Genomic DNA, 55532 nt, shown 5'->3' on the forward strand with positions numbered 1-55532 from the left:
CGCAAGGCGCATCGGCATCGGGTTCGCGCGCAATGGGCGTGCGCCCGGCCAGCGCGGAAGAAATGAAGTCGCTGTATCGCGGCAGCTAAGTCGCGCATCGCCCGGTAGGCCGCGTGCCGGGTGCGACGATGCGTCGCGCTCCGGTTGCGGTGCCGGGCGGCAAGCCGTCGGCGGTCGACGATCGCGCGGACGGCACCGAACACCCGTCACCTCCTGTCGCCGGTATATCGGCGGCATTCCGCCCGGCCCGTCCGTGGCTGGGCGCTTTTTCGGAAGGAGCGGGGGGTATGGTTTCACCGGCAACAAAAAACCCCGCAGACTTGCGTCGTGCGGGGTTCGTGCGTCAAGCGCGGAATTTGGTGGAGGCGGCGGGAATCGAACCCGCGTCCAGAAGCGCTCCACGACTAGTTCTACATGTTTAGTTCAGTCATTTGATTTAACCGCAGCGACGCGGACGAACACGCTGCACTACGGCGATTCGCTAGGTTTTCGACCCTGGCGTCGCGACGCCGACAGGGCTTAACTGACGTAAATGACCTCTGGCGGTATTGCTACCGGTCTTGCGACACTAGCCCGTCAGTGAACTAGGCAGAGGACGGCGGCCGTTAGGCTGCCAGTGCGAACGTATCGTCGTTTGCAGTTACGATTTTCCCATTGATTAACGAGGTGACGGGTCCTCGACATGCCCTAGCCGCTTCACAACCCCTGTCGAAACCAGGTCGCCCCCGCGGATAAGATCGAACATTATATCCCAACATCGCTCAGCAGTTCGCGCAGTTGCTGCGTCGTGCCGACGAGATGCTGTGCTTGCCAGTCGGCCGGCGCGGCGCCGTCGCCGCAGTAGCCGTACGCGGCCGCGACCGTCGCCATGCCCGCCGCGCTGCCGGCCTGGATGTCGCGAAGATCGTCGCCGACATAGACGATGCGCGCCGGCGCGAGCGACAGGCGCTCGGCCGCATGCAGCAGCGGGGCCGGATGCGGTTTCGGGTGCGGCGTCGTGTCTCCGCCGACGACGCAGGCCGCGCGCTGCGCGAGGCCGAGCAACTCGACGAGCGGGGTGGTGAGGCGCATCACCTTGTTCGTGACGATGCCCCAGCGCACGTCGCGCGCATCGAGTTCGTCGAGTACGTCGCCGATGCCGGGGAACAGCGTCGTGTGCACGCAGATGTCCGTCGCGTAATTGGCCAGGAATTCGTCGCGCATCGCTTCGTAGCCGGGTGTTTGCGGGTTGATGCCGAATGCGCCGCCGAGCAGGCCGCGCGCGCCGGCCGATGCCAGCGGCCGCAGCACGTCGAGCGGCGTTTCCGGCAGGTCGCGCACTCGCTGCATCTTGTGGACGGCCGCCGCGAGATCGGGTGCCGTGTCGGCGAGCGTGCCGTCGAGGTCGAACAGCACCGCATCGCAGTGCAGCAGGCGCGGCTCGTCGAGTGCGGCCTGCGCGGTCGAAAGAGGAGTCGTCATGCCGGTCGGAAGGTCACGCGCCGCGGCGGCACGCGACGAGGTAGTTGATGTCGGTGTCGTTCGACAGCGCGAAGCGCTTGCCGATCGGGTGATAGGTGATGCCCTTGATGTCGACGATGTGCAGATCCGTCGCGCGCACGAAGCCGGCCAGTTCCGACGGGCGGATGAAGCGCGCGTAGTCGTGGGTGCCCTTGGGCAGCATTTGTGCGATGTATTCCGCGCCGATCACGGCGAACAGGTACGACTTCAGGTTGCGGTTCAGCGTCGAGAAGAACACCCAGCCGCCCGGTTTCACGAGCGTCGCGCACGCGGAAACCACGCCGGCGGGCGACGGTACGTGCTCGAGCATCTCCATGCAGGTGACCACGTCGTAGCTGCCTGGCTCGCGTTCGGCGATCGCTTCGGCGGCGATCGCCTCGTAGTCGACCGTAATGCCGCTTTCGAGGCTGTGCAGGTCGGCGACGCCGAGCGCTTCGGTCGACAGGTCGATGCCTTTCACCTGCGCGCCGAGTCCGGCCATCGATTCGGACAGGATGCCGCCGCCGCAGCCGATATCGAGTGCGCGCTTGCCGGCCAGGTGGGCATGTGCGTCGATCCAGCCGAGCCGGACCGGGTTCAGGTCGTGCAGCGGCTTGAATTCGGCATTCGGATCCCACCACCGATGGGCGAGGTCGCTGAATTTCTGGAGTTCGTGCGGATCGGCGTTGGTCATGTCGGCAAACGGGCTACGGAAGGAGGGCGGTGCGTCGGTACGTCAGCCCCGAGTATATAAGCGGGCGGACGACGAGGCCAGCGAGCGCCTGAACGGGCGTCAAAGAAAAAGCCCCGCCGGAGCGGGGCTTTGAAGCAGTCGAAAACCGTGGCTTAGTTTGCCGGAACGGTCGTCTTCTGGACTTCTTGCGTACCGACCACTTCGACTTCCACGCGGCGGTCCGGTGCGAGGCAGGCGATCAGCTGCTTGCGGTTCTTCTGGTTGCAGCCAGTCGTAACCGGGTTGCGCTTGCCCTTGCCTTCCGTGTAGATCTTGTTCGACGGAACGCCCTTGCTGACCAGGTACGACTTGACAGCTTGCGCACGGCGCAGCGACAGACGGTCGTTGTACTTGTCCGAACCGATGCGGTCCGTGTAGCCCGTAGCGACGACCACTTCCGTGTTCATGCCTTCGATCTTCGAAGCCAGTTCGTCCAGCTTTTGCTTGCCGGCCGGCTTCAGCGTTGCCTTGTCGAAGTCGAACAGCGCGTCGGCTTGGTACGTGATCTTCTGGCTGGTGATGGCCGGAGCGACCGGAGCGACCGGCGGCTGCGGTGCCTGGGCGACCAGTGCGCCATCGCACTTCGCGTTGGCGGTGGCCGGCGTCCAGAACGCGTCACGCCAGCAGAGCTCGTTCGTGCCGTTCATCCACACCCATTCGCCCGTGCCGTTCACCCAGTTGTCGTTGACGGCTTGACGCGACGCCGGCACCGACTGTGCCGAAGCGGATGCAGCCATAACTGCGGTAGCTGCAATGAACGCGAGCTTTGAAAGTTTATTCATATTTCTCCTCTCGAAATTGAGATTACCGCAGGTTTACTGCGAGCCTGTTGACGGTGACAAGTCATACATTGCTCGAAGTATAACATTGGTGCGGCACAAAAAACGCGGCACCGCTCTGTGTAGACTTCGAGCAGCGTCTAACTTTCAGTGCGTTGGCATTTTGCCATATCGTTCCCTTCCTACGAAAAAAAATCCTCCCAACCCCAAGATCGCCTCAACGTTTGTGGTGCATGCGCAACACCGGCCTGCCGTAACTTTTAGAGATTGTCAAGAGCGGTCGTGAGAAATTGCGGGAAAGTCGGCAAGTGGTTTACTCGTGGGCGTGACGCGGATCCGGTGCAACCCTGATCCGTGTTGAAGGGTACGATCGCGGTCGATCCGGCCCGTATCGCCGTGGCTACGATTTTTGCTGTCTACATATAGTGTGTGGCCGGCGAATTGGCGGCTGATGGGCGCATGTTAGAATCTCGCGTTGCGTTGCGCATGCAGCGCCCACGCGAAAGGCGTTCGCCGTCTTCGCTCCGAAACGATACGGATACATGGATCAATTCGCCAAAGAGACCCTGCCCACCTCCCTAGAGGAGGAAATGCGCCGTTCGTATCTCGATTACGCGATGAGCGTGATCGTCGGACGTGCCCTTCCGGATGTCCGCGATGGCCTGAAGCCCGTGCACCGGCGCGTACTGTTCGCGATGCACGAACTGAACAACGACTGGAACCGCGCGTACAAGAAATCGGCGCGTATCGTCGGTGACGTGATCGGTAAGTACCACCCTCACGGCGATACCGCGGTGTACGACACGATCGTGCGGATGGCGCAGGACTTCTCGCTGCGCTACATGCTGATCGACGGGCAGGGCAACTTCGGCTCGATCGACGGCGACAATGCCGCGGCGATGCGTTACACCGAAATTCGCATGGCGAAGATCGGTCACGAGCTGCTGGCCGACATCGACAAGGAAACGGTCGACTTCGAGCCGAACTACGACGGCAACGAGATGCAGCCGTCGGTTCTGCCGTCGCGCATTCCGAATCTGCTGATCAACGGCTCGTCGGGCATCGCGGTCGGCATGGCGACCAACATCCCGCCGCACAACCTGAACGAAGTCGTCGATGCGTGCCAGCATCTGCTGGGCAACCCCGAGGCGACGATCGACGAGCTGATCGAGATCATTCCGGCACCGGACTTCCCGACGGCCGGCATCATCTATGGCGTCGCCGGCGTGCGCGACGGCTACCGCACCGGGCGCGGCCGCGTCGTGATGCGCGCGGCCACGCACTTCGAGGAGATCGACCGCGGCCAGCGGATGGCGATCATCGTCGACGAGCTGCCGTACCAGGTCAACAAGCGCTCGCTGCTCGAGCGTATCGCCGAACTCGTCAACGAGAAGAAGCTCGAAGGCATTTCCGACATCCGCGACGAGTCGGACAAGAGCGGCATGCGCGTCGTGATCGAGCTGAAGCGCGGCGAAGTGCCTGAAGTGGTGCTGAACAACCTGTACAAGGCGACGCAGCTGCAGGACACGTTCGGCATGAACATGGTCGCGCTCGTCGACGGCCAGCCGAAGCTGCTGAACCTGAAGGAAATCCTGCAGTGCTTCCTGTCGCATCGACGCGAAGTGCTGACGCGCCGCACGATCTACGAACTGCGCAAGGCCCGCGAACGCGGCCACGTGCTCGAAGGTCTCGCGGTCGCGCTCGCGAACATCGACGAATTCATCGCGATCATCAAGGCCGCGCCGACGCCGCCGATCGCGAAGCAGGAGTTGATGGCGAAGCCGTGGGATTCGTCGCTCGTGCGCGAGATGCTCACGCGTGCCGAGACGGACAACGCCGCGGCAGGCGGCCGCTCCGCGTATCGTCCGGAAGGCCTGAACCCGGCATTCGGGATGCAGACCGACGGGCTGTATCGCCTGTCCGACACGCAGGCGCAGGAAATCCTGCAGATGCGTCTGCAACGCCTGACCGGTCTCGAGCAGGACAAGATCATCGGCGAGTACCGCGAAGTGATGGCGCAGATCGCCGACCTGCTGGACATCCTCGCGCGCCCCGAGCGGATCACGACGATGATCGGCGAAGAGCTGACGTCGGTGAAGGCCGAATTCGGCGACGCGCGCCGCTCGAAGATCGAGCTGAACGCAACCGAACTGAATACGGAAGACCTGATCACGCCGCAGGACATGGTCGTCACCATGTCGCACGCCGGTTACGTGAAGTCGCAGCCGCTGTCCGAGTATCGCGCGCAGAAGCGCGGCGGTCGCGGCAAGCAGGCGACGCAGATGAAGGAAGACGACTGGATCGAGACGCTGTTCATCGCGAACACGCACGACTACATCCTGTGCTTCTCGAACCGCGGTCGCGTGTACTGGGTCAAGGTCTATGAAGTGCCGCAGGGCTCGCGCAACTCGCGCGGCCGCCCGATCGTCAACATGTTCCCGCTGCAGGAAGGCGAGAAGATCAACGTCGTGCTGCCGGTCAAGGAATTCTCGGCCGACAAGTTCATCTTCATGGCGACGTCGCTCGGCACCGTGAAGAAGACGCCGCTCGAAGCATTCAGCCGCCCGATGAAGAAAGGCATCATCGCGGTCGGCCTCGACGAGGGCGACTACCTGATCGGCGCCTCGATCACCGACGGCGCGCACGACGTGATGCTGTTCTCCGACGCCGGCAAGGCCGTGCGCTTCGACGAGAACGACGTGCGCCCGATGGGCCGCGAAGCGCGCGGCGTACGCGGCATGCAGCTCGAGGACGGGCAGCAGGTCATCGCGCTGCTGGTCGCCGGCAGCGAAGAGCAGACCGTGCTCACCGCCACCGAGAACGGCTACGGCAAGCGCACGTCGATTACCGAGTACACGCGTCATGGCCGCGGCACGAAGGGGATGATCGCGATCCAGACGTCCGAGCGCAACGGCAAGGTCGTCGCCGCGACGCTCGTCGACGCCGAGGATCAGATCATGCTGATCACGACCGCGGGCGTATTGATTCGTACCCGTGTGTCCGAGGTTCGCGAGATGGGGCGCGCCACGCAAGGTGTTACACTCATCAGTCTCGATGAGGGTACCAAGCTCTCCGGCCTGCAGCAGATCGCGGAAGCCGAAGAGGGCGATGGCGAGGCCGACGAGGCGTCGGACGGCGAAGCCTGAGAACGGATGAGACTCGAGCCGCCGCAGGCGTAAGACGCCGCGGTCGGCGAGCAACCATTCATATTTCCAAGAGGGAGTGATGATGCAAAAGCAATTCAAGCAACTGGTTCTGCTGGCTGCACTGGTGCCGACGTTCGCGATGGCGCAAGCGCTGTCGAATTCCGCGCCGGCTGCAACCGCAGCAGCTGCGCCGATCGACGCCGACAAGAAGGCGGCGATCAAGGATCTGCTCGACGCGATCGACGCGCCGAAGCTCGTGTCGGCTATCGGCAACAGCGCCGAAATGCAGGCAAAGCAACTCGTTCCGGCGATCCTGTCGGACGCGCTGTCGGAAAACAAGACGCTGAACGACAAGCAGAAGCAGGCTGCCGTGCCGACGCTGCAGAAGAACGCGGTGCCGAAGCTGGTTGACGGCGCGGGCAAGGTGTTCGGTACGCAGCAGTTCCAGAGCGACGCGATGTCGGCTCAGTACGACGCATACGCGAAGTACTACAGCACGTCGGAGATCAAGGATCTGACGACGTTCTACAAGAGCCCGACGGGCCGCAAGTTCATCCAGGTTCAGGATCAGGTTGGCCGCGACGTGGTCAACGGCCTGATGCAGAAGTACATGCCGCAAGCGATCCAGGCAACGCGCGCACAGGCTGACAAGGAAGTCGCGGCAGTCAAGCCGGGCAAGTAAGCCGTCCGGGCACGCGCCCGGCCGTTCGGCCGGGTTTGGCGGGAGCCTGATGACAGTGCGATAATGGCCGTTTGCGCGCGAGCGCAAGCGGCCATTCCTTTTCTGGCGCGGCCCAATTGCAACTGACACGCGGCGGCAAGCCGCCGGTCGCGTCCCTCCCGAGGTTTTCACGATGCGCGTCTTTAATTTCTCCGCCGGCCCTGCGGCGCTGCCCGAGGAAGTGCTGCGGCAGGCTGCCGACGAAATGCTCGACTGGCATGGCAGCGGCATGAGCGTGATGGAGATGAGCCATCGCGGCAAGGAATTCATGTCGATCCACGAGGCGGCGCTGGCCGACCTGCGCGAGCTGCTCGGCGTGCCGGCGAGCCACCGGATCCTGTTCCTGCAGGGCGGCGGCATTGCCGAGAACGCGATCGTGCCGATGAATCTGCTCGGCTCGCGCAAGACGGCCGACTTCGTCGTGACGGGCTCGTGGTCGCAGAAGTCGTTCAGCGAGGCGAAGAAATACGGCACGCCGCATCTGGCCGCGTCGGGCAAGACGGCCGACGGGTTCACGCGCGCGCCGGGCCGCGCCGAGTGGCAGCTGTCGGACGATCCGGCCTACGTGCATCTGTGTACGAACGAAACGATCGACGGCGTCGAGACGTTCGAGATTCCGGATCTCGGCGACGTGCCGCTCGTCGCGGATGTGTCGTCGCACATCCTGTCGCGCCCGATGGACGTCGCGAAATACGGCGTGCTGTTCGGCGGCGCGCAGAAGAACATCGGGATGGCCGGCGTGACGGTGCTGATCGTGCGCGAGGATCTGCTCGATCGCGCGCAGCCGATCTGCCCGTCCGCATTCGAATGGAAGACCGTCGCCGCGAACAACTCGCTGTACAACACGCCGCCCACCTATGCGATCTATATCGCGGGCCTCGTGTTCCAGTGGTTGAAGCGGCAGGGTGGCCTCGAGGCGATGGAGGCACGCAATATCGAGAAGGCGAAGCTGCTCTACGACACGATCGATGCGAGCAGCTTCTATCTGAACAAGGTCGAGCCGGCGGTGCGTTCGCGGATGAACGTGCCCTTTTTCCTGGCCGACGAAACGCGCAATGAAGACTTCCTTGCCGGCGCAAAGGCGCGCGGGCTGCTGCAGCTGAAGGGCCACAAGTCCGTCGGCGGCATGCGGGCGTCGATCTACAACGCGGTGCCGCTCGAGGGCGTGAAAGCGCTCGTCGAGTACATGAAGGACTTCGAGCAGCGCGGCGCCTGAGCGCGACACTGTTCAAACTGCACGGCAAAACGCATGGACGACGAACTGAATTCCCGCCTGAAACCGCTGCGCGACCGCATCGACGCGATCGACGCGCAGCTGATCGCGCTCCTGAACCAGCGCGCCGCGGTGGCGCTCGAGGTGGGCGAGGTCAAGAAGCATTACAACGCGCCGGTGTTCCGGCCGGAGCGCGAGCTGCAGGTGATCGCGCGCCTGCAGGACATGAGCGCGGGCCCGCTCGCGAGCGACCACATCAGCGCCATCTGGCGCGAGATCATGGCCGCGAGCCGCGCGCTCGAACAGACGATCCACGTCGCGTTCCTCGGGCCGGTCGGCACGTACACCGAACAGGCGATGTTCGAGTATTTCGGCCAGTCGATCGAGGGGCTGCCGTGCCCGTCGGTCGACGAGGTGTTCCGCTCGGTCGAGGCGGGTGCGTCCGCATTCGGCGTCGCACCGGTCGAAAATTCGACCGAAGGCGCCGTGTCGCGCACGCTCGACCTGCTGCTGCAGACGCAGTTGCTGATCAGCGGCGAGCTCGCGTTGCCGATTCATCACAACCTGCTCACGCAGAACGGCACGCTCGACGGCGTGACGCGCGTCTGCGCGCATGCGCAGGCACTCGCGCAATGCCAGCAGTGGCTGGCCGCGAACGCGCCGCAACTCGAGCGGCAGGCCGTGTCGAGCAACGCCGAGGCCGCGCGTCTCGCCGCGGCCGATCCGAGCGTCGCGGCGATCGCCGGCGATCGCGCGGCCGCGCACTACGGGCTGCAGATCGCGTTCTCGCTGATTCAGGACGATCCGCACAATCGCACGCGTTTCGTGATCATCGGCAAGCAGCCGTCGGGGCAGAGCGGTCACGACCAGACATCGCTGATCGTCTCGGTGAAGAACGAGCCGGGCGCCGTATTCAAGCTGCTCGAACCGCTCGCGCGGCACGGCGTGTCGATGACGCGCTTCGAGTCGCGTCCCGCGCGCGTCGGCACGTGGGAGTATTACTTCTACATCGACATCGAAGGGCACCGGGACGAGGCGGCCGTGGCCGCCGCGCTCGCGGAGCTCGGCCAGAAGGCCGCGTTCCTGAAGATACTCGGTTCGTATCCGCGCGCGCGCTGACGCGCAGCGGCCCGTCGCCTGCCACGCGCAGGCGGCGCGGCGAAGCGGGCAAGGCAGGCCGGGCGGCGCTGCCGAAGGCGGGTTCGGGCGGCATCCGGCGCAGATCGCGCCGGATGCGGGCCCGTTGCCCGGAATCTGGACTTCCGTGCGCGGGGCGTCGTTCCGCGCGCGTCACTTGGCTCTTGTCGTGTCAGGCTTTGCATTCAACAAACTGGTCATCTTCGGCGTCGGCCTGATCGGTGGATCGCTGGCTCGCGCATTGCGCGAGCGCACGCCGGGCAGCGCGGGCGAAGTCGTCGGCGTCGGCCGCTCGCGTGCGTCGGTCGAACGCGCGCTGGCGCTCGGTGTGATCGATCGCGCGGCTGCGCTCGACGATGACGCGCAATTGCGCGACGCGCTGGCCGGCGCGGATCTCGTGCTGCTGGCCGCACCGGTCGCGCAAACGGGCCCGCTGCTCGCGCGTATTGCGCCGTGGCTCGGCGACGCGACGATCGTGACCGATGCGGGCAGCACCAAGTCCGACGTCGTCGCGGCCGCGCGCGCAGCGCTCGGTGAACGGATCTCGCAGTTCGTGCCGGGGCATCCGATCGCCGGGCGCGAGTCGAGCGGCGTCGAAGCCGCGCTGCCGGATCTGTACGTCGGCCGCAACGTCGTGCTGTGTCCGCTGCCGGAGAATGCACGCGAAGCGGTCGCACGGATCGACGCGATGTGGCGGGCGACCGGCGCCGATGTGCGCATGATGAGCACGGCGCAGCACGATCGCGTGTTTGCGTCGATCAGCCATCTGCCGCACGTGTTGTCGTTCGCGCTCGTCGAGCAGATTCTCGGCGAGGCGGATGCCGAACTGAAATTCTCGTACGCGGCCGGCGGTTTCCGCGATTTCACGCGGATCGCGGCGTCGAGCCCGGAAATGTGGCGCGACGTGTGCGTCGCGAATCGCGCGGCGCTGCTCGACGAACTCGATGGCTATACGCGCGTGCTCGCACGGCTGCGTGACGCGATCGACGCCGGCGACGGCGCGGCGCTCGAAGCCGTGTTCGCGCGCTCGCGCGCCGCACGCAAGGCATGGCAGGAGCGCGGTGCGCAGCCCGCCGCCGAACCGGTCAAGAAATAACAGGACGATTCCCATGGACTATCTCGATCTCGGCCCGTATTCCAGCGCATCGGGCACCGTGCGTCTGCCCGGCTCGAAGAGCATCTCGAACCGCGTGCTGCTGCTCGCGGCACTCGCCGAAGGCGACACGACGATCACCAACCTGCTGGATTCCGACGATACGCGCGTGATGCTCGATGCGCTCGGCAAGCTCGGCGTGAAACTCGATCGCGAAGGCGACACCTGTGTCGTCACCGGCACGCGCGGTGCATTCACCGCGAAGACGGCCGATCTGTTCCTCGGCAACGCGGGCACGGCCGTGCGGCCGCTGACGGCCGCGCTCGCGGTCAACGGCGGCGACTATCGCGTGCACGGCGTGCCGCGCATGCACGAGCGGCCGATCGGCGATCTCGTCGACGGGCTGCGGCAGATCGGCGCGCAGATCGACTACGAACTGAACGAAGGCTATCCGCCGCTGCGGATCAAGCCCGCGACCGTCACGGTCGACGCGCCGATCCGCGTGCGCGGCGACGTGTCGAGCCAGTTCCTCACCGCGCTGCTGATGACGCTGCCGCTCGTGAAGGCGAAGGACGGAAAGACCGTCGTCGAAGTCGACGGCGAGCTGATCTCGAAACCGTACATCGACATCACGATCCGGCTGATGGAGCGCTTCGGCGTGAGCGTCGAGCGCGACGGCTGGCAACGCTTCATCGTGCCGGCCGGCGTGCGCTATCGTTCGCCGGGCCGGATCATGGTCGAGGGCGATGCGTCGTCGGCCTCGTACTTCCTCGCGGCCGGCGCACTCGGCGGCGGCCCGCTGCGCGTCGAGGGCGTGGGGCGCGCGAGCATCCAGGGCGACGTCGGCTTCGCGAACGCGCTGATGCAGATGGGCGCGAACGTGACGATGGGCGACGACTGGATCGAGGTGCGCGGCATCGGCCACGACCACGGCAAGCTCGAGCCGATCGACATGGACTTCAACCTGATTCCCGACGCGGCGATGACCATCGCGGTCGCGGCGCTGTTCGCGAGCGGCACGAGCACGCTGCGCAACATCGCGAGCTGGCGCGTGAAGGAGACCGACCGCATCGCCGCGATGGCGACCGAGTTGCGCAAGGTCGGTGCGATCGTCGAGGAGGGCGCCGACTATCTCGTCGTCACGCCGCCGCAACAGCTCACGCCGAACGCGGCGATCGACACGTACGACGATCACCGGATGGCGATGTGCTTCTCGCTCGTCAGCCTGGGCGGTGTGCCCGTGCGGATCAACGATCCGAAGTGCGTCGGCAAGACGTTCCCCGACTATTTCGACCGCTTCGCCGCGCTCGCCAAAGCCTGACCCGACTGACCCGATGAAATCGACCCGACCCTTTCACCCGACTCCCGTCATCACGATCGACGGCCCGACTGCTTCCGGCAAGGGCACCGTCGCGGCGCTCGTCGCTGCCCATCTGGGCTTCCACTTGCTCGACAGCGGCGCGCTGTACCGTCTCGCGGCGCTCGCGAGCGTGCGCTACGGCATCGCGGCGGAGGACATCGACGCGCTTGTAAAACTGATCGACGATCTCCACATCACGTTCCGCGAAGGCTGCGCGCAGCTCGACGGCGTCGACGTGTCGAACGACATCCGCGCCGAGGCGGTGGGCAACCGCGCGTCCGCCATCGCCGTGCACGGGCCGGTGCGTACCGCGCTCGTCGCGCGCCAGCGCGCGTTCCGCAAGACGCCGGGCCTCGTCGCCGACGGCCGCGACATGGGCACCGTGATCTTCCCGGACGCCGTGCTGAAGGTGTTCCTGACGGCCAGCGCCGAGGCACGCGCGACCAGACGGCATAAGCAATTGATGCAAAAAGGTTTTTCTGCTAATATAGATGACTTGCTCCGGGATCTGCGTGAGCGTGACGCGCGCGACAGCAATCGCGCGGCCGCGCCGCTGAAGCCCGCAGCAGATGCCAAGCTGCTCGATACGTCGGCGCTTTCGGTCGATGAAGCCGTCGACCAGGTGCTGCAGTGGTACCGGGCGCTCGGTCAGCCGGCCTGAGAAGGCAGGCAGCGGTAGGTGCTCCGCGCCGCAAGCGTGGAGCGTGTTTCAAACCCTTAACCCCGTATGGTCTCGATCTGGCCCTTTCAGCCTGCCATTCCGGCCGGCGTGGCACAGCGATCCATGCACAATCAGATTTTTATGTCCGACCTGCAAACCTCCACCCCGAATACCGAATCCTTTGCGGCTCTGTTCGAAGAGTCGCTGACCCGCCAAGACATGCGCGCCGGCGAAGTGATTTCCGCCGAAGTCGTGCGCGTCGACCACAACTTCGTGGTCGTCAATGCAGGCCTGAAGTCCGAGGCTTACATTCCGATCGAGGAATTCCTGAACGATCAGGGCGAGGTTGAGGTGCAGTCGGGCGATTTCGTGTCCGTCGCAATCGACGCGCTCGAAAACGGCTACGGCGACACGATCCTGTCGCGCGACAAGGCGAAGCGCCTTGCATCGTGGCTGTCGCTGGAAAAGGCCCTCGACAACAACGAACTCGTCACCGGCACGATCACCGGCAAGGTGAAGGGCGGCATGACCGTGATGGTCAACGGCATCCGCGCGTTCCTGCCGGGTTCGCTGGTCGACACGCGTCCGGTCAAGGACACGACCCCGTACGAAGGCAAGACGCTCGAGTTCCGCGTGATCAAGCTCGATCGCAAGCGTAACAACGTCGTGCTGTCGCGTCGTGCAGTGATCGAAGCAACGCAAGGCGAAGAGCGCGCGAAGCTGCTCGAAACGCTGAAGGAAGGCGCGATCGTCAACGGCGTGGTCAAGAACATCACCGACTACGGCGCGTTCGTCGACCTCGGCGGCATCGACGGCCTGCTGCACATCACCGACATCGCATGGCGTCGTGTGCGTCACCCGAGCGAAGTCCTGTCGGTTGGCCAGGAAGTCACCGCGAAGATCCTCAAGTTCGACCAAGAGAAGAACCGCGTCTCGCTGGGCATCAAGCAACTGGGCGACGATCCGTGGGAAGGCATCTCGCGCCGTTACCCGTCGGGCACGCGCCTGTTCGGCAAGGTCACGAACATCACCGACTACGGCGCATTCGTCGAAGTGGAATCGGGCATCGAAGGCCTGGTCCACGTGTCGGAAATGGACTGGACCAACAAGAACGTTGCTCCGTCGAAGGTTGTCCAGCTGGGCGACGAAGTCGAAGTCATGGTCCTCGAGATCGACGAAGACCGCCGTCGTATCAGCCTCGGCATGAAGCAATGCAAGCCGAATCCGTGGGATGACTTCAGCCGCAACTTCAAGAAGGGCGACAAGATCACGGGCGCAATCAAGTCGATCACCGACTTCGGCGTGTTCATCGGTCTGCCGGGCGGCATCGACGGCCTGGTTCACCTGTCGGACCTGTCGTGGAGCGAAGCCGGCGAAGAAGCTGTTCGCAAGTACAAGAAGGGCGACGAAGTCGAAGCAATCGTGCTCGGTATCGACGTCGAGAAGGAGCGCATTTCGCTCGGCATCAAGCAGCTCGAAGGCGACCCGTTCAGCAACTACGTTGCAATGAACGACAAGGGTTCGATCGTCGACGGCGTGGTGAAGTCGGTCGATGCGAAGGGCGCGGTCATCACGCTGACGGGCGACATCGAAGGCTACCTGCGTGCATCGGAAATCTCGCAGGATCGCGTCGAAGACGCACGCAACGTGCTGAAGGAAGGCGACAAGGTCAACGCGATGGTGATCAACATCGATCGCAAGTCGCGTGGCATCAACCTGTCGATCAAGGCGAAGGATTCGGCTGAACAACAGGAAGCGATCCGCGGCCTGCAGTCGGACACCAGCTCGGCTGCGACCGGTACGACCAACCTCGGCGCGCTGCTGAAGGCGAAGCTCGACGGCCAGAACCAGTAAGCCTTACGAGGTCTGCTGAAGTATGACCAAATCCGAGTTGGTCGCGCAGCTGGCATTGCGATTTCCGCAACTTGTCCTCAAGGATGCGGATTTCGCAGTGAAAACGATGCTCGATGCGATGTCCGACGCCCTGGCGAAAGGGCATCGCATTGAAATTCGGGGTTTCGGCAGCTTCGGCCTCAACCGTCGCCCGGCGCGCGTCGGACGCAACCCGAAATCGGGGGAGAAAGTGCAGGTGCCCGAGAAGTTCGTGCCGCACTTCAAGCCTGGCAAGGAGTTGCGCGAACGCGTCGACGGCCGCGCCGGTGAGCCGCTGAAAGCTGATGATGATCCGGACGACGAGCGTTGAGCGTCGTTCGGTGTGCCCGGAACCCATCCGGCGAAGGCTGAAGAAAAAAGCGCCCCTTGCGGGCGCTTTTTTCATTTCCGGCGACCGCGTGGCAGCCCCCGCGCACAGGATGTGCGGTGCCGCGGAAACGCTTCCTTTACAATACGGGTCGATTCGGCGCCGCGAAGGGGAGTCGCGCGCCGCGGCAAACCTCAACAAAGAGAGGGCTACATGAAGTTTATCGTCTGGCTGATCCGGGTATTGGTGTTCGTGCTGCTGCTGGTGCTCGCGCTGGCCAATACGCAAACCGCGACGCTGAATTTCCTTGCCGGCTACACATGGCAGGCGCCGCTGATCCTGATCGGTCTCGCGTTCTTCGCCGTGGGGCTGGTGGCTGGCCTGCTGTCCGCGCTGCCTGCGATCTTCCGTTTGCGTCTCGAGAACGGGCGCCTGAAGCGCGATCTGCGCGCGGCGCGCGAAACCCCGGCCGTCGTCGACCAGCCGCCGATGCCGCCCGTCATTTAACACGGACGCCGCGCGAGGCTCGCGCGGTTTTCGTCTCTGCTTCGATATTTCGCATGGATCTGGATTTCTGGTGGTTGCTCGCGATTCCGGTGGCGTTTGCGCTCGGCTGGGCGGCGTCACGCTATGACCTGAAGAATCTCCTGTCGGAGAGCGCCAACTTGCCGCGATCGTATTTTCGCGGCCTGAATTTTCTGCTGAACGAACAACCCGACAAGGCGATCGACGCGTTCATCGAGGTCGCGAAGCTCGACCCGGAGACGGTCGAACTGCACTTCGCGCTCGGCAACCTGTTTCGCCGCCGCGGTGAAACGGACCGCGCGATCCGCGTGCACCAGAACCTGCTGAGCCGCACCGATCTGCCCGTCAACGAGCGCGATCACGCGCTGTACGAACTCGGCCAGGATTTTCTGAAGGCCGGGCTGCTCGATCGCGCCGAGGAGGCGTTCCATCGGCTCGCCGACGGCGACTACGCGCTGGGCGCGCAGCGGGCGCTGCTGACGATCTATGAGATCGAGAAGGACTGGAACAAGTCGATCGATACCGCGAAGCGCATCGAGTCGATGAGCGAGAAGTCGCTCGGCACCGAAATCGCGCAGTTCCATTGCGAACTTGCGCAGGACGCGCTGCAGCGCAAGAACGCGGCGGCCGCGGCCGAGCAACTGAAGCTCGCGCTCGTCGCGAACTCCCAGAACGTTCGCGCGACGATCCTGTCCGGCGATGCGGCCGAAGCGGCGGGCGACCCCGCGGCGGCGATCGAGCACTGGAAGCGTGTGGAAAAGCAGAATCCGGCTTATCTACCGCTCGTTGCCGACAAGCTGATGAAGGCCTACGTCGCACTCGGCAAGCCGGTCGAGGGTGCCGAACTGCTGATGGACTACGTCGACCGTTATCCGTCGAACGACCTGCTCGATATTGCGTACCAGCACATCGCAGGGCTGCGCGGCCAGGAAGCGGCGCATATGCTCGCGCGCGCGCAGATGGAGAAGGCGCCGAACCTGTCGGGCATGCTGCATCTGCTCGATGCGCAGATCGCGGCCGCCGACGAGCCGCGCCGCAAGGAACTTGAAATGATGCGCACGCTGATCCGGCAGCGCACCAAAAATCTGCCACGCTATACGTGCCAGAATTGCGGTTTCCGCGCACGGCTCTTTTACTGGCAGTGCCCGGGGTGCAGCGGTTGGGAAACCTATGCGCCGCGCCGCGTCGAGCCTGCGATGCCGGGCTGATTCCGGCTACGGCGCCGACGCGCAGCGGTTGCCGCCGGGTTCCTCCCGGCGGGGAAGTTAGTCAATTACCGGGAAGTACCGGAGCATCTATGAAAATCACCATCATCGGCACCGGCTATGTCGGTCTCGTTACGGGTTCCTGTCTCGCCGAGATCGGCCACGACGTCTTCTGCCTGGACGTCGATCCGCGCAAGATCGAAATCCTGAACAACGGCGGGATGCCGATTCACGAACCCGGTCTGCAGGACATCATCGCGCGCAACCGTGCGGCGGGGCGCCTGCGGTTCTCGACCGACATCGAAGCAAGCGTCGCGCACGGCGAGATCCAGTTCATCGCGGTCGGCACGCCGCCCGACGAGGACGGCTCGGCCGATCTGCAATACGTGCTCGAGGCCGCGCGCAACATCGGCCGTCACATGACGGGCTTCAAGGTGATCGTCGACAAGTCGACGGTGCCGGTCGGCACCGCGCGACGCGTACGCGCCGTGGTCGACGAGGCACTCGGCGCACGCGGGCTCGCGGGCAGCGTCGCGCATCGCTTTTCGGTCGTGTCGAATCCGGAGTTCCTGAAGGAGGGGGCGGCGGTCGAGGACTTCATGCGTCCGGACCGGATCATCATTGGCGTCGATGACGACGAGACGGGTACGATTGCGCGCGAAAAGATGAAGAAGCTGTACGCGCCGTTCAACCGCAATCACGAGCGCACGATCTACATGGATGTGCGTTCGGCGGAATTCGCGAAATATGCGGCGAACGCAATGCTGGCAACGCGTATCTCGTTCATGAACGAGATGTCGAATCTTGCGGACAAGGTCGGCGCCGACATCGAAGCCGTGCGTCGCGGGATCGGTTCCGACCCGCGCATCGGCTATCACTTCCTGTACGCAGGCATCGGTTACGGCGGCTCGTGCTTCCCGAAGGACGTGCAGGCGCTGATCCGCACGGCCGGCGAGAACGGCCAGCCGCTGCGCATCCTGGAAGCCGTCGAAGCGGCCAACTCCGCGCAGAAGGACGTGCTGATCGGCAAGATCGAGCAGCGCTTCGGCGCGGATCTGAGCGGCCGCGAATTCGCGGTCTGGGGCCTCGCGTTCAAGCCGAATACGGACGACATGCGCGAGGCGCCGAGCCGCCGGCTGATCGCCGCATTGGTCGGGCGCGGCGCGACCGTCCGTGCGTATGACCCGGTCGCGATCGACGAGGCCCGCCGCGTGTTCGCGCTCGACCTCGGCGAAAAGCCCGACGCGCTCGCGCGCCTGCATTTCGTCGATACGCAAGATGCGGCCGTGGCGGCAGCGGACGCGCTCGTGATCGTCACCGAGTGGAAGGAATTCAGGAGCCCGGATTTCACGCGCCTGAAAACAGAATTGAAGGCACCGGTGATCTTCGACGGGCGTAACCTGTACGAGCCGGATGCGATGGCCGAACTCGGCATTGATTACTACGCGATCGGGCGCCCGCATGTCGATCCCCAGTCGCTCCCCCGTGGATGACCGCGATGACCATTCTTCGCGAAGTGGTGCCGGTACCGCGCGAGCAACTTGCGCGCTCGCGTGTGCTCGTTGTCGGTGACGTGATGCTCGACCGCTACTGGTTCGGCAACGTCGACCGCATTTCCCCGGAGGCGCCGGTGCCGGTCGTGCACGTGCAGCGGCAGGAAGAGCGGCTCGGCGGTGCGGCCAACGTCGCGCGCAACGCCGTCACGCTCGGCGCTCAGGCCGGGCTGCTGTGCGTCGTGGGCTGCGATGAGCCCGGGGAGCGGATCGTCGAGCTGCTCGCCAGCAGCGGCGTGACGCCTCATCTCGAACGCGATGCCGCGCTGCCGACGACGATCAAGCTGCGTGTGCTCGCACGCCAGCAGCAACTGCTGCGCGTCGACTTCGAGGCGATGCCGACGCACGAGGTGCTGCTTGCCGGGCTCGCGCATTTCGATGCGCTGCTGCCGCAGCATGACGTCGTGCTGATGTCGGATTACGCGAAAGGCGGTCTGACACATGTGACGACGATGATCGAGAAAGCGCGCGCGGCCGGCAAGGCGGTGCTCGTCGATCCGAAGGGCGGCGACTGGGCGCGCTATCGCGGCGCATCGCTGATCACGCCGAACCGCGCCGAGTTGCGCGAAGTCGTCGGTCAGTGGAAATCGGAAGACGACTTGCGCGCGCGCGTCGCAAAGCTGCGCGAGGAACTCGACCTCGACGCGTTGCTGCTCACGCGTTCGGAAGAGGGGATGACGCTCTTTTCCGACACGGGCGAGCTGCATGCGCCGGCGCTTGCGCGCGAGGTGTACGACGTATCCGGCGCGGGCGACACCGTGATCGCGACGGTCGCGACGATGCTCGGTGCAGGCGTGCCGCTCGTCGATGCCGTCGTGCTTGCCAACCGCGCGGCGGGCATCGTGGTCGGCAAGCTCGGCACGGCTACCGTCGACTACGACGAACTGTTTCACTGAGCGCATCCGGCGGCGGCGCCAGTGCGTCGCCGGGATGTCTCGTACTTTTCAGGCAGGACGGTCATGACCATTATCGTTACCGGCGCAGCCGGTTTTATCGGCGCGAACATCGTCAAGGCGCTCAACGAGCGCGGCGAGACGCGCATCGTCGCGGTCGACAATCTGACGCGCGCGGACAAGTTCCGCAACCTCGTCGATTGCGAGATCGACGACTATCTCGACAAGACGGAATTCGTCGAGCGCTTCGCGCGCGGCGATTTCGGCAAGGTACGCGCGGTGTTCCATGAAGGCGCCTGTTCGGACACGATGGAAACCGACGGCCGCTACATGATGGACAACAACTTCCGCTACAGCCGCGCGGTGCTCGACGCATGCCTCGCGCAAGGCGCGCAGTTCCTGTACGCATCGTCGGCCGCGATCTACGGCGGCTCGACGCGTTTCGTCGAGGAGCGTGAAGTCGAAGCGCCGCTGAACGTCTACGGCTATTCGAAGTTCCTGTTCGACCAGGTGATCCGTCGTGTGCTGCCGAGCGCGAAGAGCCAGATCGCCGGGTTCCGCTATTTCAACGTGTATGGCCAGCGCGAGACGCACAAGGGCCGGATGGCGTCGGTTGCGTTCCACAACTTCAACCAGTTCCGTGCGGAAGGCAAGGTCAAGCTGTTCGGCGAGTACAACGGCTATGCGCCGGGCGAGCAGACGCGCGACTTCGTGTCGGTCGAGGACGTCGCGAAGGTGAACCTGTTCTTCTTCGATCATCCGGAGAAGTCGGGCATCTTCAATCTCGGCACCGGCCGTGCGCAACCGTTCAACGACATCGCGTCGACGGTCGTGAACACGCTGCGCGCGCTCGACAACCTGCCGCCGCTGACGCTCGCGCAGCAGGTCGAGCAGGGCTTGATCGAATACGTGCCGTTCCCCGATGCACTGCGTGGCAAGTACCAGTGCTTCACGCAGGCCGATCAGACGAAACTGCGCGCGGCCGGCTACGATGCACCGTTCTTCACCGTGCAGGAAGGTGTCGACCGCTACGTACGTTGGCTGTCCGGCCAGGTTTAAACGCAAGCGCTGCATCGATAGACTGGGTCTCACGGTCGGCAGCCGCCGGCCGTTTTCATCGGAGATCCAGCACATGATCAGGAAATGGTTTGCTGCAGTTGCCATGCTCGGCGCGATCGCGTCGGCCTGGGCAGCCGTCGACGTCAACACGGCGAACGAGGATGCGCTCGTGGGCATCAAGGGCATCGGTCCTGCGCGGGCCAAGGCGATTCTCGACGAGCGCAGCGCGCGCGGCCCGTTCAGGAATGCAGAAGATCTCGCGTCGCGCGTGAAAGGCATGGGCGGCCATACGGTCGAGCGTCTTCGGCAGGAAGGCTTGACGATCGGTGCTGCGGGTTCGGCAGCGCTGGCGCCTGCCATCGGCAAACCGGCTGCGGCGAAACCCGCCGCGGCACCGGCCCGCACCGCACAAAAGTAACGCGCACCAGACGAAAGGCTCCTTCAGTCGCCGTCGTTGCGACGGCTTCCCGCGGCGTGCCGCGGGCTTTTTGCGTGCATGCCGCGTGTGTGCGATCGCGGATCGTGCGACGGGTCTATTCCATCGTCGCAATGGGGTTGCCGGCGCGAGCCGCGGCACTGGTTTACAATCAATCGATTGATCGGCCTCGTACTCACGGTATCTCCATGGCTTACAAAACTATCGAAGACACGATCGGCAATACGCCGCTCGTACAACTGGTCCGTTTGGCGGACGACGAGATTCGCGCACGCAACAACGTGGTGCTCGCGAAGCTGGAAGGCAACAACCCGGCCGGCTCCGTGAAGGATCGTCCGGCGTTGTCGATGATCAGCAAGGCCGAAGCGCGCGGCCGGATCAAGCCGGGCGATACGCTGATCGAGGCGACGAGCGGCAACACGGGTATCGCGCTCGCGATGGCGGCGGCGATCCGCGGCTACAAGATGGTGCTGATCATGCCGGAAGACCTGTCGGTCGAGCGCCGCCAGAGCATGGCCGCTTACGGCGCAGAGATCATCCTTACGCCGTTGAAGGGCGGGATGGAGCTGGCCCGCGACCTCGCGGAGCAGATGCAGCGCGAAGGCAAGGGCGTGATCCTCGATCAGTTCGGAAACCCCGACAATCCGGTCGCGCACTATGAAACGACGGGCCCGGAGATCTGGCGCGACACCGAAGGCCGTGTCACGCATTTCGTGTCGGCGATGGGCACGACGGGCACGATCATGGGCACGTCGCGCTATCTGAAGGAGCAGAATTCGGCGATCGAGATCGTCGGCGCGCAGCCGGAAGACGGCTCGCGTATTCCCGGTATCCGCAAGTGGCCGGAAGCCTATATGCCGACGATTTTCGATCGCAGCCGCGTCGATCGCGTCGAGAACGTGAGCCAGGCCGCGGCCGAAACGATGGCGCGGCGGCTCGCCGCCGTCGAAGGCATTTTCGCCGGCATTTCGTCGGGCGGCGCATGTGAAGTCGCGATGCGTATCGCGCGTCAGGCCGAGAACGCGACGATCGTGTTCATCGTCTGCGATCGCGGCGACCGCTACCTGTCGACCGGCGTGTTCCCTGCTTGAGCCCAGGCGGTACGCACCGGGCACGTAATAAAAAGCGCCGCATATGCGGCGCTTTTTATTTGGGCGGGTCGCGCTTAGCGCTTATTGCGCCTGTGTATCCACCGCGGGCAGCGGGAGCGCGCCGCTCGCTTCCATCTGCGCTTTCACGGCTTCGCCAAGCTGATATACCGCGAGGGCATAGAAGAAGCTGCGGTTGTAGCGCGTCAGCACGTAGAAATTCTTGAGGCCGAGCATGTATTCGGTCGCGCGTCCCGGCGACGGCAGGTCGACCACGGTGACCGGCGTGCCGGCTTCGGTGGTGATGTTGACCATCGGTTCGTTGAGCGTCATGCCTGCGCGCAACAGTTGCGATAGTGCCCAGTGCGGCTCGGGCTGGCCGTCGGCTGCCGCTTGCGCGATGCCGAGGCTGCCCGTGTCGGGCGTGATGCGCCAGACCACCGGACGATCGGTTTCCCAACCGTGCTGCTTCAGGTAGTTCGCGACGCTGCCGATCGCATCGGCAGGGCTGCTGCGCAGGTCGACGTGGCCCGTGCCGTCGAAATCGACCGCATACTCGCGGATGCTGCTCGGCAGGAACTGCGGGATGCCGATTGCGCCCGTGTACGAGCCGAGCACGGTGGTCGGGTCGAGCTGGTTGTCGCGCGTCCAGACGAGGAAGTCTTCGAGGTTCTTGCGGAAGGTCGCCTGGCGGCTCTCGCGATTCGGCGTGTCCGGATAGTCGAACGTGAGCGTCGTCAGTGCGTCGAGCACGCGGAAGTTGCCCATGTAGCGGCCATAGATCGTTTCGACGCCGATGATCCCGACGATCACCTCCGGCGGCACGCCGAATTCCTCGGACGCGCGCTGCAACGTCGCCTGGTTCGCCTTCCAGAATTTCACGCCCGCATTGATGCGGATCGGCTCGATGAAGCGCGATCGATAGACGCGCCAGTTCTTGATCGACGGCGTCGGCGCGGGCCGCACGAGCTTGACGGCGGTTGCCGAGTAGCTGATGCGCGAGAACAGCGCGTGCAGGCTCGCGGAATCGAAGCTGTCGCGGCTCACCAGCTCGTCGATGAATGCGTCGACCTGCGCGTTGTTCGCGTAACGCTGCGGGACGATTTCCTCTTCGAACGTCTGACCTTGCGGTGCAGGCTGCTGCGGTTGTGCTTGCGCGACCTGGGTGCCGGCGGGCGTCGCAGGCTGTGTCTGTGCAACGGCGGGCGCGGCGGCCAGCGTGGCGACGACGGCAGCGGCAACGAGCGGAACGCGAACACGGAACAGCGCGGAGAGTAGGGCGGCAGGCTTGCTGGAATTCATGTCGAAGCGGGCGGACAGGGCGATGGGGTTCGGCGCAGTATACCCGACGCATCCCGCGTGCCGGGGCGAGGCAGCGCACCGTTGTGGTAAGTTAGCGGCGAATTCGCGGCAGACGATGGACATCATTGATGGAGACGTGCGGCGCGCCAAGCGCCGCAGATGACAGCTTATGGCAACCGCCTTCTATACGCACCCCGACTGCATGCTGCACGAGATGGGGGAATGGCACCCGGAGTGTCCGGCGCGACTGTCGGCGATCCAGGATCAACTGATCGCGAGCCGCATCGACGATCTGATCGTGCACGAGACCGCACCGTTCGCGAGCGAGGTCGCGCTGGGCCGCGTGCATACGCAGGCCCATATCGATTACATCCGCAGCATGACGCCCGTCGACGGCTACGTCGAGATCGATCCGGACACGCTGATGAACCGCGACACGTGGCGTGCCGCGTTGCGCGCGGCCGGCGCCGCGATCGCGGCGACCGACGCGGTGATCGAAGGCCGCTACGCGAATGCGTTCTGCAGTGTCCGGCCGCCGGGCCATCACGCGGAACCCGCGCGCGCGATGGGCTTCTGCTTCTTCAACAACGTCGCGATCGCCGCGCGGCATGCGCTCGACGTCCACGGCATCGAGCGCGTCGCGATCGTCGATTTCGACGTGCACCACGGCAACGGCACCGAAGCCGCGTTCGCGAACGACGAGCGCGTGCTGATGTGCAGTTTCTTCCAGCATCCGCTGTATCCGTTCTCGGGCGTCGATCACCAGGCGCCGAACATGGTCAACCTGCCGATGCCCGCGCGCAGCAACGGGATGGCGATCCGCGAAGCGGTCGACATGTTCTGGCTGCCGCGTCTCGACGCGTTCAAGCCGCAAATGCTGTTCGTATCGGCGGGCTTCGACGCGCATCGCGAGGACGACATCGGCAACCTCGGCCTCGTCGAGGCCGATTTCGAGTGGCTGACCGCGCAGATCGTCGACGTTGCGCGCCGACACGCGCAGGGCCGCATCGTGAGTTGCCTCGAGGGCGGCTACAACCTGTCGGCGCTCGGGCGCAGCGTCGTCGCGCATCTGCGCGTGCTGGCCGGCATCTGAGGCGAGCGGCGGTCGCGTGTGCTCAACGGGCCGGCGCGCGCGCGTGAATCCACGCGATCAGCGCGTCGATCACGCGGTCGCGCTCGAGATCGTTCATCGTTTCGTGGAAGCCGCCTTCGTATAACGTCAGCGTGCGATCGGTCGAGCCGACGCGGGCGCCGAACGCGCGGCTTCCATCCGGCTCGGTCAGCTTGTCGTCGGTGCCGTGGTAGACGAGCACCGGGGTGCGCAGCGCTCCGCGGCCGCGCTCGATGCGTGCCATCGCATCGAGGATTTCCGCGCCGGTGCGTGCCGGCACCGCGCCGTGGTGCACGAGCGGATCGGCGCGATTGGCCGCGACGATGGCCGGATCGCGCGACAGCAGCGCCGCATCGATCCTGATCGCAGGGAAGGTCGGCCAGATACGGCTGATGATGCGGCTCATCGCGAGCATCCAGCGCGGCACGTCGCGTCCCGGCGCCAGCGCCGGGCTCGACAGCACGAGCCCCGCCAGCGCGTACCCGCGCGCCGGCACGCGCTCGATCGCATAGAGCGCGGCGACGGCGCCGCCCATGCTGTGCCCCATCAGGAAGAGCGGCGTATCGTCGCGGGCGGCTTCCGCGACGAGCGCATCCGCATCGATCAGGTACCCGTCGAAGCGCTCGACCCATGCGCGCTTGCCGGGCGACTGGCCGTGCCCGCGCAGATCGATTGCCAGCACTTCGATACCGGCCGCGTTCAGTCTGGCGGCAAGCGCGGCGTAGCGACCCGCATGCTCGGCGAGGCCGTGCACGAGCGCGATCGTCGCGCGCGGCGGCGCGGTGCCGTCGCCGGCCGGCCAGCGATATGACGCCAGTTCGAGCCCATCCGCGGTACGCAGTCGGCCCATTCGCGGCGCGGGCGACGCCGCCGGGCCCGGCGCAGCGGTGGCGGATGCGGTGGCCGGCGTGGTGATGACGGTCATCTGGCGTGTCCCCTGTTTCGTTGGCATCGGTGTTTCCGGATCATAGTCGCGGCATTCCCGTCACGGCCTCGCGGCGCCCCTCTAATTTCGTGTGGTTATGAAAAGATCGAAATCGATTATTAAGGGGAATGAGGCGTTTGCGGTAAAATCGTCGGTTACTCCAGATGCATCGGCGGCCGACTGGCGGGCCTCTTCGCCAGGCGGTCGCCGTTTTGTTTACATGATCGAATTACGCAATCTGTCGCAGCGTTTCCCCGGGCCGACCGGCTGGGTCGACGCATTGCACAACGTCAATCTGACGATCCCGCAGGGCGAGGTGTTCGGCATCATCGGCCGAAGCGGCGCCGGCAAGAGCACGCTCGTGCGCACCATCAACCTGCTCACGCGGCCGACGGAAGGCAACGTCGTCGTCGGCGGGCGCGATCTCACGGTGCTGCCGGCCGGTGCGCTGCGCGAAGCGCGCCGCGAAATCGGCATGATCTTCCAGCACTTCAACCTGTTGTCGTCGCGTACGGTGTTCGAGAACGTCGCGCTGCCGCTCGAGCTGGCCGGCGCAAGCCGCGCCGACATCGAGGCGGCCGTGCTGCCGCTGCTCGACCTTGTCGGGCTGTCCGCGCAGAAGGATCGATATCCGGCGCAGATCAGCGGCGGCCAGAAACAGCGCGTCGGCATTGCCCGCGCGCTTGCGAGCAAGCCGAAGGTGCTGCTGTCGGACGAAGCGACGTCGGCGCTCGATCCCGAAACCACCCGTTCGATTCTCGACCTGCTGAAGCGCATCAACCGCGAGCTCGGCCTGACGATCGTGCTGATCACGCACCAGATGGAAGTGATCAAGCAGGTGTGCGATCGCGTCGCCGTGCTCGACGCGGGTCGCGTGGTCGAGGAGGGCCGGGTGATCGACGTGTTCCTGCAGCCGCATCACGAAGTGACGCGCGCGCTGATCGGCGACGTGATCGCGCAGGAGCTGCCGCCGGCGCTGAAGGCGCGTGTGGCCGAGCGGCTGAAGACGGGCAGCGGGCATTTGCTGCGGCTCGCGTTCACCGGCTCGGGCGTTGACCAGCCGATCCTGTCGGAGACGATTCGCCGGTACGAACTGGATTTCAACATCCTGCACGGCCAGATCGACGAGATCCAGGGGCAGGCGTTCGGATCGCTCGCGGTGCTCGCGGGCGGCGAGCCGGGCAAGGTCGGGGAAGCGCTTGCGTTCCTGCGCGAGCAAGGTGTGGTGGTAGAGGAGCTTTCGTATGTTGAGTGAGATGTTCGATATGTTCGTGCAGTCGTTCTGGGAGACGCTGATCATGGTCGGCATCTCGGGGGCGGTCGGCGCGCTCGTCGGGCTGCCGCTCGGCGTGCTGCTCTATCTGACCGACCGCCAGGGCGTGCTGCAGAACCTCGGCGTGAACCGCGTGCTCGGCGGCATCGTGAACGCGGTGCGCTCGACGCCGTTCATCATCCTGCTGGTCGCGGTCATTCCGTTCACGCGGCTCGTCACGGGTTCGTCGATCGGCACGGCCGCGGCGGTCGTGCCGTTGACGCTCGCGGCCGCGCCGTTCGTCGCGCGGCTGGTCGAAACCGCGCTGCGTGAAGTCGACCGTGGGCTGATCGAGGCCGCGCAGTCGATGGGCGCGACGACGTCGCAGATCGTCTTCAAGGTGCTGCTGCCCGAATCGCTGCCGGGCATCGTCGCGGGCCTGACGATCACGTTCGTGTCGCTGGTCGGCTATTCGGCGATGGCCGGTGCGATCGGCGGCGGCGGGCTCGGCGATCTCGGGATCCGCTACGGCTATCAGCGCTACCTGCCGGAAGTGATGTGGACGGTCGTCGCGATCCTGATCGTGTTCGTGCAGATCGTGCAATCGTTCGGTGACTGGCTGGTGCGCCGGCTGAGCCACAAGTAAAAGCGACAATCATCCGTTGGGGGAGACGATGCAACGACGCATCATGCTGAAGTTCGCGGCTGCACTCGGTGCGGCCGTACTGTTCACGAGCGCGCACGCGCAGGCGGAAACCATCAAGGTGGGCGTGACGGGCGGCCCGCACGCGCAGATCATGGAAGTGGTGAAGAAGGCTGCGGCGAAGAGCGGCCTCGATATCCGCGTCGTCGAATTCTCCGACTACGTGCAGCCGAACGCGGCGCTCGCGTCCGGCGATCTCGATGCGAACAGCTACCAGCACGATCCGTATCTGCAGGCGCAGGTAAAGGACCGCGGCTACAAGCTGATCAAGGTCGCGGATACCGTTACGTTCCCGATGGGCATCTATTCGAAGCGGGTGAAGTCGCTGGCCGAGCTGAAGCCGGGTGCGCGCATCGCGGTGCCGAACGACCCGACCAACGGCGGCCGTGCGCTGCTGTTGCTGCAAAAGCAGGGGCTGCTGAAGCTGCGCGCGGACGCCGGGCTGAAGGCGACGCCGCTCGATATCGTCGACAATCCGCGCAAGCTGAAAATCGTCGAGCTCGATGCGGCACAGATTCCGCGCTCGCTTGGCGACGTCGATGCGGCGGCAATCAATACGAATTACGCGATGGAAGCGGGCCTGAAGCCGAAACAGGACGCGATCGCAATCGAGGGTCCGAACGGTCCGTACGCGAACATTCTCGCGATTCGCGAGGCCGATCGCAGCAAGCCGTGGGTCGCGAAGCTGATCGCTGCCTATCATTCCGCGGAAGTGAAGCAGTTCATCGAGCAGAAGTTCGGCGGCGCGGTCATTGCTGCCTGGTAACGCGAAGTACTGGGCGCGCCCGGCGACGATTAGAGTCGATGATCGAAAACCCGGGCTTTGCGTCCGGGTTTTTTCTCTTTTAAAATAGAACGATCGTTCGCTATTGCCGGCGCACCGAAGCGGAGCGCTATCCTTGATAGTCGCGATGGATTGGTCCGCTTGGCCGCGCAGTCATGAGGCCTCGCTATAGAATGGCCTCTGGTCGTATTCGTAACTTTGGAGCGTGTGCATGAAAATCCTGGTGCCAGTGAAAAGAGTGGTCGATTACAACGTGAAGGTCCGCGTGAAGTCGGACAACACGGGTGTGGACATCGCGAACGTGAAGATGTCGATGAATCCGTTCGACGAGATCGCGGTGGAAGAAGCCGTGCGCCTGAAGGAAGCGGGCGTGGCGACGGAAGTGATCGCGGTGTCGGTCGGTGTCGCGCAAGCGCAGGAAACGCTGCGCACGGCGCTCGCGATCGGCGCGGATCGCGCGATCCTGGTCGAATCGAACGACAGCGTCGAGCCGCTGGCCGTCGCGAAGATTCTGAAGGCGCTGGTCGACAAGGAACAGCCGCAACTGGTGATCCTCGGCAAGCAGGCGATCGACGACGATTCGAACCAGACGGGCCAGATGCTGGCCGCGCTGGCTGGCCTGCCGCAAGCGACGTTCGCGTCGAAGGTGACGATCGCCGACGGCCGTGCAACTGTTGCACGCGAAGTCGACGGCGGCGCGGAAACGCTGTCGCTTCAACTGCCCGCAGTCGTGACCACCGACCTTCGCCTGAACGAGCCGCGCTACGTGACGTTGCCGAACATCATGAAGGCGAAGAAGAAGCCGCTGGAAACGGTGAAGCCGGAAGACCTGGGCGTGGACGTCGCGCCGCGTCTGAAGACGCTGAAGGTGGTGGAGCCGCCGAAGCGGGCGGCCGGCGTGAAGGTGCCGGACGTGAAGACGCTGGTCGAGAAGCTGAAGACCGAAGCCAAGGTGCTGTAAGAGGGAGCGGAAAGAAATGACGATTCTGGTGATTGCAGAACACGACAACGCGTCGATCAAGGCCGCGACGCTGAACACGGTGGCGGCGGCAGCGAAGATTGGCGGCGACATCCACGTGCTGGTGGCAGGCCACAACGCGCAAGCGGCGGCCGATGCGGCAGCGAAGATCGCAGGCGTATCGAAGGTGCTGCTGGCCGACGCGCCGCAACTGGCCGCAGGCCTGGCGGAAAACGTCGAGGCGACGGCGCTGAACATCGCGAAGGACTACTCGCACATCCTCGCGCCGGCGACGGCCTACGGCAAGAACATCGCCCCGCGTATCGCCGCGAAGCTGGACGTCGCGCAGATCTCGGATATCACGGCAGTGGACTCGGCCGACACGTTCGAGCGTCCGATCTACGCGGGCAACGCGATCGCGACGGTTCAGTCGAGCGACCCGATCAAGGTGATCACGGTGCGTGCGACGGGTTTCGACCCGGTGGCAGCGGAAGGCGGAAGCGCATCGGTCGAGAAGATCGAAGCGGCAGCGGACGCAGGCAAGTCGCAATTCGTGAGTCGTGAGGTGACGAAGCTGGACCGTCCGGAACTGACGTCGGCAAGCATCATCGTGTCGGGCGGCCGCGGTCTGGGTAGCGGCGAGAACTATACGAAGGTGCTGGAGCCGCTGGCGGACAAGCTTCAGGCCGCACTCGGCGCGTCACGTGCCGCAGTCGATGCAGGCTACGTCCCGAACGACTACCAGGTCGGCCAGACCGGCAAGATCGTCGCGCCGCAGCTGTACATCGCGGTCGGCATCTCGGGTGCGATCCAGCATCTGGCCGGCATGAAGGATTCGAAGGTGATCGTCGCGATCAACAAGGATCCGGAAGCACCGATCTTCAGCGTGGCCGACTACGGTCTCGTCGGCGATCTGTTCGCGCTCGTGCCGGAACTCGTGACCGAGCTCGGCTGAAGCGGCATGCTGCTTCAACGATAAGCAGCAAGACGAGGGGCGCGATGAGCGCCCCTTTTTCATGCTTTGAGCGAAGAAGGGGAGGTTCCCGGTGCGAAGATCGCGTTAGGGCGATGCTGCTCGGAACATGTCTTCATGCCGGCGACGGACTCGAAGCAGAGGGCGCTGGGAGTGGGTTCGCATTGACGGACATCCGGTTCCGATCCGGCTGCCCGTTCACCGAAGCGAAAAAGGTGCCCCGCGGGGCACCTTTCCTTTCGATGCCGGCCGGCCGCGGCATGGCGGCGAGCCGTCTGGACTTACGCGTATGCCGGACGCGTCTGGCCGGCCAGGTCCTTCAGGTAGCGGTGTACCGACAGGTCGTCGGCCTGGATCGCCGGCTTCTTGCCCGAGATCAGGTCGGCCAGCAACTGGCCCGAACCGCATGACATCGTCCAGCCGAGCGTGCCATGGCCGGTGTTCAGGAACAGGTTCGATACCGGCGTGCGGCCGACGATCGGCGTGCCGTCCGGCGTCATCGGGCGCAGGCCCGTCCAGAACGTCGCGTTCGACGTATCGCCGCCGCCCGGGAACAGGTCGTTCACGCACATTTCGAGCGTTTCGCGACGTGCTGCGCGCAGGTTCTTGTCGAAGCCGACGATTTCCGCCATGCCGCCGACGCGGATGCGTTGGTCGAAACGCGTGATCGCGATCTTGTAGGTTTCGTCGAGCACCGTCGACACGGGCGCGGCCGCTTCGTTGACGATCGGCGCGGTGATCGAATAACCCTTGAGCGGATAGACCGGGATCTTCATCAGGTTCGAGATGAAGCTGGTCGAATACGAGCCGAGCGCTACGACATACGCATCCGCGCGCACCGTCTCGCTGCCGCACTGCACGCCGGCAATCTTGCCGCCGGCAATCGCGAGTGCGTCGATCGGCGTGTTGTAGCGGAACTTCACGCCGAGCGATTCGGCGAGCGCCGCGAGGCGCGTCGTGAACAGCTGGCAGTCACCCGTTTCGTCGCCCGGCAGGCGCAGGCCGCCCGTCAGCTTGTGCGACACGGCGGCGAGCGCCGGTTCGGCGTTCTTCAGTTCGGCCGGCGACAGCAGTTCGAACGGCACGTTCGCTTCCTGCAGCACCGCGATGTCCTTCGCGGCGCCGTCGAGTTGCTGCTGCGTGCGGAACAGCTGCAGCGTGCCGCCCGTGCGCCCTTCGTACTGGATGCCGGTGTCGGCGCGCAGCGCCTGCAGGCAATCGCGGCTGTATTCGGCGAGGCGGACCATGCGGCCCTTGTTGACCGCATAGCGCTCGGCCGTGCAGTTGCGCAGCATCTGCCACATCCACTGCAGCTGGAAGCGCGTGCCGTCGAGGCGGATCGCGAGCGGTGCATGCTTCTCGAACATCCATTTGACAGCCTTCAACGGCACGCCGGGAGCGGCCCATGGCGCGGCATAGCCCGGCGAGATCTGGCCCGCGTTCGCGAAGCTCGTCTCGAGCGCCGGGCCGGCCTCCCGGTCGATCACCGTGACTTCATGACCGGCGCGCGCGAGGTAATACGCGCTTGCCACGCCGACCACACCGCTGCCCAGAATGACGACTCGCATAGCTGCTCCAGATGGATGGGATCAGGTCGAGGCCGGGCGCACCCGCGGCTCCGTGTAACCTCTAGCTGATCTAGTTTTTTGAGCTATGGTATTGTCGAATGTGTAGGTTTTGTTATCGTATTTTTCAGGTTTTCAGCAGAAACAAATGAGAACGCAACGCCAGCCAGTACGCTCCCTCGACAAGCTCGACCGGCGCATCCTGAAACTGCTTCAGAACGACGGCCGGATGGCGATGAAGGACCTCGCGGAACAGGTCGGACTGACCGTGACGCCGTGCATCGAACGCGTGCGGCGCATGGAGCGGGACGGCGTCATCACCGGCTATCACGCACGCGTCGATCCGGGCCAGCTCGGCGCGGCGCTGCTGGTATTCGTCGAGATCACGCTCGGCCACAAGGGCGGCAACATGTTCGAGCAGTTTCGCCGCGAAGTGATGAAGATCGACGAGGTGCTCGAGTGCCATCTCGTGTCGGGCGATTTCGACTACCTGATCAAGGCGCGGATCGGCGAGATGGCCGACTATCGCAAGCTGCTCGGCGACATCCTGCTGCAATTGCCCGGCGCGGTGCAGTCGAAGAGCTATGTCGTAATGGAGGAAATCAAGGAGACGCTGACGATTTCAGTCGGCGAATGACCGCTGCGGCGGCCCGGCATCGGGCTGCCTGTCGGTCCCCATATCGCACCCTTGGCACGCTGCACCCAATACTGTATAAATATACAGTATTGGGTGCAGGCGAATGGGTGAGCGCATGGACGGTCTGTCCGACAACGAATTTCCGATAGCACCGCCCGCGCCCCGCAAGGGGCGTGGTGCGGTCGACAACCTGCAGGGCCGTTACGAAACGGCGCTGCGCGAAACGGTGGACGACGGCTGGATCCACGAATCGGACGATGCCGATCTGGCCGCGCCGCTGCGCACGCAGGTGTTCGAGGAGCGCGCCAAGAGCATTCTGACGCACAACCAGTCGCCGGACATTCCGTTCAGCGTGTCGCTCAATCCGTATCGCGGCTGCGAGCACGGTTGCATCTACTGCTTCGCGCGGCCGACGCACAGCTATCTCGGTTTATCGCCGGGGCTCGATTTCGAGAGCCGCATCTATGCGAAGGTCAATGCAGCCGAACTGCTCGAACGCGAGATATCGCGCAAGCGCTACGTGCCCGAACCCATCGCGCTCGGCGTGAACACCGATGCCTACCAGCCGGTCGAGCGCGACCTGCGCATCACGCGCAGCGTGATCCAGGTGATGCACGATCACGGGCTGCCGTTCGCCGCGATCACGAAGTCGTCGCTGATCGAGCGCGATCTCGATCTGCTCGCGCCGATGGCCGCGCGCGGACAGGTGATGGCTGCGGTCACGATCACCACGCTCGACGCCGATCTCGCGCGCACGCTGGAGCCGCGAGCGGCGACCCCGGCGCGTCGCTTGCGGACGATCCGCGCGCTGCGCGATGCGGGCGTGCCGGTGGGCGTGAGCATTGCGCCGATGATCCCGTTCGTCACCGAGCCCGACCTGGAGCGCGTGCTCGAAGCCTGCGCGGATGCCGGTGCGACGCATGCGAGCTACATCATCCTGCGGCTGCCGTGGGAGGTTGCGCCGCTGTTCAAGAACTGGCTGTCCGCGCATTTCCCCGATCGTGCGGAGCGCGTCATGAACCGCGTGCGCGACATGCGCGGCGGGAAGGACTACGACTCGGATTTCTCGAAGCGGATGAAGGGGGAAGGGATCTGGGCCGACCTGTTGCGGCAGCGCTTCCGTCAGGCCGTCAAGCGGCTCGGGCTGAACGAACGCACGAACGGCATTCTGGATCTGTCGCAGTTTCGCGGCGCACCGGCTGGCGTGGCGCCCGTGCAGCGCCTCGTTGCGGGCACAACCGGTGCGAAGGTGCGTGACGATGCGCAGTTGAGCCTGTTCTGACCCGCGCGTCGGCGCTTATTGCGAAATCTGCTTGGCTGCTTCGACTTGCGACTCGAAATACGTCTGGAACGACAGCGCGAGCGCGGTCATCAGCAGGAACGCGCCGATCAGCAGCGAGAAGATCACGATGAAGATCACCGTCCAGCCGGATCGGCTGTGCTTGCCGGTGTCGGCATTGAATTGCGCATCCCATTTTTCGTCGGGGCGCAGCCCGTAGACGAGCGCGGCGAGGAACGCGGCCAGCAGCGAGATCGCGCCGGGCACCGCGAGCCACCAGCCGAGGCCGGCGCTGCGCTGCGTGGCAGCGAGCAGCAGGAAGCCGGGAATGCCGACGATCGTCGCGAGCAGGTGCGCCCAGCCGTACACGTCGCGAAAGCCATACAGGTAGAAGCGGTGCGCGCCGAGCGATCCGAACAGGAAGGCGAGGGCGGCGGTGAGCGTCTTGGAGCGGAAGCGGCGGGACGGTGCGGTGCTGCTGGACATGGGTGGCGGCGGATGATCGTTGCATGGGCGGCCGACAGGCCGGCGCGGGCGCACGGCCCGGCACGCATTCTACGATGCCCGGTCGGACCCGGTCACCCCTCGCCTGCGTCAAGGTGACGCATAGGTGATGCGGTAGATGGCGCCCGCGTAATCGTCGCTGACGAGCAGCGAGCCGTCCGGCAGCGGCAGCACGTCGGCCGGGCGGCCCCACACCGTACCGTTCGCGCGCAGCCAGCCCGTGATGAACGGCGTCTGGCTTGCATGACTGCCGTCGGCCGACACGACGGCGCGCATTACGCGGTAGCCGACTTTCGTGCTGCGGTTCCACGAGCCGTGCTCGGCAATGAATACGTTATTGCGATACGACGCCGGAAACATCGGTCCCGTATAGAAGCGCATGCCCAGTGCCGCGACGTGCGCGCCGAGCTTCAGCACGGGCGGCACGTACCGGCGGCACACGTCGGGGCTGCCGAATTCGGGGTCGGGCGTGTCGCCGCCGTGGCAGTACGGGAAACCGAAGTCGAGGCCCGCGCGCGGTGCGCGGTTCAGCTTGTCGTCGGGCACGTCGTCGCCCATCATGTCGCGCCCGTTGTCGGTGAACCAAAGTTCGCCGGAGTCGGGGTGCCACGCGAAGCCGACCGTGTTGCGCACACCGCGGGCAAATACCTCGCGCCCGCTGCCGTCGGCGTTCATCCGTGCGATGATCGCGTAGCGGTTGCGATCGGCGAGGCACACGTTGCACGGTGCACCGGTCGGCACATAAAGCTTGCCGTCGGGGCCGAACGCGATGAATTTCCAGCCGTGATGATGTTCGGTCGGCAGCGCGTCCGTCACGACCACCGGCGCGGGCGGCTTCGAGAGCCGGTCGTCGATGTGGTCGAGGCGCAGGATGCGCGACACGGCTGATATATAGAGCGCACCGTCGCGATACGCGACACCGACGGGCATGTCGAGCCCCGACGCGATCACGTAGTGGGCGCCGATCCGGCCCTCGTGCATCACGAACGCGTGCACGCGGCCTTCCTGCGTGCCGACATACAGGATGTCGCGAGGCGACCACGCCATCTCGCGTGCAGTCGGCACGGCGTCGGTCAGCACGTCCACGTGAAAGCCGGGCGGCACGACAAGCTCGTCCACCGGCGGTGCGGCGCAAGCCGTAGCGGACGCGAGACAGATGACGAGGCCGGCCAGCAAGCCCGCGAGGCGGTGCTGCGGGTGGCCCTCCGACGTGGCGCGAAATAGCGGCATGGCTGCGGGAGGCGTCGTGAACACGACGATTGTATGCCCGGTGGCCGGGGCGTCCGCGGAATTTTTGCGCGTAAGTGTTTGTTGTGGCTTCAGTTTCCGGCTATAATCGCACGTTTCAGTAGTTTCGAACCCGGTTTTCCCGAAGGATTTCATATGGTTATCATCCGTCTGGCTCGCGGCGGCTCGAAGAAGCGCCCGTTCTACAACATCGTTGCTACCGATTCGCGTAACCGTCGTGACGGCCGCTTCATCGAGCGCGTCGGCTTCTACAACCCGGTTGCTACGAAGGGCGAAGCGCTGCGTATCGCTCAGGACCGTCTGACGTACTGGCAAGGCGTTGGCGCACAATTGTCGCCGACCGTCCAGCGTCTCGTGAAGGAAGCGCAAAAGGCGCAACCGGCTGCCTAACATGGCGCGGTGTGCCGGTCGTGCCGGCTGCAAGGAGCATTGATGTCCGGTCACGATTCCGGTAACACGAAGCGCGGGCGAGCGTCGTTTGGCGCATTCGTCCGCAAGCCGGTCGCACGCGACGCTGTCGCGGACGCCGGTACGGCTGCCGAGCAGGGCAGCCTGGAGGCGGTGCAGGCCTGGCCCGACGATGCTGTCGAGGTCGGGGCGGTAGTCGACGCCTATGGCCTGAAGGGCTGGGTCAAGGTGGCGACGCATGCCGACGCCGGCCGCGGCGGCGATGCGCTGCTCAATGCGCGCCGCTGGTGGCTGGAACGGGGTGGGGAGCGGTTGTCCGCCCGCATCCTGCAGTCGAAGACGCACGGCGACACGGTCGTCGCGCAATCCGCGGGTGTCAGCGACCGCGATGCCGCACTGGCTTTGCGCGGCTTTCGCGTGTTCGTGCGCCGGGAGGATTTCCCGGCATTGGCCGCGGACGAATTCTATTGGGTCGACCTGATCGGTCTCGAGGTCGTCAACGAGCAATCGGTGGCGCTCGGGACAGTGAGCGGGATGATCGACAACGGCGTGCATTCGATCATGCGCGTCGCGTATCCGGCGATCGGCAAAGATGGTCAGCCGGACACCGCCGAACGGCTGATTCCGTTCGTCGGTGTATACGTCAAAACGGTGGATCAGGCGGCACGTCGCATCGTCGTCGACTGGGAAGCCGATTACTAAATGAACCAGGTTACGGAGAGCGCGGTGCAGTTCGATGTCGTCACGCTCTTTCCCGAAATGTTCCGCGCGCTGACCGACTGGGGAATCACCAGCCGGGCCGTGAAGCAGGAGCGCTTCGGGCTGCGCACCTGGAACCCGCGTGATTTCACGACGGACAACTACCGCACGGTCGATGATCGTCCGTACGGCGGCGGTCCGGGCATGGTGATGCTGGCCAGGCCGCTCGAAGCTGCGATCGGTGCTGCGAAGGCAGCGCAGGCGGAGCAGGGTGTCGCGAGCACGCGTGTGGTGATGATGTCGCCGCAAGGCGCGCCTTTCACGCACGAACGTGCGATGCGAATGGCGCAGGAGCCTGGCGTCATCGTGCTGTGCGGTCGCTACGAGGCGATCGATCAGCGCCTGCTCGATCGTTGCGTCGACGAGGAAATCAGTCTCGGCGATTTCGTTCTGTCCGGTGGCGAACTCCCGGCGATGGCGATGATGGATGCCGTCGTGCGCTTGCTGCCCGGTGTGCTGAACGATGCGCAGTCGGCCGTGCAGGACAGCTTCGCCGACGGGCTGCTCGATTGTCCGCATTACACGCGCCCCGAGGAATACGAGGGGATGCGCGTGCCGGACGTGCTGCTCGGCGGGCATCACGCCGAGATCGAGCGGTGGCGGCGCCAGGAAGCGTTGAAGAATACGTTGCAGAAGCGGCCGGATCTGATCGACCGGGCGCGTCGCGGCAAATTGCTGAGCCGTGCCGACGAGGCATGGCTCGCGAACCTCGCACGCGAAGCGAAGAACGCCTCCTGAGGCGGCGTCGCAGGCGGGAAATGGCGGTACCGTGCATGCGTGTGCGGTGCCTGATGTAAATCCATCCTCTATCGGGGCCAAGCCTGGAAGCAGGCGGGTGCAAACGCCGACATGATGGCTTTAGGAGTCAGTGATGAATCTGATTGCAAAACTTGAGCAGGAAGAGATCGAGCGCGCGCTCGCCGGCAAGACGATCCCCGAATTCGCCCCGGGCGACACGGTGATCGTGAACGTGAACGTGGTTGAAGGTAACCGCAAGCGCGTTCAGGCATACGAAGGCGTCGTGATCGCGATTCGCAACCGTGGCCTGAACTCGAACTTCATCGTCCGCAAGATCTCGTCGGGCGAAGGCGTCGAGCGTACGTTCCAGACCTACTCGCCGCTGCTGGCGAGCATCGTCGTGAAGCGTCGCGGCGATGTGCGTCGTGCGAAGCTGTACTACCTGCGCGAGCGTTCGGGCAAGTCGGCTCGGATCAAGGAAAAGCTGGTGTCGAAGGATCGCACCGCAGCAGCTTCCCAAGCGTAAGAGCTGTAAGGAAAAAGCACCCACCCGGGTGCTTTTTTCATTCTGGCGCGACAATATGCTCGATACGACACGAACGCGAGCGCTCCATTGAATCGTCGCCCCATCATTGATCCCGAAGTCCTGCCGGTCGAAGGCACCGGCGCGGGCCTGCCCTCCATCGATTCCCGTCTGCTGACACCGGCCGGCTTGCGCGAGCGTTTCGCGCGCACGCTCGAATGGAGCGTCGAGCCCGGCGAAGCGCGGCTGCAAGAGGGTGTCGATCCGCGCAGCGCTGCCGTCCTCGTGCCGCTCGTCGTTCGCGACACCGGCCTCACCGTGCTGCTCACGCAGCGCGCGGACCATCTGAACGACCACGCCGGGCAGATCAGTTTCCCCGGCGGCCGTCGAGAACCGTTCGATCGCGACACGACCGCGACCGCGTTGCGCGAGGCGAAGGAAGAAATCGGGCTGGCCGCCGAGCGGGTCGAGATTCTCGGTGCGTTGCCCGACTACCTGACGGGCACCGGCTTTTGCGTGACACCCGTCGTGGGACTCGTGCATCCGCCATTTACCGTGCAGGCCGACACGTTCGAAGTCGCCGAGATTTTCGAGGTGCCGCTCGCGTTCCTGATGGGCCCGGCGAATCATCAGGTCCGCGTGTTCCGCTGGGAAGGCGGCGAGCGTCGTTTTTTTGCGATGCCCTATCCGAATGGCAAATCCGACGGGCATTACTTCATCTGGGGCGCAACTGCCGGCATGTTGCGCAATCTGTACCGCTTCTTGGCAGCCGGATGACATCCCGCCGCATCCGGCGCACGCGGCCGTCTGCCGGGCGTTCGCACCGGCAGCCATGCGCTGCTTACGCTGTGCTATCGTTATGCAAAAAATGACATAACTCCGAAGACGGCGCCACGCATGACTTTCTTTTCGGTTCTCCTCGCTCTCATCATCGAACAGGTCCGCGCGTTGTCGCCGAGCAATCCCGTGTTCGCGCTGTTCCAATTTCATGCGGAAACCGTCGCGCATGGTCTCGACGCCGGCAAGCAAAAGCATGGCGTTCTCGCGTGGCTCGCGGTCGTGCTGCCGTGGGTGCTGATCGTCGCGCTGATCTATTTCCTGCTTTTCAAGGTGAGCTTCGTGCTCGCATTCATCTGGAACGTCGTCGTCGTGTATTTCACGCTCGGGTTCCGTCAGTTCAGCCACTACTTCACCGACATCCATCTCGCGCTCAATAACGACGACGTGCCGCGCGCGCGCGAAATCCTGCACGAGTGGACGGGCCTCGATACGGTCGACATGCCGGTCGGCGAAATCGTCCGCCACACGCTGATTCATGCGGTCGTCGCATCGCATCGCCATGTGTTCGGCGTGTTCTTCTGGTACGTGCTGCCGCTCGGCCCGGCCGGCGCCGTGCTGTACCGCATTTCCGAATATCTCGCGCGCACGTGGTCGACGCCGGGCGACGATCGCACGGCCGCATTCTCGACGTTCGCGCAGCGCGCGTTCTTCGTGATCGACTGGATTCCGTCGCGACTGACGGCGCTCGGCTTCGCGATCGTCGGCAACTTCGAGGACGCGATCTACGCGTGGCGCAACCACACGCGTCAGTGGCCGGACCCGAACGACGGCGTGCTGCTTGCGGCCGGTAGTGGTGCGCTCGGCGCACGTCTGGCGGGGCCGCTCGCGGAACCGTCGAGTCTCGACGCGCTCGCAGTCGGCGACAGCGGCCCGCTGACGGTTGGCGACGACTGCACGCCGCGCACGCTGCAGTCGGCCGTCGGCCTAGTCTGGCGCGCGGTGATCCTGTGGATGATCCTGCTGTTGATGCTGACGCTTGCCGTCTGGGTGTCGTGATGCGCAAGGGCGGCGCCCGATGAAATGAAAAGGCCGGCTTGATGCCGGCCTTTTTGCTGTGGATTCGCGCGGCGCATTCAGTCGTCGCGCGGATCGCGCACCGCGCCGCATTGCCAGCAGGCCGTGAACTGGGCCTCCAGCGCCTCGCCGCACTGGCGACAGCGCCATGGGGCAGCGCCGGCCGACGGGCCGTTCGACGCGGCATCGAGAAGGCGCCGCGCCAGTGCATCGTCGCGCTCGTCGGCGAGCCACAGCTCGGGCGCGCACGCGTCGGCGGGCAGGCCGCCGAGCGCGCCGGTCGCGTAGCAGTTATGCAGTTCGCAACCGATGCCGGCCACCTGCAGGACATTGGCCCAATGCTGCGCAGTCGCGAGATCGGGTGCCTTGAAACGCATCGCGGCTCCTGTCGGTGAGGGCCGGTCCGAACCGGCCCGGCTGCCTTCTGCCCGCCGCGCGATCAGCGGACGATCTGGCTTGCCTCGTGCACGAGCTGGGCATAGAGCGCATGCCGCGACGGCGCGATGCGGCCATCGGCGACGGCTTCGAGAATCGCGCAGCCGGGCTCGTGCAGATGATGGCAATTATAGAAACGGCAGTCCGCGAGCAGCGGGCGGAATTCCGGAAACGCGCGCTCGAGACGGCCTTCGGTCAGGTGATACAGGCCGAATTCCTGGAACCCCGGCGAATCGATCAGCGCACCGCCGCCGTCGAGCGGATAGAGGCGCGTGAACGTCGTCGTGTGACGGCCGCTGTTGAGCGCGGCCGAGATTTCGCGGGTCGCGGCCTCGGCGTCGGGTACGAGCAGGTTCACGAGCGTCGACTTGCCCATCCCGGACTGGCCGAGCAGGATCGTCGAATGCCCGGCCAGGTGCGGCATCAGCTGCGCGCGCGCATCGTCGGGCGAGCCCTTCACCGACAGCTCGAGCACGTCGTAGCCGAGGGCCCGGTAGGGTGCGAGACGCTCGCGGGCGACCGGCAGGGCGGCTTCGACGTCGATCTTGTTCAGCACGACGAGCGGCTTCAGTTCGTTCGCCTCGGCCGCGATCAGCGCGCGGCCGAGCAGGTCCTCGCTGAAATAGGGCTCGGTCGCGAGCACGATCAGCAACTGGTCGAGGTTGGCCGCGAAGAGTTTCGACTTGAACTGGTCCGAGCGGTACAGCAGGTTGTGCCGCTCGCCGATCTCGACGATCACGCCCTGGTCGGCCGATGCCTGTTCGTACACGACGCAGTCGCCGACCGCGATGTCGCTCTTCTTGCCGCGCGGGAAGCACTGCAGCATCGGGCCGCCGCCGTCTGGCGCGACGATGTAGTGACGGCCATGCGCCGCGATCACGCGGCCTTCGACGCGCGGCGCGTCCGATGCGCGCGGGACCGGCTTGCGGGAGGTCGGCCGGCTCATGCGTGCTGCATCAGGCGGTCGATCCGCTGCGAGGCGGGCGGATGCGAGTAGTAGAAGGCCGTGTAGACTGGGTCGGGCGTCAGCGTCGACGCGTTGTCCTCGTAAAGCTTCACGAGCGCGCTGACGAGATCCTGTGCGTCGGTCTGGCTGGCCGCGAACGCGTCGGCCTCGAATTCGTGCTTGCGCGACGTGAGGCTGCTGAACGGCGTCGCGAAGAACAGGAACACGGGAATCGCGAGGAAGAACAGCACGAGCGCGGCGCCCGCGTTGCTGGAGTCGAGCGACGGCGTGACGCCGAGACCGGTGTAGAACCACGTGCGTTGCGCGAGCCAGCCGAGCAGGGCGAGCAGCACGAGGCTCAGCACGAACGACACGAGCATCCGCTTCATCACGTGACGGCGCTTGAAGTGGCCGAGTTCGTGCGCGAGCACGGCTTCGATTTCCTGGCCCGACAGCCGCGCGAGCAGCGTGTCGAAGAACACGATCCGCTTCGATGCGCCGAAGCCGGTGAAGTACGCGTTGCCGTGCGCGGAACGGCGGCTGCCGTCCATCACGAACAGGCCCTTCGCCGCGAAGCCGCAACGCTTCATCAGCGACTCGATGCGCGCGCGCAGCGCGTCGTCCTTCAGCGGTTCGAACTTGTTGAAGATCGGCGCGATGAAGGTCGGGTAGATCAGCAGCACGAGCATCTGGAACGCGACCCAGACGATCCACGTCCACAGCCACCACAGGCTGCCGGCCTGGTTCATCAGCCACAGCACGACGAACAGCAGCGGCAGGCCCAGCACGGCGCCGAGCAGCGTGTTTTTCAGCATGTCGGTGAAGAACAGCCGTTTGGTCATCCGGTTGAAGCCGAAACGCTGCTCGATCCCGAACTGGCGGTAGTACTCGAACGGCACGTCGATCACGCTCGTGATCGCGAGCACGGCGGCGACGAGCGCGACCTGCTGCCCGTAGCCACGACCGAACCAGCCGGTGAGCAGCGTGTCGAGCGCGCCGACGCCGCCGAGCAGCGTGAGGCCGACCAGCACGGCCGCGCTGACGACGATCTCGAACATCGCGAGCCGGGTGCGCTCGACCGTGTAGTCGGCCGCGCGCTGGTGAGCACTCAGCGCAATGGTGGCGCTGAACCGCGCGGGCACGCCGTTGCGGTGCGCGGCGACGAAGCGGATCTGCCGCGACGCGAGCCAGAGCTTGGTGACGACCATCGCGAGCACGGCGATCGCAAACAGCAGGGTGAACGAAAAGGGTGACATCGAAGGCGCCAAAGGGTTCTATGCGAGAATTATATGTTCTTGCGGACCGGGCCCGCTCACGCGATGCCGCCCGCCCGGGCGGCGCCGCATCGGCGAGCCCGATCCGCCATTTTCCAGGATGACTCATGACCGATACCGCCGCTTCCGCCAGCCAGCCCGCGCTCGTGCGCAACGAGTTGAACCTCGTCTGGCTCGACATGGAGATGACGGGCCTCGACCCGGATAACGACCACATCATCGAAATCGCGGTCGTCGTGACCAATTCCACGCTCGACATCGCCGTGGAAGGCCCCGTGTTCGCGATCCACCAGAGCGACGAAACGCTCGCGAAGATGGACGACTGGAACAAGTCGACGCACGGCCGTTCAGGCCTGATCGATCGCGTGCGCGCGTCGACCGTGACCGAGGCGGAAGCCGCCGCGCAGCTGCAGGCGTTCCTCGCACAGTACGTGTCGCCCGGCAAGTCGCCGATGTGCGGCAACTCGATCTGCCAGGACCGCCGCTTCATGGCGCGCTGGATGCCGGAATTCGAGCGGTTCTTCCACTACCGCAACCTCGACGTCAGCACGCTCAAGGAATTGTGCCGCCGCTGGCAGCCCGCGATCTACAAGGGTTTCCAGAAGCGCGCGATGCATACGGCGCTGGCGGACATCCACGAGTCGATCGACGAGCTCAAGTACTACCGCCAGCATTTCCTGATTCCGGCCGCATCGGCGGCGCCGGCAGGCGAGTCCGCGCCGGCCGCCTGAGCGGGCCGGCACACGCTCAGCGCGGCGCGCGCCGGGCGTTCTTCGGCCGGAACGCCGCGACCACCGCGGCGTCGGTCTCGATGTACGGGCCGCCGATCAGGTCGATGCAATAGGGCACCGCGGCGAAGATGCCGGGCACGGTCGACTTGCCGTCGGCATCGCGCAATCCTTCGAGCGTTTCCCGGATCGACTTCGGCTGGCCGGGCAGGTTGACGATCAGCGCCGCGTGGTCGGCCTGGGCCGTTTCGCGGATCACCGCGACCTGCCGTGACAGGATCGCGGTCGGCACGAAATTCAGGCTGATCTGCCGCATCTGTTCGCCGAATCCCGGCATTTCCTTCGTCGCCACGGCCAGCGTGGCCTCCGGCGTCACGTCGCGGCGCGCGGGGCCGGTGCCGCCCGTCGTCAGCACGAGATCGCAGCCGGCGACGTCGACGAGTTCGGCCAGCGTGGCGGAGATCGTCGGAGCGTCGTCCTGGATCAGCCGGGTTTCGGCGCGCCAGGGCGACGTCAGCGCGGCGGCGAGCCATTCCTGCAGCGCGGGAATGCCCTTGTCCTCGTAGACGCCGGTGCTCGCGCGGTCGCTGATCGACACGAGGCCGACCACGAGTTCGTCCGGGTGGTTACGCTTCGTCGTCATGGTCGTCTCCGGCGTCGTCCGGCGCGTCATCGCCGTCCGCCTCGTCGGTGCCGCTCGCGGTCTTGATCCACTGGAACAGCTCGCGGAAATAGCGCGGCGGCTTGCCTTGCTGCGCTTCCTTGCGCGCGTTGCGGATCAGCGTACGGCCTTCCTGGATGTCGGCCTCGGGGTGCTGGCGGAGGAATTCGGTCAGCGCGTCGTCGTTCGCGAGCAGCTGTTCGCGCGTGCGCTCGATCCAGTGCAGGCGGGCCGTCGCGGCCTTGTTGACGCCGCGCTGCGCGTCGAGCGCGGTGCGCAGCGCGGCCGTTTCGTCGTCGGTCAGCGAGCGCATCACGCGGCCGACGTACTGCAGCTGGCGGCGCTTGCCTTCGTGATCGGTGATCCGGCGCGCCTCGCGCACGGCGTCCGCGAGATCTTCGGGCATCGGCATGCGCTTGAGCGCGTCCTTCGGCAGGTCGACCAGGGCCTGGCCGAGCTCCTGCAGCGCGTGCATCTCGCGCTTCAACTGGGATTTGCTGGGGCGATCGTAGCCGTTGTCGTCGTCTTCGACGGCATGCTCGATCGGCTGGATTCGGGTTTTGCGTGTCATGGGCGGCATTGTATCGCGGCGCGGACCCCCGAAGCTTGTCGGTATCCGGCCCCGGACCTTGCTATGATCGCGGGATACGCAACATTTTGAACATGCGGGCGCCCGCCCGCCACCGGATATCAAGACGATGGCAGCCAATCTCGACGTACAAGCGCGCTATTTCCCGCACACGCAGGACCAGCTCAAAGAAATTGCCTCGGACATCCTTCGCCATGCGAAGGCGCTCGGCGCGAGCGACGCCGCGACCGAAATCTCCGAAGGTGACGGCCTGTCGGTGTCGGTGCGCCGCGGCGAGGTGGAGACGATCGAACACAACCGCGACAAGATGGTCGGCGTGACGGTGTTCATCGGCAAGAAGCGCGGCAACGCGAGCACGTCCGATTTTTCGCCGGCCGCGATCAAGGATACCGTTGCCGCCGCATACAACATCGCGCGCTTCACGGCCGAAGACGACGCGGCAGGCCTCGCCGAGGCCGAGCTGCTCGAAACCGATCCGCGCGATCTCGATCTCTATCACCCGTGGGCGCTGTCGGCCGACGAGGCCGTCGAGCTCGCCCGCCGCGCGGAAGACGCCGCGTTCGCGGTCAGCCCGCAGATCCGCAACTCGGAAGGCGCGAGCGTGTCGGCGCAGCATTCGCAGTTCGTGCTTGCGACGTCGCGCGGCTTTCTCGCCGGCTACCCGTATTCGCGCCACTACATCGCGTGCGCGCCGATCGCGGGCAGCGGCCGCCACATGCAGCGCGACGACTGGTACTCGTCGAAGCGCAGCGCGGTCGATCTCGCCGCACCCGAGGCCGTCGGGCGCTACGCGGCCGAGCGTGCGCTCGCCCGGATGGGGGCACGCCGTCTCGACACCCGCAAGGTGCCCGTGCTGTTCGAGGCGCCGCTTGCGGCCGGCCTGCTCGGTGCATTCGTGCAGGCCGTGAGCGGCGGCGCGCTGTACCGCAAGACGTCGTTCCTCGTCGACAGCCTCGGCAAGCCGGTGTTCGCGCCGCACGTCCAGGTCGTCGAGGATCCGCACGTGCCGCGCGCAATGGGCAGCGCACCGTTCGACGAGGAAGGCGTGCGCACGCGCGCGCGCAGCGTGGTCAGCGACGGTGTCGTCGAGGGCTACTTCCTGTCGACCTATTCCGCACGCAAGCTCGGCACGCAGACCACCGGCAATGCCGGCGGCTCGCACAACCTCGCGCTGCGCAGCGCGAACACGCAACCGGGCGACGACTTCGACGCGATGCTGAAGAAGCTCGGCACGGGCTTGCTGCTGACCGAACTGATGGGGCAGGGCGTGAACTATGTGACCGGCGACTATTCGCGCGGCGCGGCGGGCTTCTGGGTCGAGAACGGCGTGATCCAGTACCCGGTCGAGGAAATCACCGTCGCGAGCACGCTGCAGGAAATGTTCCGGCATATCGTCGCGATCGGCGCGGATTCGATCGTGCGCGGCACGAAGGAAACGGGCTCGGTGCTGATCGAGCAGATGACGATCGCCGGCCAGTAAGCCGGGCGGCATCGGCCGCCAGGAAAACGAAAAGCCCGACCGGCGTGAGCCGGTCGGGCTTTTTCATTGTGCGTTGCGTCGCTTTGCGCGTCAGCCGTGCTTGCGCGCGTAGACGACGAACGCATAGCCGAACATGTTCGGCGCGGCAGCCTGGTGCGGGTCGCGCGACACTTCGTGCCAGTGCGCGGGATCGGGCGCCGGGAACGACGCGTCGCCGTCGAAATCCGCATCGATCTCGGTGACGACCAGCTTGTCCGCGAGCGCGAGGCCTTCCGTATAGAGCTGAGCCCCGCCGATCAGGAATGCTTCGGGCACGCCATCACGCGCGGCGAGCGCGAGCGCGTCGGCGAGGGACGTGACGGTGTCGCAGCCATCGAAGCGGCGCGCGGCGTCGCGTGTGACGACGATGTTGCGGCGGCCCGGCAGCGGTCGGCCGATCGACTCATGGGTTTTGCGGCCCATCACGATCGGCGCACCCATCGTCGTACGCTTGAAGAACGCGAGGTCTTCGGGAAGTTTCCAGGGCAACTGGTTGTCGCGGCCGATGATGCCGTTGCGGGCACGCGCGACGATCAGGGTCAACGTCGTCATGAGAGTCGGGAAAGGGGAATCGGAACTGCGCCGATTCTACCGGAACGACGACCTGCGCCGGATTCGGCGCGGGAGGGCAGCGGTGTTCGCTTTCGGTCATCCGCGACGGCGATATCCCGAACAAAAAGAGTGCCCGCCGGGGGACGGGCACGAAAAAGGTGCGCGTGGTTGCGTCGGCGATGCGGGACGCGATTCGGCATGCGTTCATCACGAACTCAATCGATATGCAATCCTCATTGAATATCGGGTATGCGAAATCGCGTGCGCGTCATTGATGCAACTGGCTTCCTGCGCTTCCTGAGCCTCCTGCCATCGCGTGCCGCATGTCGCCGGGGCGTGGTGCGGGAATCGGCATCGGCAGCCGGGCAGGCGGTACGATTTCATCCCACAGTGTCACCGAGGACTTGTCGGAGGAAAGCGGTTGCGGCGCCGCGACGAACATGATGTCGAATTCGTCGTCCTGCCGTGCGTTCAGCGTGCTTTCGGCAAGCAGCGTCGCGCGATCAGGCGTCACGCTTTCGCCCGCGTATGCCGGCATGAACGGGCCGCCCGCCGCGAGCGCAATCGCGGCGGGCATGAAAGAGAGAAAAAGGGCTTTTCGCATGGTCGGGCTCTCCGATCTGTTACCCATTCAGCGAAATGCATGCCATCGCGCGAGGAGCGTTGTCGCATCTGCGACTCGTGCGTGAGCGTTGCGAATCATGGTCGAAAACGCTGAAAAATGTTTCAGGCATGAAACGAAGGGGCTCGGGAATACTGCGGATTCAATCGCCACGCTTCAAGGATGAAAATCGGCGCGTGTGTCGATACGGAAAGATGTCACTGCCCACGTGCTATGTGCAGATGATTGACTTATATCGACAGCTGAGCGATTCGGCCGCTCGCCCATGTGCGCTGCAATTGGTTTGTCGTATTCGGCGCCTATAACTAAGCTGTCTTGATCAAAAAAATAACTGGACGCGAAACAAGCGCCGTCATCCGAGGCATGTCGTTGCCGCGTATGAACATGGCGAATCGAGCCGCTTCGGCTGACCCGATTTGATCCTTTTCGCACGTGATTTCGCGTGCGCGACAATCGTTAGACGGTTGATGAACGGGGTGTGCATATGGGAGCCGAGCAGCGGCATGTGATCTATTTTTCGCGCGAACCGAACGACGCGTTGCGCGGACATTTCGACGAATGCGGATGGCGTGTCGATCTTGCGGAGACCGCACGCGACGTGCGGCGCGTCGTGCAGCACGGCGTCGCATCTGCCGGCCTGCTCGATTTTTCGCCGGGTTTCAGGCCCGCGGATCTGCGCGAACTCGAAGCGTGCCTGAGCATTCAGCACATCGGCTGGATCGCTGCGACGCGGCGCGGCCAATTGCAGGATGCCACGCTGCGGCACCTGATTCGTGACTACTGCTTCGACTACGTGACGATGCCGTACGAAACCGCGCGCATCGTCGAGACGGTCGGCCATGCGCACGGGATGGTCGCCCTGACGGATCCCGTGGCGTCGCCGGTCGGCGCCGGGCGTGCCGAAGGCGAGATGGTCGGCACCTGCGATGCGATGCTCGGGCTGTTCAAGACGATCCGGCGCGTCGCGACGACCGATGCACCGGTATTTATTTCCGGTGAATCGGGCACGGGCAAGGAACTGACGGCCGTCGCGATTCACGAGCGCTCGTCGCGCGCGCACGCGCCGTTCGTCGCGATCAATTGCGGTGCCATCCCGTCGACGCTGCTGCAGGCCGAACTGTTCGGCTATGAGCGCGGTGCGTTTACGGGGGCGAATCAGCGCAAGATCGGCCGCGTCGAAGCCGCCAATGGCGGCACGCTGTTTCTCGACGAGATCGGCGACCTGCCGCTCGAAAGCCAGGCGAGCCTGCTGCGCTTCCTGCAGGAAGGCAAGATCGAGCGGCTCGGCGCGCACGTATCGGTGCCGGTCGACGTGCGCGTGATCTGCGCGACCCACGTGGACATGGAGGCCGCGCTGCGCGAAGGGCGTTTTCGCGAGGACCTGTTCCATCGCCTGTGCGTGCTGAAGATCGAGGAGCCGCCGCTGCGCGCGCGCGGCAAGGATATCGAGGTGCTGGCGCGCCACATGCTCGAGCGTTTCAAGGGCGATGCGCATCGCCGCCTGCGCGGTTTCTCGCCGGATGCGATCGCCGCGCTGTACGGCTATCCGTGGCCGGGCAACGTGCGCGAACTGATCAACCGCGTGCGCCGGGCAATCGTGATGTCCGAGGGCCGGATGATTACCGCGGCCGATCTCGAGCTGAACGAGTTCGCGATGCTCGCGCCCGTGTCGCTGACGGAGGCGCGGGAGGCGGCCGAACGGCAGGCGATCGAGCAGGCGCTGTTGCGGCATCGCGGTCGTTTTGCCGATGCCGCACGCGAACTCGGCGTGTCGCGCGTCACGCTCTACCGGCTGATGTGCGCGCACGGAATGCGCGATCGCGGCGACACGCTGGCAGGGTTTTCGGCACCGTTGCCGGAGGTTCCGCGGCACGCTTGCTAAAATTGGCGGGTACGGCCGCCCTCGCGGCCGAAGGAACCCGCATGAAACAGTACCTCGATCTCGTTCGCACCATCCTCGATACCGGCACCTGGCAGGAGAACCGCACGGGTATCCGCACCATCAGCATGCCCGGTGCGATGCTGCGTTTCGATCTTCAGCAAGGTTTCCCGGCCGTCACGACCAAGAAGCTCGCGTTCAAGTCCGCGGTCGGCGAACTGGTCGGTTTCCTGCGCGCATCGCGCAGCGCGGCCGATTTCCGCGCGCTCGGCTGCAAGGTGTGGGACGCGAACGCGAACGACAATGCGCAGTGGCTCGTGAACCCGTATCGCCAGGGCGTCGACGATCTGGGCGACGTGTACGGCGTGCAATGGCGCCAGTGGCCGGGCTACAAGGTGCTCGATGCAGGCGCGGACGCGCAGATCGCCGACGCGACGCGTCGCGGTTTCCGGATCGTCACGCGTTTCGACGAGGACGGTGCGCCGAAGGTGTTGTTGTACAAGGCGATCGACCAGTTGCGCCAGTGTCTCGACACGATCATGGAAAACCCGTCCGATCGCCGCATTCTGTTTCATGCATGGAATCCGGCGGTGCTCGATCAGATCGCGCTGCCCGCATGCCATCTGCTGTACCAGTTCCTGCCGAACGTCACGAAGCGCGAGATTTCGCTGTGCCTGTACATCCGCAGCAACGACGTCGGGCTCGGCACGCCGTTCAACCTGACCGAAGGGGCCGCCCTGCTGGCGCTGGTCGGCCGGCTGACGGGCTATACGCCGCGCTGGTTCACGTATTTCATCGGCGACGCGCACATCTACGAGAATCAGCTCGACATGCTGCAGCGGCAGCTCACGCGCGAGCCGTACGAAAGCCCGCGGCTCGAGATCGCCGAGCGCGTGCCGGAGTACGCGAAGACGGGCGTGTATGCGCCTGAATGGCTCGAGCAGATCGAGCCGTCCGATTTCTCGCTCGTCGGCTATCGGCACCATGAGCCGCTGACCGCGCCGATGGCGGTCTGACAACCGCCGGCGCGGAACACGCGATTCCCGCCCGGCAGCACGATGAAGGCCCGACCGGCATCAGCCAGCCGGGCCTTTGCGTTTTATCGGACGACGGTTACGGACGGCGGTGTTCCTCGTGACCGCCGGCCGGCGGATTGCCGTGGCGCGGCGCTTCGACGTGCGGTGCCGGCTGCGGCCGCGGTTCCATGTGCGGCGCGGGCATCGATGGCCGAGGTTCCATGCGCGGTGCCGGCGGCTGCGGTCGCGGCACGGGATGCACGGCGGGCGCAGGCGGGCGGTACTCGTTCACGCGCGGCGGCGCGACTTCGTGACGCGGTGCCGGTTGCGCGAATTCGGGGCGTGGTTGCGGTGTGGGAACTGCCCGCTCCGGTCGCGGTTGCGAATGCTGGGCCGGCGCCGCGAAATCGGGGCGCGGCCGCGGTTGCGGAATTTGCGCGGTCGTGTCGAGTCGCGGTTGCGGCAACGCGCGCGGCATCTCCTGGCGCATGCCGGATTGGGTGCCCGGTGTGTTTTCCGGATGCGGCACCGGCGCCGCGCTGCGCACGGGCGGCAGCGCGTTCTGTCCCGCCGCGTGCAGTGCGGTCGGCGGCGTCGGGCGCTGACGCTCCATGGGCGTATGCGGTTGCATCCAGGCGGGCGCCGGCGTGGCGGCCGCATGCGGGGTGCCGCGTTCGTCCGGACCGTTGCCGGCCGTCGGCGGATGCGGAACGGTGTTGCCGGGCGCGAATGCCGGATGCGGGGTCTCGCGGCCCGGCGGCTGCGGTGTGCCGCCGTTGGCAAAGCGCGCTGCATCGGGTGCCGCACCGTTCTCGGGCCGCGCAACGTTCGCCATGACCTGCATCGGCATACCCGGCCGCGCGGCCGGTGCCTGAGCCTGGATCTGGGCCGGCTGGCCTTCGCGCGGCGCGTGAGCCGGCTGCACGACGGGGCCGTGCGGATTCACGAGCTGCACGTTGCGCATCGCCCATGCGCCGCCTTTCGGATCGCCCGGCACGTGGACTTGGCGCGCCGTATAGTCGGACGGTACGGTCGTCTTCACGACCGGCGCACCCGCGCCCGGCACGTGCTCGCCTTGCCGGGCGAGATGCGCGGCGGCCTGGTCGCGATAGGCGGCCGGGACGGCCGGATTCCGGGTCGCGACGAACGGGTGCTGTCCGATTGCCGCCGGCGGACGGTAGCTGGCGGTGCGCAGTGCTCCGGTAAAGCTCTGGCGCACCGGCGCGATGCCGGGCGTACCGGGCATCACGTGTGCATTGCGCCATTGCCGCGGATCGACGTGCTGCGAGAAGTGCGCGACAGGCTGGCCGTGCACGAACGCCGACGCCGGCACGGCCGTGATCGCATGCGGCGCGCGGAAGTTCACGTACGTCTTGTTGATGTTGGTGATGTTCGTCACGTTGACGGTCTTGTTCACCGTGACGTTGTTCACCACGATGTTCCGGTTCACGCGATCGTAGTAATGCGGACTCCAGCCGCCCCAGCCCGGATGCCACGCTTCGCCCGGGCCGAGCGCGAACCATGCGCAGCCGGCCGCGGCGACGCCGCCGACCGTCAGCGCGACGCGCCAGTCGGGGCCACCACCACCGCCCACGAACGCGACGAGTGCCGGGGCGTAGACGGGCCGCTGGCTGACGGCCATCGCGCCGGGCACCCACGCCCAACTGTCGTCGACATAGGCCCAGCGGCCGTAGTGATATGGCGCGAAGCCCCACGGGGCGTCGTCGATCCACGTCCAGCCCCACGGCGCCTGCCAGATCCAGTGCCCGTCGTGATAGGGCGCCCAGTCGGCTGGTGTATCGTTCGGCACCCAGACCGCGCCGTAATTCGGGGTTTCCCGCCATGTGCCGTTCGCGTCGAGATCCTGATAACCGGGGATGTCGCGCGACACGTAGCGGGCCGACACCGAGCGCTCCTCGGCCGCGTCGCGGCTGGCGGCCCACTGGTCGAGCGCATCGGGGCCGGGCGCCGCCGACTGCTGCGCGACCTGCAGGTCGGTGCCGGTGAACACGACCTGCTGCCCGGTCGACAGCGGATACTGCCCGTTGCTGCCGTAGACGGTCGCCGTGCCGCTGCGTACGGTCACCGTCGTGCTCGTGCCGTTCGGCGCGACGTCGACGCGATAGTCGCCGGGGCCGCCGATGCCGAGTGCGAGGTTGGGCGTGTCGATTTCATACGAGCCACCAGGCGGCAGCTCGCGCACGTGTGTCGATACCGTGCCGAGGCCGACCTTGAGCTGGGTCGTCGTGTCGTCCAGGTTCAGCACGGACAGGCTCGTCGATGCGCCGAGCCGCACGGCCGTCGAGCCGATGTGCAGCTCCGAGCGTGCGTCGGCGTCGTTCCACAATTGATCGCCGGTGGTCAGCGGCCGGTTCACGGCGGCGTACGACCACGTGTCGGTGCCTGCAGGCTCCGTCGTCACCGCGCCCGACAGGTAGTTGAGCCGGGCGACGCGCCCGGGCGGGTCGCCGCCCGATTGCCGGGGAGCGGCCGCATACGGCGCCGCTGCGGTCGATTGTGCGAATACGGGGGGCACGGTAGCCAGCGCGACGCACGCGAGCAGGGTGCAGCGGGCGGTTCGCTTCAGCTTGAACAGGGAGGCCATGTTGAGCGTCTTGTCGTAGGCGCGGCGCGTCGATTCGTGCCGTCCAGTTCACAATATCCGCTCGGCCTGTTTCAATGCTCGGTGTTTTGTAAGGCGAATGGCTCGCGATGTAACAAAACCTGTCCATCGCGCGCCGCTGTCGCGCGGCGCAAGGCGCGTGTCAAACGGACGTAAGCCACCCGTCGAAAATCTGCTGGCCGGGCACGGTGACGCGCAGCACGCGCGGTCGCGCGGTGCGCTCGATCCAGCCGTGCGCGCAGAAGCTGTCGAGCAGCGCCGCACCGAGTGCGCCGCCCAGATGTGCGCGGCGCTCGCTCCAGTCGAGACAGCCGCATGCGAAGCGGCGCCGGCGCGCGCGTTGCTGGTCGACGTCGATGCCCCAGCGCGCGAGCGCCTGGGTGCCGAGCTCGGTGGTTTCGATCTCGTCGCCGTTTGCCTGCAGCCAGCCGCGCGCGGTGAGCCCGTCGAAGATCCGGACCGCAAGTTCGCCGGCCATGTGGTCGTAGCAGGTGCGCGCATAGCGCAACTCTGCCGGCACCGTGCGCGATGGCGGCGGCACCGGGCGATGCGGGGCTGCCGCGCGGGCGACGTTCGCGAGCGCTTCGAGCGACGCCGCGATGTCGGCCGACGCGAGCCGGTAGTAGCGGTGCCGGCCGCGCACGTCGAGCGCGAGCAGGCCGCCTTCGGTCAGGCGGGCGAGGTGCGCACTCGCGGCGGACGGTGACAGCCCCGCGATCATCGTCAATTCCCCGGCCGGCCGTGCGCTGCCGTCCATCAGCACCCACAGCATCGCGGCGCGCCCCGGATCCGCGATCAGCGCGCCGATGCGGCTCAGGCCCGGAAAGTGGTGGTCGTCTTGGTCGGTCATCGTCGTGTCTCGTCTGGCGGGATGACTGCAGTGTAGGTGCTGAGCGCATTCGATGTTTCGCGTTCGGGTGAAATGTCGGATGCAGTGGGGCGGTGCTGCAGCGTCGCGGCGGGCCGGACTGCGGCCGCCGGCCGTGCACGCGTAGAATGGCCGGACGCGGCGGCAGTGGGCCGCCGGATGCGACGCGATGCAATGATGAAGACGATTTTCTGCCTGTTGGCGGCCGCGCTGGTCTGCGCGGCCTGTGCGCAGGGCGGCGCGGGTGCCGCCGGCGAGCGGGGCGGCAGCCTCGAGATGTACGGGACGATCGATCAGGGAATCACGGTGCGCCGCTGACGCGCACCGGTTTCCGGCGAGCATTCCACGTCAGCGCGCGGTTGTGCGTGCGGCGCCCGCCGCGCGGCGCGTATTGCGACGCGTTGCCGCAGTGCAACGTATAATGCGCCGATTGCAGCGCCCCCGCCGCCTGGAGCCCACAAGATGTCCCGACCGTCCCCCGTACCGGCCGCCCTCGACCGCACCGAAACCGTATTCCGCTTCCTTGCCGAGCCGTCGTCCGTGAATTTCGGCGGCAAGGTGCATGGCGGCGCGCTGATGAAGTGGATCGACGAGGTCGCGTATGCATGCGCGGCGGTCTGGTCGAGCCGCTACTGCGTGACGGTCAGCGTCGGCAACATCCGCTTCCAGCGTCCGATCCTCGTCGGCAACCTCGTCGAACTGAAGGCGCGCGTCGTTGCGACGGGCCGCACCAGCATGCACATCCACGTGTCCGTGCATGCCGGCGATCCGAAGGGCGGCGTGCTGCGTCAGACGACCGATTGCCTCGTCGTGTTCGTCGCGGTCGACGAGAACGGCAACCCGGTGCCGGTGCCGCCGTTCGTGCCCGAGACCGACGAGCAGAAAGTGCTCGCGAAATATGCGGCCGACGTGCGTGCCGCGCTCGACAAGATCGTCGAGATGAAGCCCGAGGAAGTGGCGAAGGGCACGGTCTGACACCCACGGGCGCCGCGCGTTCGCGCCGCGCCCGTCATCGCGTGATTACCGCGATCCGATCATCTGCTCGGGCCGCACCCACGCATCGAATTCCGCTTCGGTCAGGTAACCGAGCGCGAGCGCGGCGGCCTTCAGCGTCGTGCCTTCCTTGTGCGCCTTCTTCGCGATCTGCGCGGCCTTGTCGTAGCCGATGTGCGGGTTGAGCGCCGTCACCAGCATCAGCGATTCGTTCAGCAGCAGGTCGATGCGCGCGCGGTTCGGCTCGATGCCTACCGCGCAGTGGTCGTTGAAGCTCTGCGCGCCGTCGGCGAGCAGCCGCACCGATTGCAGCACGTTGTGCGCGATCATCGGCCGGAACACGTTCAGCTCGAAATTGCCGCTTGCGCCGCCGACGTTGACCGCGACGTCGTTGCCGAACACCTGGCAGCACAGCATCGTCACGGCTTCCGACTGCGTCGGATTCACCTTGCCCGGCATGATCGAGCTGCCCGGCTCGTTTTCCGGAATCGACAGTTCGCCAAGCCCGCAGCGCGGCCCGCTCGCGAGCCAGCGGACGTCGTTCGCGATCTTCATCAGGCTGGCCGCGACGGTCTTCAGCGCGCCGTGCGCGAACACCAGCGCGTCGGCGGCCGCCATCACCTCGAACTTGCTCGGCGCCGTCACGAACGGCAGCTTGGTCAGCCGGCCGATCTCGTCGGCGACGCGCACCGCGAATTCCGGATGCGCGTTCAGCCCGGTGCCGACCGCGGTGCCGCCCAGCGCGAGTTCGTACAGGTGCGGCAGCGTCGATTCGAGGTGCCGGATGCCCTGGTCGAGTTGCGCGACGTAGCCGGAGAATTCCTGGCCGAGCGTGAGCGGCGTCGCGTCCTGCAGGTGCGTGCGGCCGATCTTCACGATGTCGGCGAATGCCTTCGACTTCGCATCGAGCGTCGCGCGCAGCGTGCGCAGCGCGGGCAGCAGGTGATTGACGATCGCGTACGCGGCGGCGATGTGCATCGCGGTCGGGAACACGTCGTTCGACGACTGGCCGCGGTTCACGTCGTCGTTCGGGTGCACCTTGCGCGCTTCGCCGCGCTCGCCGCCCATCAGCTCGCTCGCGCGGTTCGCGATCACCTCGTTGAGGTTCATGTTGGTCTGCGTGCCGGAGCCCGTCTGCCATACGGCGAGCGGGAATTCGCGCGGATGCTTGCCCGCGATGATTTCGTCGGCCGTGTCGATGATCGCGCGCGCCTTGTCGTCGGCGAGCACGCCGAGCGACTGGTTCACCGCGGCTGCCGCGCGCTTGACGATCGCGAGCGCGTGGATCAGCTCGGGCGACTGCTTCTCCGTCGAGATCCGGAAATTCTGCAGCGAGCGCTCGGTCTGCGCGCCCCAGAGCCGGTCGGCCGGCACGGCGATCTCGCCGAACGTGTCGCGTTCCATCCGAACTGCTTCGTTCATGATGCACTCCTCCTGGAAAAGGGAAAGGCCGCGCGTCGCGCGGCGTCTGGCGTATCGTGGGGCAGTCGCGCCGCCTGGACGGCGGCGTTCTGGATCTTCAACCGACAAGCATAGCGCTGGCGGCGATTTCGCGTCGTGTCGCGCTCAGCGCGTCGCCGCGATGAGCGACGCGCTTTTCAGATGGAAGCGCCATGCCATCAGCACGGCGACGCTCGCGAGGCCGGCCGCGAGCCCCCACCACAGGCCGCGGGCCCCGAGGCCCGCGTGGAATGCCAGCCAGTAGCCGGTCGGGAAGCCGATTCCCCAGTAGCCGAAAGTCGCCGCGAGCATCGGGATGCGCGTGTCCTTCAACCCGCGCAACGCGCCGGATGCGACGGTCTGCATGCCGTCGACGATCTGGAACACCGCGGCGATGCCGAGCAGCGACGCGGCGAGCGACACCGTGCCGACGTTCGACGGATCGTCGAGGTGCAGGTACAGGCCGACGATCGCATGCGGTGCGACGATCAGCACGAGACCGGACAGCGACATGAACGCGACGCCGAGGCCGAGCGCGACGAAGCCCGCGTGCCGCGCGGCGACCGGCGCACCGGCGCCGACC

56 protein-coding genes and 1 other RNA gene (2 of these 57 cut by a window edge) are annotated in these 55532 nt (G+C 65.7%); 37 read left to right on the plus strand and 20 right to left on the minus strand.

The window, feature by feature from the left end; all coding sequences use genetic code 11:
* On the plus strand, window positions 1-89 hold the 3' end of the coding sequence (locus DCN14_RS19540; protein WP_096503726.1) for a DUF4148 domain-containing protein. Its footprint begins 259 nt before the window's first position; 89 of the gene's 348 nt are visible here — the last part of the coding sequence; the start codon falls outside the window, past its left edge; it ends in the stop codon at window positions 87-89.
* A gap of 268 nt (window positions 90-357) precedes the next feature.
* Here DCN14_RS19540 and ssrA read toward each other — a convergent pair.
* From ssrA to ompA, 4 genes are all read right to left on the minus strand, one after another.
* Window positions 358-727, minus strand: a transfer-messenger RNA (tmRNA) gene (gene ssrA / locus DCN14_RS19545).
* Between the two features lie 17 nt (window positions 728-744).
* Window positions 745-1461, minus strand: coding sequence for a phosphoglycolate phosphatase (gene gph / locus DCN14_RS19550; protein WP_096503728.1), 717 nt, complete (start codon window positions 1459-1461; stop codon window positions 745-747).
* Window positions 1462-1474: 13 nt separating this feature from the next.
* Window positions 1475-2173, minus strand: a complete 699-nt coding sequence (gene ubiG, locus DCN14_RS19555) for a bifunctional 2-polyprenyl-6-hydroxyphenol methylase/3-demethylubiquinol 3-O-methyltransferase UbiG (RefSeq protein WP_096503730.1) — start codon at window positions 2171-2173, stop codon at window positions 1475-1477.
* Between the two features lie 152 nt (window positions 2174-2325).
* Window positions 2326-2994 (minus strand): outer membrane protein OmpA, encoded by a 669-nt coding sequence (ompA, locus tag DCN14_RS19560; RefSeq protein ID WP_096503732.1) that lies wholly within the window; start codon window positions 2992-2994, stop codon window positions 2326-2328.
* A 539-nt stretch (window positions 2995-3533) separates the two neighbouring features.
* On the opposite strand from ompA, the gene gyrA reads away from it, so the two are divergent.
* The 16 genes from gyrA to cysM all read left to right on the plus strand — a co-directional run bounded on the left by gyrA (window position 3534) and on the right by cysM (window position 21284).
* Window positions 3534-6137 carry a DNA gyrase subunit A gene (gene gyrA / locus DCN14_RS19565; RefSeq protein ID WP_096503734.1) on the plus strand — a complete coding sequence of 868 codons (2604 nt, stop codon included), beginning with the start codon at window positions 3534-3536 and terminating at the stop codon, window positions 6135-6137.
* An 82-nt stretch (window positions 6138-6219) separates the two neighbouring features.
* The gene (locus DCN14_RS19570) at window positions 6220-6819 is read left to right on the plus strand and encodes a DUF2059 domain-containing protein (RefSeq protein ID WP_059448245.1); all 600 of its coding nucleotides are present in this window, start codon (window positions 6220-6222) and stop codon (window positions 6817-6819) included.
* A gap of 172 nt (window positions 6820-6991) precedes the next feature.
* Window positions 6992-8074 (plus strand): 3-phosphoserine/phosphohydroxythreonine transaminase, encoded by a 1083-nt coding sequence (gene serC / locus DCN14_RS19575; RefSeq protein WP_096503736.1) that lies wholly within the window; start codon window positions 6992-6994, stop codon window positions 8072-8074.
* Between the two features lie 33 nt (window positions 8075-8107).
* A complete protein-coding gene (gene pheA, locus DCN14_RS19580) occupies window positions 8108-9190 on the plus strand; it encodes a prephenate dehydratase (RefSeq protein WP_096503738.1) in 1083 nt (360 codons plus the stop codon).
* A gap of 187 nt (window positions 9191-9377) precedes the next feature.
* The gene (locus tag DCN14_RS19585) at window positions 9378-10304 is read left to right on the plus strand and encodes a prephenate dehydrogenase/arogenate dehydrogenase family protein (protein ID WP_096503740.1); all 927 of its coding nucleotides are present in this window, start codon (window positions 9378-9380) and stop codon (window positions 10302-10304) included.
* 13 nt (window positions 10305-10317) lie between these two features.
* A complete protein-coding gene (gene aroA, locus DCN14_RS19590) occupies window positions 10318-11622 on the plus strand; it encodes a 3-phosphoshikimate 1-carboxyvinyltransferase (RefSeq protein WP_096503742.1) in 1305 nt (434 codons plus the stop codon).
* Between the two features lie 13 nt (window positions 11623-11635).
* On the plus strand, window positions 11636-12322 hold the full coding sequence (gene cmk / locus DCN14_RS19595) for a (d)CMP kinase (protein WP_006476573.1): 687 nt from the start codon (window positions 11636-11638) through the stop codon (window positions 12320-12322).
* A gap of 123 nt (window positions 12323-12445) precedes the next feature.
* Window positions 12446-14176, plus strand: coding sequence for a 30S ribosomal protein S1 (gene rpsA, locus DCN14_RS19600; RefSeq protein WP_311768334.1), 1731 nt, complete (start codon window positions 12446-12448; stop codon window positions 14174-14176).
* Between the two features lie 22 nt (window positions 14177-14198).
* Complete coding sequence (locus tag DCN14_RS19605; RefSeq protein WP_096503744.1) at window positions 14199-14525, plus strand: integration host factor subunit beta; 327 nt, start codon at window positions 14199-14201, stop codon at window positions 14523-14525.
* Between the two features lie 210 nt (window positions 14526-14735).
* A complete protein-coding gene (locus DCN14_RS19610) occupies window positions 14736-15029 on the plus strand; it encodes a LapA family protein (protein WP_096503746.1) in 294 nt (97 codons plus the stop codon).
* Between the two features lie 53 nt (window positions 15030-15082).
* Window positions 15083-16255, plus strand: a complete 1173-nt coding sequence (lapB, locus tag DCN14_RS19615) for a lipopolysaccharide assembly protein LapB (protein ID WP_096503748.1) — start codon at window positions 15083-15085, stop codon at window positions 16253-16255.
* Between the two features lie 89 nt (window positions 16256-16344).
* Window positions 16345-17745: a UDP-glucose/GDP-mannose dehydrogenase family protein gene (locus DCN14_RS19620; RefSeq protein ID WP_096503750.1), complete on the plus strand. Its 1401-nt coding sequence runs from the start codon at window positions 16345-16347 to the stop codon at window positions 17743-17745.
* A 5-nt stretch (window positions 17746-17750) separates the two neighbouring features.
* Window positions 17751-18701: a D-glycero-beta-D-manno-heptose-7-phosphate kinase gene (rfaE1, locus tag DCN14_RS19625; protein ID WP_096503782.1), complete on the plus strand. Its 951-nt coding sequence runs from the start codon at window positions 17751-17753 to the stop codon at window positions 18699-18701.
* Between the two features lie 63 nt (window positions 18702-18764).
* Window positions 18765-19757 carry an ADP-glyceromanno-heptose 6-epimerase gene (rfaD, locus tag DCN14_RS19630; RefSeq protein WP_096503752.1) on the plus strand — a complete coding sequence of 331 codons (993 nt, stop codon included), beginning with the start codon at window positions 18765-18767 and terminating at the stop codon, window positions 19755-19757.
* A 73-nt stretch (window positions 19758-19830) separates the two neighbouring features.
* The gene (locus DCN14_RS19635; RefSeq protein ID WP_096503754.1) at window positions 19831-20175 is read left to right on the plus strand and encodes a helix-hairpin-helix domain-containing protein; all 345 of its coding nucleotides are present in this window, start codon (window positions 19831-19833) and stop codon (window positions 20173-20175) included.
* Window positions 20176-20381: 206 nt separating this feature from the next.
* Window positions 20382-21284 (plus strand): cysteine synthase CysM, encoded by a 903-nt coding sequence (gene cysM, locus DCN14_RS19640; RefSeq protein WP_096503756.1) that lies wholly within the window; start codon window positions 20382-20384, stop codon window positions 21282-21284.
* Window positions 21285-21365: 81 nt separating this feature from the next.
* On the opposite strand, the gene mltB is transcribed toward cysM, so the two are convergent.
* Window positions 21366-22709, minus strand: a complete 1344-nt coding sequence (gene mltB, locus DCN14_RS19645; RefSeq protein ID WP_162826226.1) for a lytic murein transglycosylase B — start codon at window positions 22707-22709, stop codon at window positions 21366-21368.
* 43 nt (window positions 22710-22752) lie between these two features.
* Here mltB and DCN14_RS19650 point away from each other — a divergent pair, with 43 nt between their 5' ends.
* Complete coding sequence (locus DCN14_RS19650; protein ID WP_096503758.1) at window positions 22753-23676, plus strand: histone deacetylase family protein; 924 nt, start codon at window positions 22753-22755, stop codon at window positions 23674-23676.
* A 22-nt stretch (window positions 23677-23698) separates the two neighbouring features.
* On the opposite strand, the gene DCN14_RS19655 is transcribed toward DCN14_RS19650, so the two are convergent.
* Window positions 23699-24619, minus strand: a complete 921-nt coding sequence (locus DCN14_RS19655; protein WP_096503760.1) for an alpha/beta hydrolase — start codon at window positions 24617-24619, stop codon at window positions 23699-23701.
* Window positions 24620-24839: 220 nt separating this feature from the next.
* Here DCN14_RS19655 and DCN14_RS19660 point away from each other — a divergent pair, with 220 nt between their 5' ends.
* The 5 genes from DCN14_RS19660 (at window position 24840) to DCN14_RS19680 (ending at window position 29271) form a co-directional block, all read left to right on the plus strand.
* Window positions 24840-25874 (plus strand): methionine ABC transporter ATP-binding protein, encoded by a 1035-nt coding sequence (locus DCN14_RS19660; protein WP_096503762.1) that lies wholly within the window; start codon window positions 24840-24842, stop codon window positions 25872-25874.
* Window positions 25864-26517 carry a methionine ABC transporter permease gene (locus DCN14_RS19665; RefSeq protein WP_044844825.1) on the plus strand — a complete coding sequence of 218 codons (654 nt, stop codon included), beginning with the start codon at window positions 25864-25866 and terminating at the stop codon, window positions 26515-26517. Before DCN14_RS19660 ends, DCN14_RS19665 begins: the two co-directional genes overlap by 11 nt.
* 28 nt (window positions 26518-26545) lie before the next feature.
* Window positions 26546-27340 carry a MetQ/NlpA family ABC transporter substrate-binding protein gene (locus DCN14_RS19670; RefSeq protein WP_096503764.1) on the plus strand — a complete coding sequence of 265 codons (795 nt, stop codon included), beginning with the start codon at window positions 26546-26548 and terminating at the stop codon, window positions 27338-27340.
* Between the two features lie 229 nt (window positions 27341-27569).
* Window positions 27570-28319, plus strand: a complete 750-nt coding sequence (locus tag DCN14_RS19675) for an electron transfer flavoprotein subunit beta/FixA family protein (protein ID WP_115531425.1) — start codon at window positions 27570-27572, stop codon at window positions 28317-28319.
* Window positions 28320-28335: 16 nt separating this feature from the next.
* Window positions 28336-29271: an electron transfer flavoprotein subunit alpha/FixB family protein gene (locus DCN14_RS19680; RefSeq protein ID WP_115531426.1), complete on the plus strand. Its 936-nt coding sequence runs from the start codon at window positions 28336-28338 to the stop codon at window positions 29269-29271.
* A 299-nt stretch (window positions 29272-29570) separates the two neighbouring features.
* Here the strand turns inward: DCN14_RS19680 and DCN14_RS19685 are convergent, their stop codons facing one another.
* Entirely contained in the window at window positions 29571-30857 is a 1287-nt protein-coding gene (locus tag DCN14_RS19685; protein ID WP_096507580.1) for a D-amino acid dehydrogenase, read from the minus strand.
* 145 nt (window positions 30858-31002) lie between these two features.
* On the opposite strand from DCN14_RS19685, the gene DCN14_RS19690 reads away from it, so the two are divergent.
* Complete coding sequence (locus DCN14_RS19690; RefSeq protein WP_096507579.1) at window positions 31003-31491, plus strand: Lrp/AsnC ligand binding domain-containing protein; 489 nt, start codon at window positions 31003-31005, stop codon at window positions 31489-31491.
* A gap of 103 nt (window positions 31492-31594) precedes the next feature.
* Complete coding sequence (locus DCN14_RS19695; RefSeq protein ID WP_096507578.1) at window positions 31595-32773, plus strand: PA0069 family radical SAM protein; 1179 nt, start codon at window positions 31595-31597, stop codon at window positions 32771-32773.
* Window positions 32774-32788: 15 nt separating this feature from the next.
* Here DCN14_RS19695 and DCN14_RS19700 read toward each other — a convergent pair whose 3' ends face one another.
* Entirely contained in the window at window positions 32789-33256 is a 468-nt protein-coding gene (locus DCN14_RS19700) for a TM2 domain-containing protein (protein WP_096507577.1), read from the minus strand.
* A gap of 108 nt (window positions 33257-33364) precedes the next feature.
* Complete coding sequence (locus tag DCN14_RS19705) at window positions 33365-34504, minus strand: PQQ-dependent sugar dehydrogenase (protein WP_096507576.1); 1140 nt, start codon at window positions 34502-34504, stop codon at window positions 33365-33367.
* Between the two features lie 153 nt (window positions 34505-34657).
* On the opposite strand from DCN14_RS19705, the gene rpsP reads away from it, so the two are divergent.
* From rpsP to DCN14_RS19735, 6 genes are all read left to right on the plus strand, one after another.
* The gene (gene rpsP, locus DCN14_RS19710) at window positions 34658-34912 is read left to right on the plus strand and encodes a 30S ribosomal protein S16 (RefSeq protein ID WP_006400702.1); all 255 of its coding nucleotides are present in this window, start codon (window positions 34658-34660) and stop codon (window positions 34910-34912) included.
* A 42-nt stretch (window positions 34913-34954) separates the two neighbouring features.
* Window positions 34955-35632, plus strand: a complete 678-nt coding sequence (rimM, locus tag DCN14_RS19715; RefSeq protein WP_096507575.1) for a ribosome maturation factor RimM — start codon at window positions 34955-34957, stop codon at window positions 35630-35632.
* Window positions 35633-36427, plus strand: coding sequence for a tRNA (guanosine(37)-N1)-methyltransferase TrmD (gene trmD / locus DCN14_RS19720; protein ID WP_096507574.1), 795 nt, complete (start codon window positions 35633-35635; stop codon window positions 36425-36427).
* Window positions 36428-36560: 133 nt separating this feature from the next.
* Window positions 36561-36953 (plus strand): 50S ribosomal protein L19, encoded by a 393-nt coding sequence (gene rplS / locus DCN14_RS19725; RefSeq protein ID WP_096507573.1) that lies wholly within the window; start codon window positions 36561-36563, stop codon window positions 36951-36953.
* A gap of 87 nt (window positions 36954-37040) precedes the next feature.
* Window positions 37041-37727, plus strand: coding sequence for a CoA pyrophosphatase (locus tag DCN14_RS19730; protein ID WP_096507572.1), 687 nt, complete (start codon window positions 37041-37043; stop codon window positions 37725-37727).
* A gap of 120 nt (window positions 37728-37847) precedes the next feature.
* Window positions 37848-38786, plus strand: coding sequence for a CobD/CbiB family protein (locus tag DCN14_RS19735; protein WP_096507571.1), 939 nt, complete (start codon window positions 37848-37850; stop codon window positions 38784-38786).
* A 77-nt stretch (window positions 38787-38863) separates the two neighbouring features.
* On the opposite strand, the gene DCN14_RS19740 is transcribed toward DCN14_RS19735, so the two are convergent.
* From DCN14_RS19740 to DCN14_RS19750, 3 genes are all read right to left on the minus strand, one after another.
* Window positions 38864-39181, minus strand: coding sequence for a hypothetical protein (locus DCN14_RS19740; RefSeq protein ID WP_096507570.1), 318 nt, complete (start codon window positions 39179-39181; stop codon window positions 38864-38866).
* A gap of 62 nt (window positions 39182-39243) precedes the next feature.
* Window positions 39244-40185, minus strand: coding sequence for a ribosome small subunit-dependent GTPase A (rsgA, locus tag DCN14_RS19745; RefSeq protein WP_096507569.1), 942 nt, complete (start codon window positions 40183-40185; stop codon window positions 39244-39246).
* Window positions 40182-41441, minus strand: a complete 1260-nt coding sequence (locus DCN14_RS19750; RefSeq protein WP_096507591.1) for a M48 family metallopeptidase — start codon at window positions 41439-41441, stop codon at window positions 40182-40184. Before DCN14_RS19750 ends, rsgA begins: the two co-directional genes overlap by 4 nt.
* A 125-nt stretch (window positions 41442-41566) precedes the next feature.
* On the opposite strand from DCN14_RS19750, the gene orn reads away from it, so the two are divergent.
* Window positions 41567-42190: an oligoribonuclease gene (gene orn / locus DCN14_RS19755; RefSeq protein ID WP_096507568.1), complete on the plus strand. Its 624-nt coding sequence runs from the start codon at window positions 41567-41569 to the stop codon at window positions 42188-42190.
* A 16-nt stretch (window positions 42191-42206) separates the two neighbouring features.
* Here the strand turns inward: orn and mog are convergent, their stop codons facing one another.
* Window positions 42207-42830, minus strand: coding sequence for a molybdopterin adenylyltransferase (gene mog / locus DCN14_RS19760; RefSeq protein WP_096507567.1), 624 nt, complete (start codon window positions 42828-42830; stop codon window positions 42207-42209).
* Entirely contained in the window at window positions 42814-43419 is a 606-nt protein-coding gene (gene yjgA, locus DCN14_RS19765) for a ribosome biogenesis factor YjgA (RefSeq protein ID WP_275405004.1), read from the minus strand. Before yjgA ends, mog begins: the two co-directional genes overlap by 17 nt.
* A 127-nt stretch (window positions 43420-43546) precedes the next feature.
* Between yjgA and pmbA the strand changes: the two genes are divergently transcribed.
* On the plus strand, window positions 43547-44917 hold the full coding sequence (pmbA, locus tag DCN14_RS19770) for a metalloprotease PmbA (protein ID WP_096507565.1): 1371 nt from the start codon (window positions 43547-43549) through the stop codon (window positions 44915-44917).
* Between the two features lie 90 nt (window positions 44918-45007).
* Here the strand turns inward: pmbA and DCN14_RS19775 are convergent, their stop codons facing one another.
* Window positions 45008-45508 carry a dihydrofolate reductase gene (locus DCN14_RS19775; RefSeq protein WP_096507564.1) on the minus strand — a complete coding sequence of 167 codons (501 nt, stop codon included), beginning with the start codon at window positions 45506-45508 and terminating at the stop codon, window positions 45008-45010.
* Between the two features lie 268 nt (window positions 45509-45776).
* A complete protein-coding gene (locus tag DCN14_RS19780) occupies window positions 45777-46139 on the minus strand; it encodes a hypothetical protein (protein WP_346265277.1) in 363 nt (120 codons plus the stop codon).
* Between the two features lie 475 nt (window positions 46140-46614).
* Between DCN14_RS19780 and DCN14_RS19785 the strand changes: the two genes are divergently transcribed.
* Together DCN14_RS19785 and DCN14_RS19790 are read left to right on the plus strand one after the other, a co-directional pair.
* Window positions 46615-48012, plus strand: coding sequence for a sigma-54 dependent transcriptional regulator (locus DCN14_RS19785; protein ID WP_096507562.1), 1398 nt, complete (start codon window positions 46615-46617; stop codon window positions 48010-48012).
* Window positions 48013-48053: 41 nt separating this feature from the next.
* A complete protein-coding gene (locus tag DCN14_RS19790) occupies window positions 48054-49025 on the plus strand; it encodes a thymidylate synthase (protein WP_096507561.1) in 972 nt (323 codons plus the stop codon).
* 97 nt (window positions 49026-49122) lie between these two features.
* On the opposite strand, the gene DCN14_RS19795 is transcribed toward DCN14_RS19790, so the two are convergent.
* Window positions 49123-51630 (minus strand): DUF6600 domain-containing protein, encoded by a 2508-nt coding sequence (locus DCN14_RS19795; protein ID WP_096507560.1) that lies wholly within the window; start codon window positions 51628-51630, stop codon window positions 49123-49125.
* A 160-nt stretch (window positions 51631-51790) separates the two neighbouring features.
* Window positions 51791-52498: a helix-turn-helix transcriptional regulator gene (locus DCN14_RS19800; RefSeq protein ID WP_096507559.1), complete on the minus strand. Its 708-nt coding sequence runs from the start codon at window positions 52496-52498 to the stop codon at window positions 51791-51793.
* A gap of 192 nt (window positions 52499-52690) precedes the next feature.
* Between DCN14_RS19800 and DCN14_RS38055 the strand changes: the two genes are divergently transcribed.
* Complete coding sequence (locus tag DCN14_RS38055) at window positions 52691-52834, plus strand: hypothetical protein (RefSeq protein ID WP_162826210.1); 144 nt, start codon at window positions 52691-52693, stop codon at window positions 52832-52834.
* A 144-nt stretch (window positions 52835-52978) separates the two neighbouring features.
* A complete protein-coding gene (locus tag DCN14_RS19810) occupies window positions 52979-53491 on the plus strand; it encodes an acyl-CoA thioesterase (RefSeq protein WP_096507558.1) in 513 nt (170 codons plus the stop codon).
* Between the two features lie 45 nt (window positions 53492-53536).
* Here the strand turns inward: DCN14_RS19810 and fumC are convergent, their stop codons facing one another.
* Window positions 53537-54931 carry a class II fumarate hydratase gene (fumC, locus tag DCN14_RS19815; protein ID WP_096507557.1) on the minus strand — a complete coding sequence of 465 codons (1395 nt, stop codon included), beginning with the start codon at window positions 54929-54931 and terminating at the stop codon, window positions 53537-53539.
* A 144-nt stretch (window positions 54932-55075) separates the two neighbouring features.
* Window positions 55076-55532, minus strand: partial view of a multidrug efflux MATE transporter NorM gene (gene norM, locus DCN14_RS19820; RefSeq protein WP_096507556.1) — the 3' end only. 932 nt of this gene lie beyond the right edge of the window; only the last 457 of its 1389 coding nucleotides appear in the window; the start codon falls outside the window, past its right edge — the gene reads right to left on this strand; the stop codon is at window positions 55076-55078.

It is taken from the genome of Burkholderia sp. IDO3 (genome assembly GCF_003366075.1).
Taxonomy (GTDB): domain Bacteria; phylum Pseudomonadota; class Gammaproteobacteria; order Burkholderiales; family Burkholderiaceae; genus Burkholderia; species Burkholderia anthina.

Coding starts and splice junctions, on each gene's coding strand:
- gph (WP_096503728.1), bottom strand. CDS start 1,461: ATGACGACTCCTCTTTCGACCGCGCAGGCCGCACTCGACGAGCCGCGC.
- ubiG (WP_096503730.1), bottom strand. CDS start 2,173: ATGACCAACGCCGATCCGCACGAACTCCAGAAATTCAGCGACCTCGCC.
- ompA (WP_096503732.1), bottom strand. CDS start 2,994: ATGAATAAACTTTCAAAGCTCGCGTTCATTGCAGCTACCGCAGTTATG.
- gyrA (WP_096503734.1), top strand. CDS start 3,534: ATGGATCAATTCGCCAAAGAGACCCTGCCCACCTCCCTAGAGGAGGAA.
- DCN14_RS19570 (WP_059448245.1), top strand. CDS start 6,220: ATGCAAAAGCAATTCAAGCAACTGGTTCTGCTGGCTGCACTGGTGCCG.
- serC (WP_096503736.1), top strand. CDS start 6,992: ATGCGCGTCTTTAATTTCTCCGCCGGCCCTGCGGCGCTGCCCGAGGAA.
- pheA (WP_096503738.1), top strand. CDS start 8,108: ATGGACGACGAACTGAATTCCCGCCTGAAACCGCTGCGCGACCGCATC.
- aroA (WP_096503742.1), top strand. CDS start 10,318: ATGGACTATCTCGATCTCGGCCCGTATTCCAGCGCATCGGGCACCGTG.
- cmk (WP_006476573.1), top strand. CDS start 11,636: ATGAAATCGACCCGACCCTTTCACCCGACTCCCGTCATCACGATCGAC.
- rpsA (WP_311768334.1), top strand. CDS start 12,446: ATGCACAATCAGATTTTTATGTCCGACCTGCAAACCTCCACCCCGAAT.
- DCN14_RS19605 (WP_096503744.1), top strand. CDS start 14,199: ATGACCAAATCCGAGTTGGTCGCGCAGCTGGCATTGCGATTTCCGCAA.
- DCN14_RS19610 (WP_096503746.1), top strand. CDS start 14,736: ATGAAGTTTATCGTCTGGCTGATCCGGGTATTGGTGTTCGTGCTGCTG.
- lapB (WP_096503748.1), top strand. CDS start 15,083: ATGGATCTGGATTTCTGGTGGTTGCTCGCGATTCCGGTGGCGTTTGCG.
- DCN14_RS19620 (WP_096503750.1), top strand. CDS start 16,345: ATGAAAATCACCATCATCGGCACCGGCTATGTCGGTCTCGTTACGGGT.
- rfaE1 (WP_096503782.1), top strand. CDS start 17,751: ATGACCATTCTTCGCGAAGTGGTGCCGGTACCGCGCGAGCAACTTGCG.
- rfaD (WP_096503752.1), top strand. CDS start 18,765: ATGACCATTATCGTTACCGGCGCAGCCGGTTTTATCGGCGCGAACATC.
- DCN14_RS19635 (WP_096503754.1), top strand. CDS start 19,831: ATGATCAGGAAATGGTTTGCTGCAGTTGCCATGCTCGGCGCGATCGCG.
- cysM (WP_096503756.1), top strand. CDS start 20,382: ATGGCTTACAAAACTATCGAAGACACGATCGGCAATACGCCGCTCGTA.
- mltB (WP_162826226.1), bottom strand. CDS start 22,709: ATGATGTCCATCGTCTGCCGCGAATTCGCCGCTAACTTACCACAACGG.
- DCN14_RS19650 (WP_096503758.1), top strand. CDS start 22,753: ATGGCAACCGCCTTCTATACGCACCCCGACTGCATGCTGCACGAGATG.
- DCN14_RS19655 (WP_096503760.1), bottom strand. CDS start 24,619: ATGACCGTCATCACCACGCCGGCCACCGCATCCGCCACCGCTGCGCCG.
- DCN14_RS19660 (WP_096503762.1), top strand. CDS start 24,840: ATGATCGAATTACGCAATCTGTCGCAGCGTTTCCCCGGGCCGACCGGC.
- DCN14_RS19665 (WP_044844825.1), top strand. CDS start 25,864: ATGTTGAGTGAGATGTTCGATATGTTCGTGCAGTCGTTCTGGGAGACG.
- DCN14_RS19670 (WP_096503764.1), top strand. CDS start 26,546: ATGCAACGACGCATCATGCTGAAGTTCGCGGCTGCACTCGGTGCGGCC.
- DCN14_RS19675 (WP_115531425.1), top strand. CDS start 27,570: ATGAAAATCCTGGTGCCAGTGAAAAGAGTGGTCGATTACAACGTGAAG.
- DCN14_RS19680 (WP_115531426.1), top strand. CDS start 28,336: ATGACGATTCTGGTGATTGCAGAACACGACAACGCGTCGATCAAGGCC.
- DCN14_RS19685 (WP_096507580.1), bottom strand. CDS start 30,857: ATGCGAGTCGTCATTCTGGGCAGCGGTGTGGTCGGCGTGGCAAGCGCG.
- DCN14_RS19690 (WP_096507579.1), top strand. CDS start 31,003: ATGAGAACGCAACGCCAGCCAGTACGCTCCCTCGACAAGCTCGACCGG.
- DCN14_RS19695 (WP_096507578.1), top strand. CDS start 31,595: ATGGGTGAGCGCATGGACGGTCTGTCCGACAACGAATTTCCGATAGCA.
- DCN14_RS19700 (WP_096507577.1), bottom strand. CDS start 33,256: ATGTCCAGCAGCACCGCACCGTCCCGCCGCTTCCGCTCCAAGACGCTC.
- DCN14_RS19705 (WP_096507576.1), bottom strand. CDS start 34,504: ATGCCGCTATTTCGCGCCACGTCGGAGGGCCACCCGCAGCACCGCCTC.
- rpsP (WP_006400702.1), top strand. CDS start 34,658: ATGGTTATCATCCGTCTGGCTCGCGGCGGCTCGAAGAAGCGCCCGTTC.
- rimM (WP_096507575.1), top strand. CDS start 34,955: ATGTCCGGTCACGATTCCGGTAACACGAAGCGCGGGCGAGCGTCGTTT.
- trmD (WP_096507574.1), top strand. CDS start 35,633: ATGAACCAGGTTACGGAGAGCGCGGTGCAGTTCGATGTCGTCACGCTC.
- rplS (WP_096507573.1), top strand. CDS start 36,561: ATGAATCTGATTGCAAAACTTGAGCAGGAAGAGATCGAGCGCGCGCTC.
- DCN14_RS19735 (WP_096507571.1), top strand. CDS start 37,848: ATGACTTTCTTTTCGGTTCTCCTCGCTCTCATCATCGAACAGGTCCGC.
- DCN14_RS19740 (WP_096507570.1), bottom strand. CDS start 39,181: ATGCGTTTCAAGGCACCCGATCTCGCGACTGCGCAGCATTGGGCCAAT.
- rsgA (WP_096507569.1), bottom strand. CDS start 40,185: ATGAGCCGGCCGACCTCCCGCAAGCCGGTCCCGCGCGCATCGGACGCG.
- DCN14_RS19750 (WP_096507591.1), bottom strand. CDS start 41,441: ATGTCACCCTTTTCGTTCACCCTGCTGTTTGCGATCGCCGTGCTCGCG.
- orn (WP_096507568.1), top strand. CDS start 41,567: ATGACCGATACCGCCGCTTCCGCCAGCCAGCCCGCGCTCGTGCGCAAC.
- mog (WP_096507567.1), bottom strand. CDS start 42,830: ATGACGACGAAGCGTAACCACCCGGACGAACTCGTGGTCGGCCTCGTG.
- yjgA (WP_275405004.1), bottom strand. CDS start 43,419: ATGACACGCAAAACCCGAATCCAGCCGATCGAGCATGCCGTCGAAGAC.
- pmbA (WP_096507565.1), top strand. CDS start 43,547: ATGGCAGCCAATCTCGACGTACAAGCGCGCTATTTCCCGCACACGCAG.
- DCN14_RS19775 (WP_096507564.1), bottom strand. CDS start 45,508: ATGACGACGTTGACCCTGATCGTCGCGCGTGCCCGCAACGGCATCATC.
- DCN14_RS19780 (WP_346265277.1), bottom strand. CDS start 46,139: ATGGGTAACAGATCGGAGAGCCCGACCATGCGAAAAGCCCTTTTTCTC.
- DCN14_RS19785 (WP_096507562.1), top strand. CDS start 46,615: ATGGGAGCCGAGCAGCGGCATGTGATCTATTTTTCGCGCGAACCGAAC.
- DCN14_RS19790 (WP_096507561.1), top strand. CDS start 48,054: ATGAAACAGTACCTCGATCTCGTTCGCACCATCCTCGATACCGGCACC.
- DCN14_RS19795 (WP_096507560.1), bottom strand. CDS start 51,630: ATGGCCTCCCTGTTCAAGCTGAAGCGAACCGCCCGCTGCACCCTGCTC.
- DCN14_RS19800 (WP_096507559.1), bottom strand. CDS start 52,498: ATGACCGACCAAGACGACCACCACTTTCCGGGCCTGAGCCGCATCGGC.
- DCN14_RS38055 (WP_162826210.1), top strand. CDS start 52,691: ATGATGAAGACGATTTTCTGCCTGTTGGCGGCCGCGCTGGTCTGCGCG.
- DCN14_RS19810 (WP_096507558.1), top strand. CDS start 52,979: ATGTCCCGACCGTCCCCCGTACCGGCCGCCCTCGACCGCACCGAAACC.
- fumC (WP_096507557.1), bottom strand. CDS start 54,931: ATGAACGAAGCAGTTCGGATGGAACGCGACACGTTCGGCGAGATCGCC.